Annotated in this window: 52 protein-coding genes (2 of these 52 cut by a window edge); 36 read left to right on the top strand and 16 right to left on the bottom strand. The window is 72.4% G+C overall.

Annotation, left to right across the window (positions count from 1 at the left end; all coding sequences use genetic code 11):
* Positions 1-1,141 carry the 3' portion of an oligopeptide/dipeptide ABC transporter ATP-binding protein gene (locus tag JT723_RS18210; RefSeq protein ID WP_205045724.1) on the top strand. 215 nt of this gene lie to the left of the window's left edge, so only the last 1,141 of its 1,356 coding nucleotides appear in the window; its start codon lies off the left edge, out of view; it ends in the stop codon at positions 1,139-1,141.
* 26 nt (positions 1,142-1,167) lie between these two features.
* Positions 1,168-2,760: an ABC transporter substrate-binding protein gene (locus tag JT723_RS18205; RefSeq protein ID WP_205045723.1), complete on the top strand. Its 1,593-nt coding sequence runs from the start codon at positions 1,168-1,170 to the stop codon at positions 2,758-2,760.
* 79 nt (positions 2,761-2,839) lie between these two features.
* Here the strand turns inward: JT723_RS18205 and JT723_RS18200 are convergent, their stop codons facing one another.
* Positions 2,840-3,511, bottom strand: coding sequence for a response regulator (locus JT723_RS18200; RefSeq protein WP_033178221.1), 672 nt, complete (start codon positions 3,509-3,511; stop codon positions 2,840-2,842).
* Between the two features lie 19 nt (positions 3,512-3,530).
* Positions 3,531-4,403: a RecB family exonuclease gene (locus tag JT723_RS18195; RefSeq protein ID WP_205045722.1), complete on the bottom strand. Its 873-nt coding sequence runs from the start codon at positions 4,401-4,403 to the stop codon at positions 3,531-3,533.
* 126 nt (positions 4,404-4,529) lie between these two features.
* Here JT723_RS18195 and JT723_RS18190 point away from each other — a divergent pair, with 126 nt between their 5' ends.
* The 3 genes from JT723_RS18190 to JT723_RS18180 all read left to right on the top strand — a co-directional run bounded on the left by JT723_RS18190 (position 4,530) and on the right by JT723_RS18180 (position 7,555).
* Entirely contained in the window at positions 4,530-5,750 is a 1,221-nt protein-coding gene (locus JT723_RS18190; protein ID WP_251513808.1) for a site-2 protease family protein, read from the top strand.
* A gap of 50 nt (positions 5,751-5,800) precedes the next feature.
* On the top strand, positions 5,801-6,706 hold the full coding sequence (locus JT723_RS18185; RefSeq protein ID WP_205045721.1) for a tRNA (adenine-N1)-methyltransferase: 906 nt from the start codon (positions 5,801-5,803) through the stop codon (positions 6,704-6,706).
* A 246-nt stretch (positions 6,707-6,952) separates the two neighbouring features.
* Complete coding sequence (locus tag JT723_RS18180) at positions 6,953-7,555, top strand: hypothetical protein (protein WP_205045720.1); 603 nt, start codon at positions 6,953-6,955, stop codon at positions 7,553-7,555.
* Between the two features lie 27 nt (positions 7,556-7,582).
* Here JT723_RS18180 and JT723_RS18175 read toward each other — a convergent pair whose 3' ends face one another.
* Positions 7,583-7,873 carry a ferredoxin gene (locus tag JT723_RS18175; RefSeq protein WP_205045719.1) on the bottom strand — a complete coding sequence of 97 codons (291 nt, stop codon included), beginning with the start codon at positions 7,871-7,873 and terminating at the stop codon, positions 7,583-7,585.
* Positions 7,874-8,114: 241 nt separating this feature from the next.
* On the opposite strand from JT723_RS18175, the gene arc reads away from it, so the two are divergent.
* The 5 genes from arc to prcA all read left to right on the top strand — a co-directional run bounded on the left by arc (position 8,115) and on the right by prcA (position 13,592).
* Positions 8,115-9,881, top strand: coding sequence for a proteasome ATPase (arc, locus tag JT723_RS18170; protein WP_033178215.1), 1,767 nt, complete (start codon positions 8,115-8,117; stop codon positions 9,879-9,881).
* A 93-nt stretch (positions 9,882-9,974) separates the two neighbouring features.
* Entirely contained in the window at positions 9,975-11,486 is a 1,512-nt protein-coding gene (gene dop / locus JT723_RS18165) for a depupylase/deamidase Dop (protein ID WP_205045718.1), read from the top strand.
* Positions 11,487-11,608: 122 nt separating this feature from the next.
* Positions 11,609-11,827: a ubiquitin-like protein Pup gene (locus JT723_RS18160; protein WP_205045717.1), complete on the top strand. Its 219-nt coding sequence runs from the start codon at positions 11,609-11,611 to the stop codon at positions 11,825-11,827.
* Positions 11,828-11,934: 107 nt separating this feature from the next.
* Positions 11,935-12,780: a proteasome subunit beta gene (gene prcB, locus JT723_RS18155; RefSeq protein ID WP_205045716.1), complete on the top strand. Its 846-nt coding sequence runs from the start codon at positions 11,935-11,937 to the stop codon at positions 12,778-12,780.
* Between the two features lie 65 nt (positions 12,781-12,845).
* Complete coding sequence (gene prcA, locus JT723_RS18150) at positions 12,846-13,592, top strand: proteasome subunit alpha (protein WP_205045715.1); 747 nt, start codon at positions 12,846-12,848, stop codon at positions 13,590-13,592.
* A gap of 113 nt (positions 13,593-13,705) precedes the next feature.
* Here the strand turns inward: prcA and JT723_RS18145 are convergent, their stop codons facing one another.
* On the bottom strand, positions 13,706-14,728 hold the full coding sequence (locus JT723_RS18145; protein ID WP_251513852.1) for a LacI family DNA-binding transcriptional regulator: 1,023 nt from the start codon (positions 14,726-14,728) through the stop codon (positions 13,706-13,708).
* 463 nt (positions 14,729-15,191) lie between these two features.
* On the opposite strand from JT723_RS18145, the gene JT723_RS18140 reads away from it, so the two are divergent.
* The 12 genes from JT723_RS18140 (at position 15,192) to JT723_RS18085 (ending at position 27,417) form a co-directional block, all read left to right on the top strand.
* Positions 15,192-16,439 (top strand): MFS transporter, encoded by a 1,248-nt coding sequence (locus tag JT723_RS18140; RefSeq protein ID WP_205045714.1) that lies wholly within the window; start codon positions 15,192-15,194, stop codon positions 16,437-16,439.
* 9 nt (positions 16,440-16,448) lie between these two features.
* A complete protein-coding gene (gene pafA, locus JT723_RS18135) occupies positions 16,449-17,810 on the top strand; it encodes a Pup--protein ligase (protein ID WP_205045713.1) in 1,362 nt (453 codons plus the stop codon).
* 161 nt (positions 17,811-17,971) lie between these two features.
* Positions 17,972-18,988, top strand: a complete 1,017-nt coding sequence (locus tag JT723_RS18130) for an FKBP-type peptidyl-prolyl cis-trans isomerase (RefSeq protein ID WP_205045712.1) — start codon at positions 17,972-17,974, stop codon at positions 18,986-18,988.
* Positions 18,989-19,026: 38 nt separating this feature from the next.
* On the top strand, positions 19,027-19,398 hold the full coding sequence (locus tag JT723_RS18125) for an FKBP-type peptidyl-prolyl cis-trans isomerase (RefSeq protein ID WP_205045711.1): 372 nt from the start codon (positions 19,027-19,029) through the stop codon (positions 19,396-19,398).
* A gap of 233 nt (positions 19,399-19,631) precedes the next feature.
* Complete coding sequence (locus JT723_RS18120; protein ID WP_205045710.1) at positions 19,632-20,570, top strand: helix-turn-helix transcriptional regulator; 939 nt, start codon at positions 19,632-19,634, stop codon at positions 20,568-20,570.
* 43 nt (positions 20,571-20,613) lie between these two features.
* The gene (locus tag JT723_RS18115) at positions 20,614-21,570 is read left to right on the top strand and encodes a helix-turn-helix transcriptional regulator (protein WP_205045709.1); all 957 of its coding nucleotides are present in this window, start codon (positions 20,614-20,616) and stop codon (positions 21,568-21,570) included.
* A 10-nt stretch (positions 21,571-21,580) separates the two neighbouring features.
* Positions 21,581-21,826 carry a CpXC domain-containing protein gene (locus JT723_RS18110; protein ID WP_205045708.1) on the top strand — a complete coding sequence of 82 codons (246 nt, stop codon included), beginning with the start codon at positions 21,581-21,583 and terminating at the stop codon, positions 21,824-21,826.
* Positions 21,827-21,837: 11 nt separating this feature from the next.
* Positions 21,838-22,041 (top strand): hypothetical protein, encoded by a 204-nt coding sequence (locus tag JT723_RS18105; RefSeq protein ID WP_205045707.1) that lies wholly within the window; start codon positions 21,838-21,840, stop codon positions 22,039-22,041.
* A gap of 237 nt (positions 22,042-22,278) precedes the next feature.
* Positions 22,279-22,560, top strand: a complete 282-nt coding sequence (gene tatA / locus JT723_RS18100; protein WP_205045706.1) for a Sec-independent protein translocase subunit TatA — start codon at positions 22,279-22,281, stop codon at positions 22,558-22,560.
* Positions 22,561-22,663: 103 nt separating this feature from the next.
* Positions 22,664-23,590 carry a twin-arginine translocase subunit TatC gene (gene tatC / locus JT723_RS18095; protein ID WP_205045705.1) on the top strand — a complete coding sequence of 309 codons (927 nt, stop codon included), beginning with the start codon at positions 22,664-22,666 and terminating at the stop codon, positions 23,588-23,590.
* A 17-nt stretch (positions 23,591-23,607) separates the two neighbouring features.
* Positions 23,608-24,495, top strand: a complete 888-nt coding sequence (locus JT723_RS18090) for a diacylglycerol kinase (RefSeq protein WP_205045704.1) — start codon at positions 23,608-23,610, stop codon at positions 24,493-24,495.
* A gap of 96 nt (positions 24,496-24,591) precedes the next feature.
* On the top strand, positions 24,592-27,417 hold the full coding sequence (locus tag JT723_RS18085; protein ID WP_205045843.1) for a DEAD/DEAH box helicase: 2,826 nt from the start codon (positions 24,592-24,594) through the stop codon (positions 27,415-27,417).
* 76 nt (positions 27,418-27,493) lie between these two features.
* Here the strand turns inward: JT723_RS18085 and JT723_RS18080 are convergent, their stop codons facing one another.
* The 5 genes from JT723_RS18080 to JT723_RS18060 all read right to left on the bottom strand — a co-directional run bounded on the left by JT723_RS18080 (position 27,494) and on the right by JT723_RS18060 (position 35,171).
* Complete coding sequence (locus JT723_RS18080; RefSeq protein ID WP_205045703.1) at positions 27,494-28,072, bottom strand: hypothetical protein; 579 nt, start codon at positions 28,070-28,072, stop codon at positions 27,494-27,496.
* A 72-nt stretch (positions 28,073-28,144) separates the two neighbouring features.
* Positions 28,145-29,779, bottom strand: coding sequence for an allophanate hydrolase (atzF, locus tag JT723_RS18075; protein ID WP_205045702.1), 1,635 nt, complete (start codon positions 29,777-29,779; stop codon positions 28,145-28,147).
* 411 nt (positions 29,780-30,190) lie between these two features.
* Positions 30,191-33,736, bottom strand: a complete 3,546-nt coding sequence (gene uca / locus JT723_RS18070; protein WP_205045701.1) for an urea carboxylase — start codon at positions 33,734-33,736, stop codon at positions 30,191-30,193.
* Complete coding sequence (locus JT723_RS18065; RefSeq protein ID WP_205045700.1) at positions 33,733-34,377, bottom strand: urea amidolyase associated protein UAAP2; 645 nt, start codon at positions 34,375-34,377, stop codon at positions 33,733-33,735. Before JT723_RS18065 ends, uca begins: the two co-directional genes overlap by 4 nt.
* Positions 34,374-35,171, bottom strand: coding sequence for an urea amidolyase associated protein UAAP1 (locus tag JT723_RS18060; protein WP_205045699.1), 798 nt, complete (start codon positions 35,169-35,171; stop codon positions 34,374-34,376). The genes JT723_RS18065 and JT723_RS18060 overlap by 4 nt, the downstream gene beginning before the upstream one ends.
* A 144-nt stretch (positions 35,172-35,315) precedes the next feature.
* Here JT723_RS18060 and JT723_RS18055 point away from each other — a divergent pair, with 144 nt between their 5' ends.
* From JT723_RS18055 to JT723_RS18035, 6 genes are all read left to right on the top strand, one after another.
* Complete coding sequence (locus JT723_RS18055) at positions 35,316-35,930, top strand: TetR/AcrR family transcriptional regulator (RefSeq protein WP_205045698.1); 615 nt, start codon at positions 35,316-35,318, stop codon at positions 35,928-35,930.
* Between the two features lie 73 nt (positions 35,931-36,003).
* Positions 36,004-36,354 (top strand): ArsR/SmtB family transcription factor, encoded by a 351-nt coding sequence (locus JT723_RS18050; protein ID WP_205045697.1) that lies wholly within the window; start codon positions 36,004-36,006, stop codon positions 36,352-36,354.
* Positions 36,355-36,398: 44 nt separating this feature from the next.
* Positions 36,399-36,590, top strand: coding sequence for a hypothetical protein (locus JT723_RS18045; protein ID WP_205045696.1), 192 nt, complete (start codon positions 36,399-36,401; stop codon positions 36,588-36,590).
* Entirely contained in the window at positions 36,587-36,838 is a 252-nt protein-coding gene (locus JT723_RS18040; protein ID WP_205045695.1) for a CDP-alcohol phosphatidyltransferase family protein, read from the top strand. The genes JT723_RS18045 and JT723_RS18040 overlap by 4 nt, the downstream gene beginning before the upstream one ends.
* Positions 36,823-36,951: a hypothetical protein gene (locus JT723_RS35805; protein ID WP_265749687.1), complete on the top strand. Its 129-nt coding sequence runs from the start codon at positions 36,823-36,825 to the stop codon at positions 36,949-36,951. Before JT723_RS18040 ends, JT723_RS35805 begins: the two co-directional genes overlap by 16 nt.
* Positions 36,948-37,454, top strand: a complete 507-nt coding sequence (locus JT723_RS18035) for a hypothetical protein (protein ID WP_205045694.1) — start codon at positions 36,948-36,950, stop codon at positions 37,452-37,454. The genes JT723_RS35805 and JT723_RS18035 overlap by 4 nt, the downstream gene beginning before the upstream one ends.
* Before the next feature lie 27 nt (positions 37,455-37,481).
* Here JT723_RS18035 and JT723_RS18030 read toward each other — a convergent pair whose 3' ends face one another.
* Positions 37,482-38,984 carry an amino acid permease gene (locus JT723_RS18030; protein WP_205045693.1) on the bottom strand — a complete coding sequence of 501 codons (1,503 nt, stop codon included), beginning with the start codon at positions 38,982-38,984 and terminating at the stop codon, positions 37,482-37,484.
* A 268-nt stretch (positions 38,985-39,252) separates the two neighbouring features.
* Here JT723_RS18030 and JT723_RS18025 point away from each other — a divergent pair, with 268 nt between their 5' ends.
* The 3 genes from JT723_RS18025 (at position 39,253) to JT723_RS18015 (ending at position 41,976) form a co-directional block, all read left to right on the top strand.
* Positions 39,253-39,897 (top strand): PadR family transcriptional regulator, encoded by a 645-nt coding sequence (locus JT723_RS18025; protein ID WP_205045692.1) that lies wholly within the window; start codon positions 39,253-39,255, stop codon positions 39,895-39,897.
* A 235-nt stretch (positions 39,898-40,132) separates the two neighbouring features.
* Positions 40,133-41,200, top strand: coding sequence for an ATP-binding cassette domain-containing protein (locus JT723_RS18020; RefSeq protein WP_205045691.1), 1,068 nt, complete (start codon positions 40,133-40,135; stop codon positions 41,198-41,200).
* A complete protein-coding gene (locus JT723_RS18015) occupies positions 41,197-41,976 on the top strand; it encodes an ABC transporter permease (protein ID WP_205045690.1) in 780 nt (259 codons plus the stop codon). Before JT723_RS18020 ends, JT723_RS18015 begins: the two co-directional genes overlap by 4 nt.
* A gap of 43 nt (positions 41,977-42,019) precedes the next feature.
* On the opposite strand, the gene JT723_RS18010 is transcribed toward JT723_RS18015, so the two are convergent.
* A complete protein-coding gene (locus JT723_RS18010) occupies positions 42,020-42,931 on the bottom strand; it encodes an alpha/beta hydrolase (RefSeq protein WP_205045689.1) in 912 nt (303 codons plus the stop codon).
* Positions 42,932-43,083: 152 nt separating this feature from the next.
* A complete protein-coding gene (locus JT723_RS18005; protein ID WP_205045688.1) occupies positions 43,084-43,950 on the bottom strand; it encodes a siderophore-interacting protein in 867 nt (288 codons plus the stop codon).
* Between the two features lie 339 nt (positions 43,951-44,289).
* On the opposite strand from JT723_RS18005, the gene JT723_RS18000 reads away from it, so the two are divergent.
* The 4 genes from JT723_RS18000 to JT723_RS17985 all read left to right on the top strand — a co-directional run bounded on the left by JT723_RS18000 (position 44,290) and on the right by JT723_RS17985 (position 53,514).
* Positions 44,290-45,915 (top strand): cellulase family glycosylhydrolase, encoded by a 1,626-nt coding sequence (locus JT723_RS18000; protein ID WP_205045842.1) that lies wholly within the window; start codon positions 44,290-44,292, stop codon positions 45,913-45,915.
* A gap of 174 nt (positions 45,916-46,089) precedes the next feature.
* Positions 46,090-47,784: an MFS transporter gene (locus JT723_RS17995; RefSeq protein WP_205045687.1), complete on the top strand. Its 1,695-nt coding sequence runs from the start codon at positions 46,090-46,092 to the stop codon at positions 47,782-47,784.
* Between the two features lie 399 nt (positions 47,785-48,183).
* Positions 48,184-49,188 carry a helix-turn-helix transcriptional regulator gene (locus tag JT723_RS35800; RefSeq protein ID WP_205045686.1) on the top strand — a complete coding sequence of 335 codons (1,005 nt, stop codon included), beginning with the start codon at positions 48,184-48,186 and terminating at the stop codon, positions 49,186-49,188.
* Between the two features lie 168 nt (positions 49,189-49,356).
* Positions 49,357-53,514: a carboxypeptidase regulatory-like domain-containing protein gene (locus JT723_RS17985; RefSeq protein WP_240165794.1), complete on the top strand. Its 4,158-nt coding sequence runs from the start codon at positions 49,357-49,359 to the stop codon at positions 53,512-53,514.
* Positions 53,515-53,828: 314 nt separating this feature from the next.
* Here JT723_RS17985 and JT723_RS17980 read toward each other — a convergent pair whose 3' ends face one another.
* The 3 genes from JT723_RS17980 to JT723_RS17970 form a co-directional block, all read right to left on the bottom strand.
* Positions 53,829-54,500, bottom strand: coding sequence for a FadR/GntR family transcriptional regulator (locus tag JT723_RS17980; RefSeq protein WP_205045685.1), 672 nt, complete (start codon positions 54,498-54,500; stop codon positions 53,829-53,831).
* Between the two features lie 72 nt (positions 54,501-54,572).
* The gene (locus tag JT723_RS17975) at positions 54,573-55,379 is read right to left on the bottom strand and encodes a polysaccharide deacetylase family protein (RefSeq protein ID WP_205045684.1); all 807 of its coding nucleotides are present in this window, start codon (positions 55,377-55,379) and stop codon (positions 54,573-54,575) included.
* Between the two features lie 140 nt (positions 55,380-55,519).
* Positions 55,520-56,431 (bottom strand): 5'-3' exonuclease, encoded by a 912-nt coding sequence (locus JT723_RS17970; RefSeq protein ID WP_205045840.1) that lies wholly within the window; start codon positions 56,429-56,431, stop codon positions 55,520-55,522.
* 78 nt (positions 56,432-56,509) lie between these two features.
* Here JT723_RS17970 and JT723_RS17965 point away from each other — a divergent pair, with 78 nt between their 5' ends.
* Positions 56,510-57,259: a helical backbone metal receptor gene (locus JT723_RS17965; protein WP_205045683.1), complete on the top strand. Its 750-nt coding sequence runs from the start codon at positions 56,510-56,512 to the stop codon at positions 57,257-57,259.
* On the opposite strand, the gene JT723_RS17960 is transcribed toward JT723_RS17965, so the two are convergent.
* Positions 57,252-57,671, bottom strand: the final stretch of a protein-coding gene (locus JT723_RS17960; RefSeq protein ID WP_205045682.1) for a TDT family transporter. It continues 702 nt past the right edge of the window; 420 of the gene's 1,122 nt are visible here — the last part of the coding sequence; its start codon lies off the right edge, out of view — the gene reads right to left on this strand; its stop codon occupies positions 57,252-57,254. The two genes, JT723_RS17965 and JT723_RS17960, sit on opposite strands and share 8 nt — an antisense overlap.

Raw genomic sequence — 57,671 nt, 5'->3', positions numbered from 1 at the left:
CGGCTCGGGCAAGACCACGCTGGGCCGCACCCTGATCGGCCTGACCAAGGCCACCGCGGGCAGCGTCAGCTACCGCGGCCAGGACATCACCGCGCTGGGCGAGCGCGGCCTGCGCCCGCTGCGGCGCCGGCTGCAGATGGTCTTCCAGGACCCGCACGCCTCGCTCAACCCGGCCATGGACATCCGCACCGCCGTCGGCCACCCCTTGCGCATCCACAACCTGGTCGCCGACGACCGGGAGTACGAGGCCAGGGTCGTCGACGCGCTGGAGCGGGTCGGCCTGACCCCGCCCGAGCGCTACCTCGGCAAGTTCCCCGGCGACCTGTCCGGCGGGCAGAAGCAGCGCGCCGTCCTGGCCCGGGCGATCATCGCCGAGCCGGAGCTGCTGGTCGCCGACGAGCCGATCTCCATGCTGGACATGAGCGTGCGCGCCAAGATCCTGCAGCTGATGCTGGACCTCAAGCGCGACCTGGACCTGACCTACGTCTACGTCACGCACGACCTGGCCAGCGCGAAGTTCTTCTGCGACACCATCGCCATCATGTACCTGGGCCGGATCGTGGAGTACGGCCCCACCGAGCAGGTGTTCGCCGACCCGCAGCACCCCTACACCGAGGCGCTGCTCGCGGCGATCCCCGAGCCCGACCCGGAGCGCGCACTGCCCCGCGAACTGCCGCGCGGCGAGATCCCCGACGCGGCCCGGCCGCCGATGGGCTGCGCCTTCCACCCGCGCTGCCCGGTGGCCGTCGCCGCCTGCGGCTGGGAGGCCCGCGACCTGCGCACCCTGCTGGAGAACCGCTGGCTGGAACTGGCCCCCGAAGCCGCGTCCCGGGAGAAATCGCTCTTCGCGGACGTCGAGTCGCTGGCAGCCGACGGGCAGAGCAGTGTCGCAATCGCACCCGGCCGAGGCCACACGCCCGAAGATGTGTTGGAATACCTCCGGCACCTGCGCGAGGAAGCCTCGGAGGCCGAACCGCGTGAACCGTTCTGGCACGGCGTGGTGACGATGCACGCCGAAAACGGCCGGGCCGTGGTGGAGTTCGCGCCACCGCGGGACCCGCGCCTGAGCCTGATCCCGGCCACCGGCGTACAGGTGGCCTGCCATCTGCGCGAGCCCGTCGGGAGCACCACCGGTACATGAGCAGGAACAAGAGGAGAACGACGACGATGAACCGCAAGCTTCTGGTGCTGCCCGCCCTGCTGGGCGTGATGACACCTCTGCTCACCGGGTGCGGCGGTTCCGGCGGGGGGAGCGGTGGCGGCAAGGCCATCGTCGTCGGCACCACCGACAGCATCGAGCTGACCAAGGACAACCCGGCGCCGCTCGATCCCGCCACCTCGTACGACAGCGCCACCTGGAACATCTTCTACAACACCTTCCAGATGCTGCTGACCTACCAGCGCGGCAGCACCACCCCGACGCCGGACGCGGCCAAGGACTGTCACTACACCGACGTCAGCGTGCTGACGTACCAGTGCACGATGCGGGAGAACCAGAAGTTCTCCAACGGCGACCCGCTGACCGCGCAGGACGTGAAGTTCTCGGTCGACCGGATGCAGAAGATCAACTGGCCGACCGGTCCCGCCTCGCTGATATCCGGTGTGAAGTCGGTGGACGCCCCCGACGACAAGACCGTCGTCTTCCACCTCAAGGCGCCCGACGCGACCTTCCCCGCCAAGCTCGCCACCCCGGCCGCGGCGATCGTGGACAAGAAGGTCTACTCGCCGGACAAGCCCTACAACGGCTTCCACCTGATCGGCTCCGGCCCGTACACCATGGACTCCTTCGTCCAGGCCAAGCAGGGCGAGTTCAGCAAGAACACCAACTACGGCGGCACCCTGAAGGTCAACAACGGTGCCATCGAGCTGAAGCTGTTCGCCGACTCGCACAAGATGGAGTCCGCGCTGCGCTCCGGCCAGATCGACGTCATGGCCCGCACCCTCAGCCCGGACCAGATCGGCACCCTGCTCAGCAGCAACGACCCCGAGGTCAAGCTCACCGAGTCGCCCGGCGGCGAGGCCCGCTACCTGTTCCTGAACACCGAGGCGCCCTCGCTGAAGAACGTCGCCGTGCGCAAGGCGATGGCCCAGCTCATCGACCGGCAGGCGATCACCCGCGACGTCTACAAGCGCACCGCGGACCCGCTGTACTCGGTGATCCCGCAGGGCATCACCACCCACACCAACTCCTTCTACAACACCTACAAGGACCCCTCGGTCCCGCTGGCCAAGGCCGACCTGCGCAACGCCGGCATCACCGACAAGGTCTCGGTGACCATCAACTACCGCCGCGACACCGGCGGCACCATGAACAAGGCCGAGGCCGAGGCGATCGCCGCCCAGCTCAACGCGAGCGGGCTGTTCGACGTCGCGACCAAGGACGAGCAGTGGAACACCTTCCTGAAGAAGGCCTCCCAGCGCGAGTACGACGTCTTCGCCATCAGCTGGCTGCCGGACTTCCCGGACCCGGACAACTACATCGCGCCCTTCTTCGACAAGGACAACTTCCTCAACCTGGCCTACAACAACAAGACCATCGAGAACACCCTGCTGCCGGCCACCCGGCGGCAGGCCGAGCGCGGTGCGACCACTGCGGACTTCACCAAGGCGCAGAACCTGATCGCCGCGGACGTGCCGATGCTGCCGCTGTGGCAGGGCAAGCAGTACATCGCCGCCCGCAGTGACATCACCGGTGTGGAGTGGGCGCTGAACTCCTCCACCACCACCCAGTTCTGGGAGCTGGGCCGCGGCAAGAGCTGACACCGCCGCCGCCACGCGACGCCGCTGCCCGCCGGATGTGTGTCCGGCGGGCAGCGGCGTCGCTGTCGCAGCGGGGGAGTCAGCTCGCGCCGGGGCGCACCAGGCCGCTCTCGTACGCGTACACCGCCGCCTGCACCCGGTCGCGCAGGCCCAGCTTGGTCAGCACGTGCCCCACATGGGTCTTGACGGTGGTCTCCGAGACGAACAGCTCGGCGGCGATCTCCGCGTTCGACAGACCGCGGGCCACCAGCCGCAGCACCTCGACCTCCCGCTCGGTCAGGGTGTGCAGCGGCTGCGGCACCGACTCGTCACCCGACGGCAGCCGGCCCGCGTACTTGTCCAGCAGCCGCCGGGTGATGCTCGGCGCGAGCATCGCCTCGCCGGCCGCCACCACCCTGATCGCCTGCACCAGCTCCGCCGCAGGGGCGTCCTTGAGCAGGAAGCCGCTCGCACCGGCCCGCAGCGCCTCGATCACGTACTCGTCGAGGTCGAAGGTGGTCAGCACCAGCACCTTGGCCGGCCCCGAGCGGTCGGGTCCTGTGATCTGCCGGGTGGCCTCCACACCGTCCATCCGCGGCATCCGGATGTCCATCAGCACCACGTCGGGCTGCAGCGCCCGCACCTGGTCCAGCGCCTGCTGGCCGTCCCCGGCCTCACCGACCACCATCAGGTCGGGCTCGGCCTCCAGGATCATCCGGAAACCGGTACGCAGCAGGGGCTGATCGTCCACCAGCAGGACGCGGATCGCCACGGGTACTCCTCCGTCTTCGCTAGACGCGGCTATTCTCGCCCACCAGGGGCGGCCCACCGGCTATTGCCGCCAGCGGATACGGCGGGGGAGTCCCCCCGAATTCGGGACAGACCGCCTGGTGGTCGCACCAGCCGCACAGCGGGGTGCGGCGCGGCCGCCAGTCACCGGACTCCGTCGCCGCCCTGATCGCCTCCCACAGCGCCAGCAGCTTGCGCTCGGTGCGCAGCAGGTCCGCCTCCGACGGGTCGTACGTCAGCACGTCCCCGCTGCCCAGATACACCAGTTGCAGCCTGCGCGGCACCACACCGCGCAGCCGCCACAGCACCAGGGCGTAGAAGGACATCTGGAACATCGGCTCGTCCGCATACTCCGGGCGCGGGGCCTTGCCGGTCTTGTAGTCCACCACCCGCAGGTCGCCGGTCGCCGGCGCGACGTCCAGCCGGTCGACGTAGCCGCGCAGCGTCAGCCCGGACTCCAGCACCGTCTCCACGTACAGCTCGCGCTCGGCCGGCTCCAGCCGCGTCGGGTCCTCCAGGGTGAACCAGCGGTCCACCAGGGCGCGGGCACTGTCCAGCCAGCCCGCGAGCGCCCCCGGGTCCGCCGCGTCGAAGAGCACCGACAGCTCGGGCCGCGCGGCCAGCAGCCGCTGCCACTCACCCGGCACCAGGTCCCTGGCCCGCGAGGCGGTCCGCTCGGCCGCCGGCGCGTCGAAGAGCCGCTCGAGCACCGCATGGACCACCGTGCCGCGTGTCGCCGCCAGGCTCGGCTTCTCCGGCAGCCGGTCGATCACCCGCAGCCGGTACAGCAGCGGGCAGCGCATGAAGTCGGCGGCCCGCGACGGCGACAGCGACGACGGCGGCCGCGGCGGAATGCTCTCGATGCTGGTCCCCATGGGGCACGACCCTACGGCCTGGCACTGACAAGCCGGTGCCCGCCGGGCGTAACGGCGCAATAGCATGGCATCAAGGCCTCGATCCGCACGAACGGTGCGAGGTCCGTATCCGAACGAGGGGAAGCAGTGAGCGAGAGCGGTCGGCCGCCGTCCCGGAAGAGCGACGCCCCTGGCCAGAACGGCGACCCCGGCACTTCCGCGCGGGAGCCCGGCGGCGGCATCCTGATGGGCCGCTTCTTCGGTGTGCCCATCTACGTGGCGCCCAGCTGGTTCCTGGTCGCGGCCCTGATCACCTGGGTCTTCGGCGACCAGCTCGACACCGTCCTGCCGGAGCTGGGCGGGGTCCGCTACCTGGTGTCGCTGTTCTTCGCGGTGGCCTTCTACGGCTCCGTGCTGGTGCACGAGCTGGCGCACACGGTGGCGGCCCTGCGGTTCAAGCTGCCCGTGCGGCGCATCCAGCTGCAGTTCTTCGGCGGCGTCTCGGAGATCGAGAAGGAGTCCGACACACCGGGCAGGGAATTCGTGCTGGCCTTCGTCGGGCCGCTGCTGTCACTGGTGCTCGCCGGGGTCTTCTTCGGCGGGATGCAGCTCGTGGAGTCCGGGACGGTGCCGGGGGTACTGCTCGCCGGGCTGATGATCAGCAACCTGATCGTTGCGATCTTCAACTTCCTGCCCGGGCTGCCGCTGGACGGCGGCCGGATGCTGCGGGCCGTGGTCTGGAAGATCAGCGGCAAGGCGATGACCGGCACGGTGGCCGCGGCCTGGGTCGGCCGCGGCCTCGCACTCGCGGTGCTCGTCGGACTGCCGATGCTCTCCTACGCCCGAAGCGGCGGCGACGGCGGCAGCGGCTTCGACTCGCTCACCGACGCGCTGCTCGCCGCGATCCTGGCCGCCATCATCTGGACCGGCGCGGGCAACAGCCTGCGGATGGCCAGGCTGCGCGAGCGGCTGCCCGACCTGCAGGCCCGCACCTTGACCCGCAGGGCCGTGCCGGTGGCCTCCGACACCCCCCTGTCCGAGGCGCTGCGCCGCGCCCACGAGGCCGGCGCCAGGGCGCTGGTCGTCGTCGACGGCCGCGGCGCCCCCACGGCCCTGGTGCGCGAGTCGGCGATCGTCACCGTCCCCGAGCACCGCCGCCCCTGGGTCGCGGTCAGCGGCCTGGCCCAGGACCTCACCCCCGGCATGCGGGTCTCCGCGGAACTCGCAGGCGAAGCCCTCCTGGACACCCTGCGGGCCACCCCGTCCACCGAGTACCTGGTGGTCGAGCCGACCGGGGAGATCTTCGGGGTGCTGTCCACCACCGACGTCGAGAAGGCCTTCCTGGCGGCGATGTCGCGGCCGTCCTGAGCGCCCGGGGTGCGAACCGGGCAGCGGGAAAAGCCCGATAAGGTGATCCCATGTCCGAACCGACCGGTGCCGCCCGCCGACGCGGGCCATTCAGAGTCGGGGACCAGGTCCAGCTCACCGACCCCAAGGGACGCCACTACACCTTCACGCTCGAAGCCGGGAAGCAGTTCCACACCCACAAGGGTGCCTTCCCGCACGACGAGCTGATCGGTGCTCCCGAGGGCAGCGTGGTCCGTACCACGGGAAACGTCGCCTACCTCGCGCTGCGCCCGCTGCTCCCCGACTACGTCCTGTCCATGCCCCGCGGCGCCGCCGTGGTCTACCCCAAGGACGCGGGGCAGATCCTCGCGATGGCCGACATCTTCGCCGGCGCCAGGGTGGTCGAGGCCGGCGTCGGCTCCGGGTCGCTGAGCAGCTTCCTGCTGCGGGCCATCGGCGACCACGGCATGCTGCACAGCTACGAGCGCCGCGCGGACTTCGCCGAGATCGCCACCCAGAACGTGGAGCGCTACTTCGGCGGCCCCCACCCGGCCTGGCAGCTCACCGTCGGCGACCTCCAGGACCACCTGTCGGACACCGACGTGGACCGCGTCATCCTCGACATGCTCGCCCCCTGGGAGTGCCTGGAGCCGGTCGCCAAGGCTCTGGTGCCCGGCGGCATCCTGTGCGCGTACGTGGCCACCACGACGCAGCTGGCGCGTACCGTCGAGGCGATCAGGGAGCACGGCAGCTTCAACGAGCCGGCCGCCTGGGAGACCATGGTCCGTACCTGGCACGTCGAGGGCCTCGCCGTCCGCCCCGACCACCGGATGATCGGCCACACCGGCTTCCTGCTCACCGCCCGCCGGCTCGCCGACGGCGTCGAGCCGCCGCTGCGCCGCCGCCGGCCCGCCAAGGGCGCCTACGGCGAGGACTACACCGGGCCCGGCAGCGCCTCAGGCGGTGCCACGGCCTAGCCCTCCGTCCCGCAGCACCGGACCCCCGGACGACCGGGTGGTTTCGGCCAACTTCACCATGCCGCCGCCGTTTTGTCCGTTCCCGACAAAGCGGCGGCGGCTTCGTCGCGGCCCGCGCCCGCCGCCGCACCGCCCGCGGGCGGCAGCCGCGGTAGCCGCGCGTATCCGCCCCCCGTGTTCCCGGCCGGTGTGACGTATGGCACCATGCTGGCCACACCCCGCCGACCGACCCCAGGAGCCAGGCGAGTGCAGCAGTCCGCAGGCCAGGGCCTCCCGCACACCCGCACCCGCGGTGTCCACTGGATCAGTACGGCCGCGGCCCTCGGCGCCGTCGTCGCCGCGGTGGCGCTGGTCCAGCCCGCCGACGCCTCGCCCGGCAAGCCCGCAGCCGCCGGCAGTCCCTCTGCCGCGGCCGGCGGCGCCCCCGCGGCCCCCGTCGCGCCCCCCGACCCGGACGCGGCCAGCTACCCGCTGAAGTGCGCGGACGGCATGCCGACCGACGTGATCAGCAAGGTCTCCGGCGACCTCGACGGCGACGGCCGCCCCGAGACGGCCGTCGTGGTGCGCTGCCACACCGAGACCGGCACCCCGCCCAGCGGCGTCTACGTGCTGTCCGCGCCCAAGGCCCCGGGCGGCCCGCCGCGGATCGCCGTGACACTGGTCAAACCCGAGGACAACCGGCAGATCGGCAACTTCCGGCTGGAGGGGCGCATCCTCAAGGCCACCGTGCTGGGCTTCTCCTCCGACCAGGTGCCGCAGTGCTGCCCTGACCTGAGCCGCAGCTACTCATGGGAGTGGCGCGGCGACCGCTATGTGGCCCTGCCGGGACCGGCGGGCAACACCGTCTGACCCCGCCGGGCCGCCGGCCGGGCGCGGTCACTCCGCGTCGGGGCCGTACACCTCGACGCGGTCGGCGACCCGCCGCACATGGATGCAGTCGCCCGGGCACTCCTTGGCCGAATCCACCACATCCCGCAGCAAAGGCACCGGGACGAGTACCGTGGCACCAGGGGTCTGCCGCAGCTCGTCGTCCTCACCCTTCACATAGGCGAGGCCGTCGATGTCCAGCTCGAACACCTCCGGCGCGTACTGCACGCAGATCCCGTCGCCCGTGCACAGGTCCTGATCGATCCAGACCTCAAGCGCTTCGGCCGTCTCGTTGCTCACGGAAACTCATCCCTGCCGTTGGTCGTTCGGGAAGCAACCGCCCTGTCCGGCTGTTGACCGAATCGACGATACAACCGGCGGCTTTCCGGGCATGCCGGGTGGGTATCTCAGTGGCGGAGGGACGTACGCAAGGGTGAAGATCGGACACACCGCGATCGTCTTTGTGATCTAGGGGTTTCAACCCCCACCGGCCCAGGTAGGGTCTGGAAACGTCCAGCTCCCCTTGGAGGAGGTGAGGACCGTGGCGGCCCACGACGACGACATCAACCGTGGCGGCCGACCCGCTCGTGGTTCGGAAGACCCCATGAGCCAGGTCGCCTTTCTTGAGCAGGAGATCGCCGTCCTGCGACGCAAGCTCGCCGACTCTCCGCGGCACACGAGGATTCTCGAAGAGCGGATCGTCGAGCTGCAGACCAACCTGTCCGGCGTGTCAGCGCAGAACGAACGGCTGGCGAGCACCCTGCGCGAGGCCCGCGACCAGATCGTGGCCCTCAAGGAGGAGGTCGACCGGCTCGCGCAGCCACCGGCGGGCTTCGGCGTCTTCCTGCAGGCCAACGACGACGGCACGGCGGACATCTTCACCGGCGGGCGCAAGCTCCGGGTGAACGTGAGCCCGTCGGTCGACCTCGACGACCTCAGGCGCGGACAGGAGCTGATGCTCAACGAAGCGCTCAACGTGGTCGAGGCGATGGAATTCGAGCGGGTCGGCGACATCGTCACGCTCAAGGAGATCCTGGAGGACGGCGAGCGCGCCCTGGTGATCGGGCACACCGACGAGGAGCGGGTGGTCCGGCTCGCGGAACCGCTGCTCGACGGCACCCTGCGCACCGGCGACGCCCTGCTGCTCGAACCCCGCTCCGGCTACGTCTACGAACGCGTGCCCAAGAGCGAGGTCGAGGAGCTGGTCCTCGAAGAGGTCCCCGACATCGACTACCGCCAGATCGGCGGCCTCGGCAACCAGATCGAGCAGATCCGCGACGCGGTGGAACTGCCCTACCTGCACGCCGACCTGTTCAAGGAGTACGAACTGCGCCCGCCCAAGGGCGTCCTGCTCTACGGCCCGCCCGGATGCGGCAAGACGCTCATCGCCAAGGCGGTCGCCAACTCGCTGGCCAAGAAGGTCGCCGAGGTCACCGGCCAGCCGCAGGGCAAGAGCTACTTCCTGAACATCAAGGGCCCCGAGCTGCTGAACAAGTACGTCGGCGAGACCGAGCGGCAGATCCGCCTGGTCTTCCAGCGGGCCAGGGAGAAGGCCAGCGAGGGCACCCCGGTCATCGTCTTCTTCGACGAGATGGAGTCGCTGTTCCGCACCCGCGGCAGCGGCGTCAGCTCGGACGTGGAGAACACCATCGTCCCGCAGCTGCTCGCCGAGATCGACGGTGTCGAGGGCCTGGAGAACGTCATCGTCATCGGCGCCTCCAACCGCGAGGACATGATCGACCCGGCGATCCTGCGCCCCGGCCGGCTGGACGTGAAGATCAAGATCGAGCGTCCCGACGCCGAGGCGGCCAAGGACATCTTCTCGAAGTACCTGGTCGACAGCCTGCCGCTGCACGGCGAGGACCTGGCAGAGCACGGCGGGTCGAAGGCGGCCACCGTGGACGCCATGATCCAGTCCGTGGTCGAGCGGATGTACTCCGAGACCGAGGAGAACCGCTTCCTCGAGGTCACCTACGCCAACGGTGACAAGGAGGTCCTGTACTTCAAGGACTTCAACTCGGGAGCGATGATCCAGAACATCGTGGACCGGGCCAAGAAGATGGCCATCAAGGCCTTCCTCGACCACGACCAGCGCGGGATGCGCGTGTCCCACCTGCTGGCGGCCTGCGTCGACGAGTTCAAGGAGAACGAGGACCTGCCGAACACCACCAACCCCGACGACTGGGCGCGGATCTCCGGCAAGAAGGGCGAGCGGATCGTGTTCATCCGCACCCTGGTGACCGGAAAGCAGGGTGCCGACACGGGACGCTCCATCGACACCGTGGCGAACACCGGACAGTATCTGTAAGCACTACCCTCCGGCTGCGGGTCCCGACAGCGGGTACCCGCAGCCGGTGTGTTTTCCGGCCCGCACGGGCCGGAGCCGGGCAAGGAGGGCCGCATGACCGTACGGCGAGTAATGGGCATCGAGACGGAGTACGGGATCTCCGTCCCCGGCCACCCGAACGCCAATGCCATGCTCACCTCGTCCCAGATCGTCAACGCTTACGCGGCGGCGATGCACCGAGCGCGCCGCGCCCGCTGGGACTTCGAGGAGGAGAACCCGCTGCGGGACGCCCGCGGCTTCGATCTCGCACGGGACGCGGCGGACTCCACCCAGCTCACCGACGAGGACATCGGCCTGGCCAACGTCATCCTCACCAACGGCGCCCGGCTCTACGTGGACCACGCCCACCCCGAGTACTCGTCCCCCGAGATCACCAACCCGCGGGACGCGGTGCTGTGGGACAAGGCGGGCGAGCGCATCATGGCCGAGGCCGCACTGCGCGCCGCCCAGCTGCCGGGCGCCCAGCCCATCCACCTGTACAAGAACAACACCGACAACAAGGGCGCCTCCTACGGCACCCACGAGAACTACCTGATGAAGCGCGAGACGCCGTTCTCCGACATCGTCAGGCACCTCACGCCCTTCTTCGTCTCCCGCCAGGTGGTCACCGGCGCAGGAAGGGTCGGCATCGGCCAGGACGGCCACGAGCACGGCTTCCAGCTCAGTCAGCGGGCGGACTACTTCGAGGTCGAGGTCGGCCTGGAGACCACCCTCAAGCGCCCCATCATCAACACCCGCGACGAACCGCACTCCGACGCCGAGAAGTACCGCAGGCTGCATGTGATCATCGGCGACGCCAACCTGTCGGAGATCTCCACCTACCTCAAGCTCGGCACCACCGCCCTGGTGCTGTCGATGATCGAGGACGGCTTCATCAAGGTGGACCTGGCGGTGGACCAGCCGGTCCGCACCCTGCACGACGTCTCGCACGACCCCGGCCTGCAACGGCTCGTCACACTGCGTAACGGGCGCACCCTCACCGCCGTCCAGCTCCAGATGGAGTACTACGAGCTGGCCCGCAAGTACACCGAGGAGCGGTACGGATCCGACGCCGACCCGCAGACCAGGGACGTACTGGCCCGCTGGGAGGACGTGCTCAACCGGCTGGAGACCGACCCCATGAGCCTGTCGGGCGAACTGGACTGGGTCGCCAAGCTGGAGGTCCTGGAGGGCTACCGGCGCCGCGACAACCTGGGCTGGGACGCGGCCCGGCTGCAGCTGGTGGACCTGCAGTACGCCGACGTGCGCCCCGACAAGGGCCTCTACAACCGCCTGGTGGCCCGCGGCCGCATCAAGCGGCTGCTGGACGAGCAGGAGACCCTCAGGGCCGCCACCAAGCCCCCTGAGGACACCAGGGCGTACTTCCGCGGCCGCTGCCTCGAACAGTACGCGGACGACGTCGCCGCCGCCTCCTGGGACTCGGTCATCTTCGACCTGCCCGGCCGTGACTCCCTGCAACGGGTGCCCACCCTGGAGCCGCTGCGCGGCACCCGCAACCACGTGAAAGAGCTGCTGGACCGCTGCCGCACGGCCGAGGACCTGGTTCGCATCCTCTCCGGCGGCTGAAACGGGCCAGAACCGGGAATCAACGGGGTAGCACTCGGACGTTGACGTATTCGAGAGCCGGGGACGGACCCTGCTTGTAGGGTCTGATCTTGTAGGACACGCAACCGAGCGGGGTGAGGGACATGGCAACCAAGGACACCGACGGCGGACAGCAGAAGGCGACGCGTTCCACGGAGGAGGCCGAGGAGGTCCAGCAGGACGCCCAGGCCGCCGAAGACCTCAAGGAACGCCACGAGAAGCTCTCGGACGACGTGGACTCCGTCCTCGACGAGATCGACGACGTCCTGGAGGAGAATGCCGAGGACTTCGTCCGGTCCTTCGTCCAGAAGGGCGGGCAGTAGCCGCTCTCACCCCGCCCCGCGGCCGGTAACCGGTCCGCGGGGCGGATGGATTTCCGGACCGGCGGGTAGGGTCCGTACCGACCTCAAGATCGTGTGGAAGGAATCGCGTGGAAGCCAACTCTCGCAGCACCGGGCGTCTGCCGGCCGCCTTCCTGACGCCCGGCTCGTCGTCTTTCCTGGACTTCCTCGGCGCGCACTCGCCCGAGCTGCTGCCGGGCAACCGGACACTGCCGGCGCTCAAGGGGGCGGTCGAGCTGCCGCACGGCACCACGATCGTGGCCGCGGTCTTCGACGGCGGGGTGATCCTCGCCGGCGACCGGCGCGCCACGATGGGCAACGTCATCGCGCAGCGCGACATGGAAAAGGTCTTCCCGGCCGACGAGTACTCGGCCGTCGGCATCGCGGGCACCGCGGGCCTGGCCGTGGAGATGGTCAGGCTCTTCCAGCTGGAGCTGGAGCACTACGAGAAGATCGAGGGCGCCACCCTGTCCCTGGAGGGCAAGGCCAACCGGCTCTCCACGATGATCAGGGGCAACCTGAGCATGGCCCTGCAGGGCCTGGCCGTCGTCCCGGTCTTCGCCGGCTGGGACACCGACCGGGAGAAGGGCCGGATCTTCTCCTACGACGTCACCGGCGGCCGCAGCGAGGAGACCGGCTTCGCCGCCACCGGCTCGGGCTCTGTCTACGCCCGCGGCACCCTCAAGAAGCTCTACCGCCAGGACCTGACGGAGCGCCAGCTGTCCACCGCGGTGATCCAGGCGCTCTACGACGCGGCCGACGAGGACTCCGCCACCGGCGGCCCCGACATCGCCCGGCGGGTCTTCCCGCTGATCACCGTCATGACCGAGGAGGGCTTCCGCCGGCTGCCCGACGCCGAGGTCGCCGCGCTCGCCCGGGAGGTCATCGACGCCCGTCTCGAGCGTCCCGACGGGCCGCAGGCACAGGTGCTGTGACCCCAGGTCAGCCGACCCCCCTCCGCACTGTCCCAGCGCCGACTGCAGAAAGGCACGGTTAGCCGGTGTCCACGCCCTTTTATGTCTCACCCCAGCAGGCCATGGCGGACCGCGCCGAATACGCCCGCAAGGGCATCGCGCGTGGCCGCAGCGTCGTCGTGCTGCAGTACACCGACGGCATCGTCTTCGTCGCCGAGAACCCCTCCCGCGCGCTGCACAAGGTCAGCGAGATCTACGACCGGATCGCCTTCGCGGCGGTCGGCAAGTACAACGAGTTCGAGAACCTGCGCATCGGCGGGGTCCGCTACGCCGACCTGCGCGGATACACCTACGACCGGGACGACGTGACCGCCCGCGGGCTCGCCAACGTCTACGCGCAGACGCTCGGCACGATCTTCTCCAGCGTCGGCGAGAAGCCGTACGAGGTCGAGCTGATCGTCGCCGAAGTGGGTGCCGCGCCCGAGGACGACCAGATCTACCGGCTGCCGCACGACGGCTCCATCGTCGACGAGCACGGGGCGGTCGCCGTCGGCGGCAACTCCGACCAGATCGGCAGCTACCTCGACCAGCGGCACCGCGACGGCATGACGCTGGCGGAAGCGCTCGCGCTGGCGGTGGAGTCACTCGGCCGGGACACCAACGGCAGTGACCGCCGGCTGACGGCCGAGCAGCTCGAAGTCGCGGTCCTGGACCGCACGAGGCCGCAGCAGCGGAAGTTCAAGCGCATCCTCGGGCGCCAGCTCACCCGCCTCCTCGAAGCGGAGTCCGCCGCCACGACCACGACGGACGACCCCTCCGACGAGGAGGAGTAGCCCCGCGGGTTCCCCGCACCCCTGAGGGTGAGCGTTTTTCAGGGGCGCGGGGAACTGCGCGACAAGCTCCCCACCCGGGGGAAAGTCGCGCCGCCACCGCAAGTGGCACCCCCTCAGGCGACGGCTGGCGCCGTCGAGGCGCGGGGGAGGAGGGTGAGGGGCAGCTCGACCGGGGGAGCGGGGCGGCCCGCGAGAAGGGCAAGCAAGGCCGACATGCCGTGCTCGCCGATGGACTCCGCCGGCAGGCGGACCGTCGTGAGCTCGGGATCGAGCGCCGTCGCCAGCGACAGGTCGTCGAAGCCGGACACGGACACGTCGTCCGGCACCCGCAGCCCCAGTGCCCTGGCGCCCTTGCAGGCGCCCGCCGCCAGGATGTCGTCGTCGCACAGCAGCGCCGTCGGGCGCGGCCCCGGCGCGCTCAGGGCGCGCACCGCCGCGTCCCTGGCGGCGGCCACGTTCAGCGCCGCGGCGTGCCGCGGGGCGGCCGGCACCTCCGCCGCGGCCAGCTCGGCCGCGACGGCCTCCGTACGGACCCGGAAGGTCCAGGTGTCCACGTCGGCGGCGATGTGTGCGATGCGGCGGTGGCCGAGGCCCAGCAGATGCCGGGCGACCTGGCGCATGCCGTCGGCGACGGCGAGGTTGACGGTGGGCGGGCCGCCCGGCACCCCCGGGTCGCTGTCCAGCATGACCAGCGGGAGCCCGCCGTCGCCGAAGGCGGCGAGCGCGTCCGCGGCCATGGACGAGGCGATGACCCCGTCGATCGCGGTCCTGGCCGAGCCGAAGGGGTCGCGGGCGGGGCCGATGCCGGCGGGCGAGGGGTAGAGCACGACGCCGAAGCCGTGCTCGTCGGCGACCTTGGCGGCACCTGCGTAGACGCGGGCGAAGTACTCGTGGGTGAGCGCCGGAACGACCAGCAGCGCCGTCCTGGTCGCCCCGAGCCGCAGGCTCCGCGCGGCGAGGTTCGGCCGGTAGTCCAGCTCACCGGCCGCCGCCCGCACCACCGCCACGGTCCGCTCCGAGACCCGCCCCCGCCACTTGTCCCCGAGCACGAGCGACACCGTCGCCTGCGACACCCCCGCCACCCGCGCCACATCCCGCGACGTCACCCGCCCCCTCCCCCCGGCCCCCCGCGCCACGTTGCCCGCTGCCGCGGTGTCGGCGTCGTCGCGGGCAGCCCCGGGCGTGTCCGCGCTTCCTGCGGGAGGTGTGGCTTCGGCTGCCGGCGGGGCGGTGTCGTCCCGGCCTCCCGTGGAGGCCGCGGCATCGCCGGCTGCCGAGCGCGCGGTGTCGGCGTCGTGGCGCGCAGCCGCGGATGTGCCCGCGCTTCCTGCGGGAGGTGTGGCTTCGGCTGCCGGCGGGGCGATGCCGTTCCGGCTTTCCGTGGAGGCCGCGGCTTCGCCGCCGGCCGTGCCCCGCCGGGTCCCACCGGCCCCGCGCGCCGCGGTGTCGGCGTCGTCGCGGGCTGGGGTGGGGCGGGGGGGTGGCTGGGTCGGGTCGGGCACCGGGGGGCCTTTCTGGGGGTGGACCGGGGGGATGGCGTCATGGTACGTATGTGGGCGGACGTTATACGTAACACGGAGGCGGGGGGAAGGGGACGGCATGGGTGGCGGGTATGCGGATCTGCTGCGGACGACGCATGCGGCCCGGCTGCTGGGGGGCACCCTGCTGGGGCGGCTGCCCAACGCCATGGCCGCGTTGGCCATCGTGCTGTTCCTGCGCTCGGAGGGCGCGGGCTACGGGCTCGCGGGCGCACTGTCGGCCGTCTACGGCTGCTCGGTCGCCGTCGGGCAGCCGATGCTCGGGCGGGCGGTGGACCGGCGCGGGCAGCCGCGGGTGATGGCCGGCGCGGCCCTGCTGTCGGCCGCCGGCTTCGCCCTGCTCGCCGCCGTGGGCCCGCGCCCGCTGCCGGTGGCGACCGCGGCGGTCGTGCTGGCCGGGCTCGCCACCCCGCCGCTGGAGGGCGGGCTGCGGGCGCTGTGGCCCGACGTGCTGGGGCGCGAGGACCGCGTGCAGCGGGCGTACGCACTGGACGCCGCCGCCCAGGAGGTGCTGTTCGCGGTCGGCCCGCTGCTGGTCACGCTGATCGTCTCGGCCGCCTCCCAGGCGGCGGCCGTGGTCGCCACGGGGCTGCTCGGCGTGGCCGGCACCCTCGTGGTGGTCACCTCGGCGCCCTCGCGCCGCTGGCGGGCCGCCGACCGCGAGGCGCACTGGCTGGGCGCCCTGCGCTCGCTGGGCCTTGCCGTGCTGCTCGGCTCCTTCTTCTTCGTCGGCATCGCGCTCGGCGCGATCTCGATCGCCGCGGTGGTCTACGGCGACGCGCACGGCGGCGGCCCGGTGGCCGCGTACGTCCTGGCGGCCAACGGCGTGGGCGCGCTGGCCGGCGGGCTGACGTACGGTGCCAGGGGCTGGCCGGGGCAGCCGGAGCGCCGGCTGCGGGTGCTGAGCGTGGCGCTCGCGGCCTGCTACCCGCCCCTGATGCTGGTGCCCGGCGTGCCCTGGATGCTGCTCCTCGCGGCCCTGGCCGGACTCTTCCTGGCCCCCGCCCTGGCCTGCGGCTTCCTGGTGGTGGACCGGCACGCCCCGCCGGGCACGGTGACCGAGGCCTTCTCCTGGGTCGTGACCGCGGCCGGCGTCGGCGCGGCGCTGGGCACGGCCGCCGCGGGAGTGGCCGCGCAGCACGGCGGCGCGGCCGCCGGATTCGCCGTGGCGGGCGGCGGCGCGGTCGTCGCCACGGCCGTACTCCTCTCGACCGGCCGATTCCTGACGGCGCCAAACCTCGAAACCCGGCAGGAAAAAGATCCAAACCGTGCCGTCGAACCCCGTTTCAGCACCACGCATCAGGCGTAATGTTCAGACATGGACCGCCGCATTTTCGGGCTGGAGAACGAGTACGGCGTCACATGCACGTTCAGGGGACAGCGGCGTCTGTCCCCTGACGAGGTGGCGCGGTACCTCTTCCGCCGTGTCGTGTCATGGGGCCGGAGCAGCAATGTTTTCCTCCGCAATGGCGCCCGCCTCTATCTCGACGTGGGCTCGCACCCGGAGTACGCCACTCCCGAGTGCGACAACGTCACCGAACTGGTCACCCACGACAAGGCAGGCGAGCGCATCCTCGAAGGCCTTCTGGTCGACGCCGAACGCCGGCTGCACGAAGAGGGCATCGCCGGGGACGTGTACCTGTTCAAGAACAACACGGACTCGGCCGGCAACTCCTACGGATGCCACGAGAATTACCTGGTGGCCCGGCACGGGGAATTCTCCCGCCTCGCGGACATCCTCATTCCCTTCCTCGTCACGCGGCAGCTGCTGTGCGGCGCGGGCAAGGTGCTGCAGACCCCGCGCGGTGCCGTCTTCTGCGTGAGCCAGCGCGCCGAGCACATCTGGGAGGGTGTCAGCTCCGCCACCACCAGGTCCCGGCCGATCATCAACACCAGGGACGAGCCGCACGCCGACGCCGAGCGCTACCGCAGGCTGCACGTCATCGTCGGCGACTCCAACATGTCCGAGACCACGATGCTGCTCAAGGTCGGCGCCACCGACCTGGTGCTGCGGATGATCGAGGCCGGCACGGTGATGCGCGACCTGACCCTGGAGAACCCGATCCGGGCCATCCGCGAGGTCAGCCACGACATCACCGGCCGCCGCAAGGTGCGGCTGGCCTCGGGCCGCGAGGCGTCCGCGCTGGACATCCAGCAGGAGTACTACTCCAAGGCCGTGGAGTTCTGCGAGCGCCGCGGCATCCGCAGCGGTGTCATCGAGCAGGTGCTGGAGCTGTGGGGCCGCACCCTGGAGTCGATCGGCAGCGGTGACCTGGGCAGGATCGGCACCGAGATCGACTGGGTGATGAAGTACCAGCTCATCGAGCGGTACCGGAACCGCGACAACATCACCATGTCGCACCCCAGGGTCGCGCAGATAGACCTCGCCTACCACGACATCCACCGCCGCCGCGGCCTGTACTACCTGCTGGAGCGCAAGGGGCAGGCGGCCAGGATCTGCAACGACCTCAAGATCTTCGAGGCCAAGTCGGTGCCCCCGCAGACCACCAGGGCGCGGCTGCGCGGCGACTTCATCCGGCGTGCCCAGGAGCAGCGCCGCGACTTCACCGTCGACTGGGTGCACCTCAAGCTCAACGACCAGGCGCAGCGGACCGTGCTGTGCAAGGACCCCTTCCGGTCGGTGGACGACCGGGTGGAGAAGCTGATCGCCGGGATGTGACCCGGCCCGGCGCCGGCCGGCGGCCCCGCCGTCAACGCCCGGCCGCCACAGCACACCCACAGGCCCCGTACGGAACTCGTACGGGGCCTGCGGCACGCCGTAGGGTGTGGGGCGGTATCACCAACCTCCGACCCCGACACCTACCCGAACCGAGGGAATCCGTGCGCCGACGCTCCGCATTGCTCGCCGTGCCCGCGCTCATGCTCACCGCCGCCGGCTGCGGCAAGGACACCAAGAAGAGCGATTCAGCGGCCTCCAACTCGCCTTCGCCCTCGGACTCGCCGAGCGCGTCGCCCAGTGCCACGCCCAGTGCGACCCCCAGCACCAAGATCGTCAGCGGCCCGGTGCCCGCGGTCACCGGCGGCACCGCCTTCGGCTCCAAGCCGACCGTGGCCAAGGGCACCGGCACCCCGTCCACCGACCTCGCCGTCAAGACGCTGATCCCCGGCAAGGGTGCCGCGATCGCTTCCGGTGACATCGTTCAGGTGAACTATCTGGGCCAGGTGTGGAGCACCGCGAAGGTGTTCGACACCAACTTCGGCAAGGCGCCCTACGCCTTCCAGACCGGCACCCAGGCGGTCATCCCGGGCTTCGAGCAGGCGGTGATCGGCGCCAAGCAGAACAGCAGGGTCATCGCGGCCATCCCGCCGGCCCTCGGCTACGGCACGACGGGCAACGCCCAGGCCGGCATCAAGGGCACCGACACCCTGGTCTTCGTCGTGGACGTGCTCAACGTCTACACAGGCAAGGACTCGGCGAAGGGCACCGTCGTCCCGCAGACCGACGCGAACCTGCCCAAGGTCGGCACCAACACCGACGGCAAGGCCCCGTCGCTCACCGTGCCCAAGACCAAGGCGCCCACCAAGCTGGTCTCCAACTACGTGCTGGAGGGCGACGGCAAGGCGGTCAAGGCCAGCGACACCCTGGTCGTGCAGTACAAGGGCGTCCTGTGGGACACCGGCAAGGAGTTCGACTCCAGCTACTCCCGCAACCAGGTCACGCAGTTCCCGCTGTCCAGCGTCATCCCGGGGTGGACCCAGGGCCTGACCGGGAAGAAGGTCGGCAGCCGGGTCATGCTCGTGACGCCGCCCGCCCTGGCGTACAAGGACCAGGCCAACGGGCCGGTGCCGGCGAACGCGACGCTGGTCTTCTCGGTGGACATCATCGCGGTTCTGTAAGACTGTCCCGGTTGCCTGCAACCACAAGGAGCATCGAAGTGAGCATCGAGAAGCCCGAGATCGACTTCCCGGGCGGCGAACCGCCGGCCGACCTGGAGATCAAGGACATCTGGGAGGGCGACGGCCCGGTCGCGAAGGCGGGCGACACCGTCTCCGTCCACTACGTCGGCGTGGCCTTCTCCTCCGGTGAGGAGTTCGACGCCAGCTGGAACCGCGGCGCGCCGCTGCAGTTCAGGCTCGGCGTCGGCCAGGTCATCGCCGGCTGGGACCAGGGCGTGCAGGGCATGAAGGTCGGCGGGCGCCGCCAGCTGACCATCCCGGCCCACCTGGCCTACGGCGACCGCGGCGCCGGCGGCTCCATCAAGCCGGGCGAGACGCTGATCTTCGTCTGCGACCTGGTCGCGGTCTGACGCGGCGGTCCCCCCGGACACCACCGGGGGGACCGCTCTTCGATACGGTTCGTGTGTGACCGGTGGGGACGCGGTCCGACGGTACGCCTGGGTGAGCGAGCCGAAGGTCGCGCCGGTGTCGAAAGGGAGCACGCGCGGAGGTCCGTGAGGCACGAGCGGATCGAGCACGATCGACCGTCGACATCGGGTCTGAGCGACCGGAGGCGAGCGAACACAAGAGAAGGGGTGCGGGCGTGGCGATTGCCAAGGCCGAGCGGCTGATGAACCTGGCGCTGTGCCTGATGAACACCCGGCGTCCGGTCAGCAAGCGCGAGCTGCGAGCCTCCATCGAGGCCTACCACGAGGTCACCTCGGACGACTCCTTCAACCGGATGTTCGAGCGCGACAAGGACGACCTGCGCGAACTGGGCCTGGTCATCGACACCGTGGAGAACCTCGACGGCGAGTTCGGCTACCTCGCCCGCCGCGACCGCAACCGGCTGCCGGACATCGCGCTGGACCCCGAGGAGGCCGCCGCCCTCGCGCTGGCCGCGAAGGTCTGGCAGCAGGCCAGGCTCGCCGAGGCGGCCAGCGGTGCGCTGCAGAAGCTCCGCGCGGCCGGTGTGCCGTTCGAGGACACCCACAGCGCCCTCGAACCGCGCATCCCCACCCCCGAGCCGGCCTTCGAGGCGCTGATGCTGGCGACCCGGGAGCGGCGGGCCGTCGCCTTCGACTACCGCAAGGCCAACGCGGTGCGCCCCGAGCCGCGGCAGGTCGAGCCGTGGGCGCTGGAGTGCTGGCGCGGCCACTGGTACCTGGCCGGCTACGACCGGGACCGCGGGGCCGTGCGGGTCTTCCGGCTCTCGAGGATCAGCGGCCGGGTCAAGGCGCGCGGCGCCTTCACCGCCGAGGTGCCCGCGCACGTGGACGTACGCGAGACCGTCGCGCGCTGGGCGGGCGAGGGCGCCACCACCACCGCCACGATCCGGCTGCGCCGCGACAGCGGCTACCCGCTGCGGGCCAGGGCGGTGGCCACCACCCCGGTCGACGCCGACTGGGACGAGCTGGAGGTGCCCTACGGGCACGGCCTGGACGCGTGGCTCGCCGAGTTCGGCCCCGACGTGGTCGTGATGGCGCCGCAGGAGCTGCGCACCGAGGTGCTCGACCGGCTGCGTGCGGTGGCCAAGGGATGAGCGCGGGGCAGGGCAGGCAGGGCACGAGCAGGCGGGACACCGTATGAGCAACGCGATCGACCAGACCCGCAGGATGCTGTCGCTGGTCACCTATCTGCGCGAGCGGCCCGGCGCCCGGGTCAGCGAGGTCGCGCGGGCCTTCGGGGTCAGCGAGGCCGAGCTGATCGGCGACCTCAACGTCCTGCCGCTGTGCGGCACCAGCTTCCGCGGCGGCGACCTGCTCGACATCGACACCGACGGCGAGCGCATCTGGTGGCACAACCCGGGCACCGCCGACGACGTCGCCCAGCCGCTGCGGCTGGCCGCGGACGAGGCCACCGCGCTGCTGGTCGCCGCCCGTGCGGTGGCGAACCTGCCGGGCCTGCGGGACAGCGACCGGCAGGCGCTGCTGCGGGCCGGCACCAAGCTGGAGGCCGCCGCGGGCGAGGCGGCGGGCGGCAGCGGCCAGCTGTCGGTGACCTTCGAGGCCGAGGGCAGCGTCTTCGCGACCGTCGACCGGGCCATCACCGAGCGGCGCCGGCTGTGGATGCGCTACTACTCGCCGGCCCGCGACGCGCTCACCGAGCGGGAGGTCGACCCGATCCGGCTGTTCACCGTCGGCCACACCTACGTCGAGGGCTGGTGCCGGCTCTCGGAGGACCGGCGGACCTTCCGGCTGGACCGGGTCGCCGAGATCCGGCTGCTGGACGAGCCGTCCGACCCGCCGCGCATCGAGCCGCGCGACCTGTCGCAGGGCCTGGTGCAGCCCGCGGGCGACGACCCCGAGGTCGTCGTGGAGGTGGGTCCCGGCGGGCGCTGGGTCGCCGAGTACTACCCGCACGACAGCGCCGAGGAGCTGCCCGACGGCGGCCTGCGGATCACCCTGCGCACCCCCGACCCCGGTTCGCTGCGCCGGCTGGCGCTGCGGCTGGGCCGCGACGGCCGGATCGTCTCGCCCGCCGCGCTGGCCGGCGACGCGCGGGACGCGGCGGTGCTCGCCCTGGCCGGGTACGGGGAGTGAGGCGGCCCCGATGACGGCGACCCTTCCCCCGCCCGCCGCAGGACCGGTCGTCTTCCGGGCCGGCTGCCCGCACTGCAGGACCAGCTTCGAGCTGGGCGCCGACGACCTGCGGCTGGCCATCGGCGGCAGCGCCCGCACCACCTTCTACTCCTTCACCTGCCCCGAGTGCGGCGAGGCGGTGCGCAAGCCGGCGGGGGAGCGGATCGTGGAGCTGCTGACCGTCGGCGGCGTCCGTACGATGCGGCTCCAGCGGTAGGCTGCCGGACCATGTGGTGGATCTTCCTCAGCGTCGGCCTGGCCGCGGCGGGGCTCGCGGTGCTCGCCTTCTTCGCCGCCCGGGTCTTCACCGCGGTGCGCGAACTGGCCGCCCAGGTGGCCGCCAGCGGTGAGGCGCTGGCCGCCGCGGGGGACCGGCTGCAGCGGGCCGCGGCCCCGGTGGCGAGGCGGGCCGGCGAGATCACCCGCCGCTGAGCCTGCCGCGCAGCCGCAGGTGAAGGTACGCTGACCCGGCGACCCGAGCGGTCCCGGCACGATGTGGAACGGACCGCGGCAGGGCCGCAACCCGGTGGATTCCGGCGCATATTCCGGCGTTCACCGGTGCACGCTACGATCCTTGCGTATGCGGAAGCCGGAATTCGTCCGACCACCGGCCGCCGCAGACGTACCGCACGGACCACGCCGCCAACCCGGTGAGAAGGTAGACCCATCATGCTCGGCAATCTCAAGCCCCTTGAGCTCGTCCTGATCCTTCTCGTCGTCATCCTGCTCTTCGGCGCCAAGAAGCTGCCCGACATGGCCAGGTCGCTCGGCAAGTCGGCCCGCATCCTCAAGAGCGAGGCCAAGGCGATGAAGAACGACGACCCGACGCCCCCGGCCCAGTCCGGCACCGCCGCACAGGAGCAGGCGCCGACCCGTACGATCCAGGCCGCCCCCGGTGACACCGCGAGCGCCCGCCCGGTCGCCGACCAGGAGCGCACCACCACCAGCTGACCGGCCACCGGCCGCCGGCGCCCGCCGGCCGGCCGCAGGCTCCAGGGACACGACCAAGCCGAGACACGCTGCCGACGGCTGCCCGTACGAGACGAGGACGTGGGTGCTCAAGACTGCCCGCAAGCAGGAGAAGGACCCCGAGGGGCGGATGCCGCTCGCGGACCACCTGCGTGAGCTGCGCAACCGGCTGTTCAAGTCGGTGCTCGCGATCATCGTCATCACCGTCGTGGCGGCGTTCTTCTACAAGGACATCATCCACCTGCTGCAGCAGCGCATCCCGGACGGCGTGCAGTGCCGCACCAAGGGCGAGGCCGCGGGCAAGGTCGCGCAGGAGGCCTGCGCGCAGATGACCGTCAGCGGTCTGATGGGCGGCTTCTCCATCGCCCTGAAGGTCTCGCTGATGGCCGGCGTGGTCGGCGCGTCCCCGATCTGGCTCTACCAGCTGTGGGGCTTCCTCGCCCCCGGCCTGCACAAGAACGAGAAGCGCTACACGCTGGGCTTCGTCGGCGCCGGTGTGCCGCTCTTCCTCGGCGGCGCGGTGCTGGCGTACGAGATCCTGCCGCAGACCGCCAGGATCATGATCGGCTTCGTGCCGGACGACACCACCAACCTGCTGCCGCTTGACGACTTCCTCGACCTGGTGGTGCGGCTGGTCATCGTCTTCGGCCTGGCCTTCGAACTGCCGCTGGTGCTGGTGCTGCTGAACTTCACCGGCATGGTCACCGGCAAGCGCATGCTCGGCTGGTGGCGCGGCATGGTGATAGGCATCACCGTCTTCGCCGCGGTCGCCACGCCCACCGGCGACCCGCTCACCATGTGCCTGCTGGCCGCACCCATCGTGCTGCTGTACTTCATGGCCCTGGGCGTCTGCTTCTTCAACGACTCCCGGCGCGCCCGCCGCCGCGCGGCCGACCCGGACTTCGCGCTCGACCCGGACCAGGCCTCCAGCCTCGACCACATCCCCGAGCAGATCGACGCCGACTCCTCGCTGGACGACGGGCGCGGCGACGACTACGACGACGCGACCTGACGCCGCCGGCCCCACCCGTGACCACCGACATCACCCTGCTCGTCAACCCCACCGCCGGCCGCGGCCGCGGCGCGCTGGCCGCAGCACCCGCCACCGCCGCCCTGCGCGCGGCCGGCCTGACCGTAGGCACCGTCGTCGGCACCGACGCCGCCGACGCCCTGGAGCGGGCGCACAAGGCCGTGGACGGCGGCACCGGAGCCCTCGTGGCGGTCGGCGGCGACGGCATGGTCTCGCTCGCCCTGCAGGCGGTGGCCGGCACCGACACCCCGCTGGGCATCGTCGCGGCCGGCACCGGCAACGACTTCGCCCGGGTCAGCGGCCTGCCGGTGCGCAAGCCCGCCGCGGCCGGCACCGCGATAGCCGAGGCGCTGGCCGCCGGGCGCACCCGCGCGCTCGACCTCGGCAGGATCGGCGAGCGCTGGTTCGGCACCGTCCTGGCCTCCGGTTTCGACTCCCGGGTCAACGACCGGGGCAACCGGATGAGCTGGCCCAGGGGCCGCTTCAGGTACGACGCGGCGATGCTGGTCGAACTGGCGGCGCTGCGCCCCATCCACTACCGCGTGCAGTTCGACGACGCCCCCGAGCGGGAGCTGGACGCCACCTTGATCGCGGTCGGCAACGGCTCCTCCTACGGCGGCGGCATGCGGATGTGCGCCGACGCCGAGATGGACGACGGGCTCTTCGACATCTGCGTGGTCGGTCCGTGCAGCCGCCGCACCCTGCTGCGGGTCTTCCCGCTGGTCTACAGCGGCTCCCACCCGCGCCACCCGGTGGTCACCGTGCACCGCGCCGCCCGGGTCCGGCTGCACGCGGAGGGCGTCACCGGCTACGCCGACGGCGAGCGGGTCGGGCCGCTGCCGCTGGAGGCCGAGACCGTGCCCGGGGCGCTGCGGCTGCTGGTCTGAGCAGCGCGTCCGCCGCCGGGCGCCGGCAACCCTGCCCTCCGGAAGAAACAAAGATCACGCGGTGTGTCGGTGCCGCCGGGTAGGCTCATGAGCGAGATGACAGAAGACATGTCGCCAGCCGAGCGCTACGCCGCCAGCCGTCGCCGCGCCGCAGAGAACGCCACCGCACTCGCACAGTTCCGCGAGCTGTACGAGTTCGGCCTCGACCCGTTCCAGATAGAGGCCTGCCAGGCGCTGGAGGCCGGCAGCGGCGTCCTGGTCGCCGCCCCCACCGGATCGGGCAAGACCATCGTCGGCGAGTTCGCCGTCCACCTCGCACTCGCCGAGGGCCGCAAGTGCTTCTACACCACCCCGATCAAGGCCCTGTCCAACCAGAAGTACAACGACCTGGCCAAGCGGTACGGCGCAGAGAAGGTCGGCCTGCTCACCGGTGACAACAGCGTCAACGGCGACGCACCGGTGATCGTCATGACCACCGAGGTGCTGCGCAACATGCTCTACGCGGGCTCGGCCGCCCTCGACGGCCTCGGCTACGTGGTCATGGACGAGGTGCACTACCTCTCCGACCGCTTCCGCGGCGCCGTCTGGGAAGAGGTGATCATCCACCTCCCGCAGTCCGTCACCCTGGTCTCGCTGTCCGCGACCGTCTCCAACGCCGAGGAGTTCGGCGACTGGCTGGACACCGTACGCGGCGACACCGAGGTCATCGTCTCCGAGCACCGCCCCGTCCCGCTGTGGCAGCACGTCCTGGCAGGACGCCGGATGTACGACCTGTTCGAGGAGAAGGCCGGCGCGAGCGCCACCCGCGGCCGCCGCGAGGTCAACGCCGACCTCGAACGCCTCGCCCGCATGGAGAACCAGCGCAGCTACCACCCGCGGGCCAAGCGCGGCAAGGAAGCCGACCGCGAGCGGGAGCGCAGGGCGCGCAGCCGGGTCTGGACGCCCAGCCGCGCCGAGGTCATCGACCGGCTGGACAACGAGGGCCTGCTGCCCGCGATCACCTTCATCTTCAGCCGGGCCGGCTGCGAGGCCGCCGTGCAGCAGTGCCTCTTCGCCGGGCTGCGGCTGAACAACGACGAGGCCCGCATGCGGGTCCGCGCCATCGTCGAGGAGCGCACCCGCGCCATCCCCGACGAGGACCTGCACGTCCTCGGCTACTTCGAGTGGCTGGAAGGCCTGGAGCGCGGCATCGCCGCCCACCACGCCGGAATGCTGCCGGCCTTCAAGGAGGTCGTGGAGGAGCTGTTCGTCAAGGGCCTGGTCAAGGCGGTCTTCGCGACCGAGACCCTGGCACTGGGCATCAACATGCCGGCGCGCTCTGTGGTGCTGGAAAAGCTCGTCAAGTGGAACGGCGAGATGCACGCCGACATCACCCCCGGCGAGTACACCCAGCTCACCGGACGTGCCGGCCGCCGCGGCATCGACGTCGAGGGCCACGCCGTGGTGCTGTGGCAGCGCGGTTTCGACCCCGGCGCCGTCGCGGGCCTGGCCGGCACCCGGACGTATCCGCTGCGGTCGTCCTTCAAACCGTCGTACAACATGGCGGTCAACCTCGTCGGCCAGTTCGGCAGGCACCGCTCCCGCGAACTGCTGGAGACGTCCTTCGCGCAGTTCCAGGCCGACCGCTCGGTCGTCGGCATCTCCAAGCAGGTGCAGCGCAACGAGGAGGGGCTCGACGGCTACCAGCAGTCGATGACCTGCCACCTCGGCGACTTCGACGAGTACATGCGGCTCCGCAGGGAACTCAAGGACCGCGAGGCCGACCTGTCGCGGCAGGGCGCCGTCCAGCGCAGGGCCGCGGCCTCCGACGCGCTGGAGAAGCTCAAGCCCGGCGACATCATCCACGTCCCCGCGGGCAAGTACGCCGGCCTCGCCCTGGTCCTCGAACCCGGGGTGCCGGCCGGCCGCGCCGGCGGCCACCACCCGCGCGACGGCGAATACCACGACGGGCCGCGCCCGCTGGTGCTCACCGCCGAGCGCCAGGTCAAACGGCTGGCCCAGCTGGACTTCCCGGTGCCCGTCGAGGCGCTCGACCGCATGCGCATCCCCAAGTCGTTCAACCCGCGCAGCCCGCAGTCCCGCCGCGACCTGGCCTCCGCGATGCGCAGCAAGGCCGGCACCGCCGGCTGGGCGGTGCCCTCCCGGCACCGCAAGGAGCGCTCGCCCGCCGCCGACGACACCGAGATCGCCCGGCTGCGCGGCGCCATCCGCGCCCACCCCTGCCACGGCTGCGACGAGCGCGAGGACCACGCCCGCTGGGCCGAGCGCTACCACCGGCTGCGCCGCGACACCCAGCAGCTGGAGCGGCGCATCGAGGGCCGCACCAACACCATCGCCAGGACCTTCGACCGGGTCTGCGCCGTCCTGACCGAGCTGGACTACCTCAAGGGCGACCAGGTCACCCCCGAGGGCCGCCGGCTCGCCCGGCTGTACGGCGAGCTGGACCTGCTGGCCAGCGAGTGCCTGCGCGACGGGGTGTGGGACGGCCTGGGACCCGCGGAACTGGCCGCGTGCGCCTCGGCGCTGGTCTTCGAGTCCCGCCAGGCAGACGACGCGGCCGCCCCCAAGCTGCCCAGCGGCAACGCACGGGCGGCACTCGGCGAGATGGTACGCATCTGGGGCCGGCTCGACGCCCTGGAGGAGGACCACAAGATCAACCAGACCGAGGGCGTCGGCCAGCGCGAACCCGACCTGGGCTTCGCCTGGCCGGCCTACCGGTGGGCGTCGGGCCACAACCTCGACGCGGTGCTCACCGACGCCGACATGCCCGCCGGTGACTTCGTGCGCTGGTGCAAGCAGCTCATCGACGTGCTCGGCCAGATCGGCAATGCCGCACCCGACGACAGCCCCGTCCGGCGCAACGCCCGCAAGGCCGTGGACGGGCTGCTGCGGGGCGTCGTCGCCTACTCGTCCGTGGGGTGACACCCCGCCAGGTCCCGGCGGGCAGGAGAGCCCGCCGGGACCGCGCCGGGCGCAGGTCAGGTCAGACGGGCGCCGATCAGGTCAGACGGGTGCAGGTCAGCGACCCGGCCAGGGTGATCACACCGCCCGTGCCGCCGTAGTCCTGGGCGATCCGCAGGCCCTGCACCTTGACGGTCCACTGGCTGCCGCTCCTGCTCGCGGTCACACCCTCGGACTTCGAGGCCCGGCCCGAATACGCCTTGCCGTCCGGGGTGTTGAACAGCGCCACCTGCGTCGGGCTGGCCGCGGTCGTCGCGATGAAGGACGGGAAGATCTGCTTCTTGGCCAGCACGTCGGGCGTCGTCACGCCGATCAGCTTGCCGCCCTTGATCTCGCAGTTCACCCCGCCGGTGAAGTCGGCGCTGCCCGACACGTCGCCGGTGTAGTCCAGGTGGCCCTCCACCTTGCCGGGCGCCTTCGAGGGCGCCGCTGACGTACTCGCCGGCGCGCTGCTCGCACCGCCGTCCGCCGCCGTGCCCGTACCGCCCGCGGCGGCAGGCGACGACGTACCGGACTTCGCGTCGTCGGACTTGCTGTCCGAGGAGCAGCCGGACAGCGCGGTGGCCGCCAGGACGGCGGTGAGCGCGCCTGCGGTGAGTATCGTGCGGTGGCGCATGCGGCCGGTGTCCTCTCCCCGTGGGTCTGTGGTGCGGGACAGTGTACGTACCCGCGGTACGAACCCGCGGGTTCAGGTGCCGCTCCTGCCCAGGTAGCCGCGCCAGCCGCCGAACTCCGTGATGTCCCGCGCACCGGCCACCGCCGCCGGCTCGCACAGGAAGCCCGTCACCTCCTCGCCGTCCCGCAGCGCCACCCGGCCCAGGGCCATCGGCCGGGGCAGCGCCGCCAGCAGGGCGCCCAGCGCCGCCGGCGCCAGCTCCCACACCTCCGCCTCCACCGCGGCGCCCCCGGCCGGCACCCGCACCAGGCCCGGCTTGGGCGGCACCGTGTCCAGCGCGTACAGCCGGTAGTCCGGCGCGGTCGTGGTCTCCGCGGCCAGCCGCGCGCCCAGCGCCAGCAGTTGCGGGTTGAGCGGCTGCCCCGACAGGTGCGCCCCCACCACCGCGAGCCGCAGCGGCGGCTCCAGCAGCGCGGCCACCTCCGCGACGTGCTCGTCGCTGCCCGCCGCCCCCAGCAGCATCACCCCGAAGGGCCGCCCGTCCACCTCGCCCGCCGGCACCGCGACCGCGCACAGGTCCAGCAGGTTCGCCGAGTTCGTGAAACGGCCCAGCCGGGTGTTCGCGCCGACGGGGTCGGCCGCCACCTCCGCGAGCGTCGGATGCCCGGGTGTCGTCGGCAGCAGCAGCGCGTCCGCGTCCGCCAGCTCCGCCGCCGCACGCTCCCGCAGCGCCGCCAGCCGCTCGCGGTCCGCGAACAGCCGGTGCGCCGGCAGGTTCCGGGCCGCACGGATGATCCCCGCGACCGTCGGGTCGAGATCCGCAGTGCCGCGCTCGACGAAGGCGCCCACCGCGGTGTAGCGCTCCGCGACGAAGGCGCCGTCGTAGAGCAGCGACGCCGCCTGCGTGAAGGGCGCCAGGTCGATGGTCCGCAGCTGCGCGCCCGCGCCGGCCAGGCGCCCCTTCGCCCGCTCGAACGCCGCCGCCCAGCCGTCGTCCAGCTCGCCGAGCTGCGCCGTCGCCGGCACCGCCACCCGCCACGGCCCCGGGCGGCGCGGCGGCACCGGGCGCGCTGCTCTCAGCAGCGCCAGTGCCCTGCGGGCCGCTTCGAGGGTACGGGCGAAGACGCTCACGCAGTCCAGGCTCGCGCACGCCGGAACCACACCCCGCGTCGAGACCAGGCCGCGGGTCGGCTTGAGCCCCACGATGCCGTTGAAGGCCGCGGGGACGCGGCCCGAGCCCGCGGTGTCCGTGCCCAGCGCGATGTCCACGAAGCCCAGCGCCACGGCGACAGCGGAACCCGAACTGGAGCCGCCGGCCACGCGGTCCGCGGCCAGGGCGCTGCGCACCGCGCCGTAAGGGCTCCTGGTGCCGACCAGGCCGGTCGCGAACTGGTCCATGTTCGTCGTCCCCAGCACGATCGCGCCCGCGGCGCGCAGTGCCGCCACCGCGGGGGCGTCCGCCTGCGGTTCGTACGCGTACGACGGGCAGCCGGCCGTCGTCGGCAGGCCGTGGACGTCGATGTTGCCCTTCACGGCGAGGAGGCTTCCCGCCAACGGGAGCGGTTCGCCTGCGGCGAGCCTTGCATCGACCTCAGCCGCCTCGGCGGCGACCTCCTCTTGCGGGCGCAACCCGATCCACACGTCCGGCCTCCCGGCCCGGGCGATCTCCGCGTACGCCCCGCCCACCCTGCGCCCCGCCTGCCCCACTGCCTGGCCCTCCTCGCCGCTTGTCGCCACATGCTGTGGCGTTGCCTTCTTTCCGCCCGGTGGGCGTGACCCAGGCCCTGCCCCTTGCGGTGCGTTGCCTTCTTTCCGCCCGTGCGGGCTGGGCGCGCAGTTCCCCGCGCCCCTTCAGGTCCTGCCCCTTGCGGTGGGCTTTCGCCTTCCGGCCGGTGGGGGCTTGTCGCGCAGTTCCCCGCGCCCCTGGGTGGTGCCCTCTGTGCGCAGAGCCGGCGCTTTCAGGCGGCGCCCTCTGCGCAGGAGGGTGAGCGCTTTTCAGGGGCGCGGGGAACTGCGCGACAAGCTCCCACGCACCGAAAGGTGCGAGCCCACCGCAAGTGGCAATCACCTGCGCACCCTCCCGCCGAGGGAAAGGCGAAAGCCCACCGCAAGGGGCCGTCACACCGGGGCCAGGGTCAGCAGGGGCGAGCCGGGGGTGACCTGGTCGCCGGGGGTGACGTGGAGGGACGTGACGCGGCCTGTCATGGGGGCCAGGACCGGGGACTCCATCTTCATGGCCTCCAGGACGAGCAGCGGCTGGCCCTCGACGACCTGGTCGCCCGGCCTGACGGCGACCCGCCAGACCCCGGCGGCGAACTCCGCCTCCACGGCGCACCCCCCGTCGGGCACGGGCACCGCCGTGGGCGCCGCGGAAGGCGCGGCCACCGCCTCGGCCCGGGCGAATTCGCCGGCCTCCTCCCACGCCCGCCGCTCCGCGGCGAACGCGGCAGCCTGCCGCGTTCGAAATTCCGCGATCGGCCCCGCGTTCTCCGCGAGGAAGCGCTGGTGCGCGGCGAGCGCGAACTCCCCGTCCTCCACCCGCAGCGCGAGCCGCCCCGCGGCCATGTCGGCCCGCAGGTCGAGGAGTTCCTCCGCGCCGACCGGGTACCACCTGATCCGGTCGAAGAAGCGCAGCAGCCACGGCTGCCGTGGGTCGGTCCTGGCGTTCCAGACCTGGACGGTGCGGCCCACGAACTGGTAGCCGCCCGGCCCCTCCATGCCGTAGACGCACAGGTAGGCCCCGCCGATGCCGACGGAGTTCTCCGCGGTCCAGGTGCGGGCCGGGTTGTACTTGGTGGTGACGAGCCGGTGCCGCGGGTCGAGCGGGGTGGCGACGGGCGCGCCGAGGTAGACGTCGCCGAGGCCGAGGACGAGGTATTCCGCGTCGAAGACGGTGCGGTGGACGTCCTCGACGGCGTCGAGCCCGTTGATGCGGCGGATGAACTCGATGTTCCACGGGCACCAAGGCGCGTCGTCGCGGACGCCGGCCATGTAGCGGGAGATGGCCTCCCGGGTGGCCGGGTCGTCCCAGGACAGCGGGAGGTGGACGGTGCGGCTGGGCACGACGAGCTGGTCGGTGGGCGGCAGCGCGTCCTCGGCCTCGCGGACCAGGTCGAGGAGTTTGGCGGTCGGCATCTGCGCCGGGTCGACGTGGATCTGCAGCGAGCGGATGCCGGGCGTGAGGTCGACGACCCCGGGCAGTCGCCGGGCGGCGAGGTGTTCGGCGAGTGCGTGGACCCGCATCCGCAGGGCGAGGTCGAGCTGCATCGGCCCGTACTCGACGAGCAGGTTGTCGTCGCCGCTGCGGCGGTAGGTCACGGCGGGGCGCGCGGGGGTGGCGGCGGCGCGGTCGAGGACCCCGCCGTCGCCGAGCACGGGCCGGGAGGGCACGGGGGTGGTGGCGGGGGAGGTGCGCAGCGCGGCGGCCGCGTCCTCGGTGACGGGTACGAAGCGCACGGTGTCGCCGGGCCGCAGCTGGCCCAGTTTCCAGCGCTGCCCTGTGACGACGGTGGCCGGGCAGACGAAGCCGCCGAGGGACGGGCCGTCGGGGCCGAGCAGCACCGGCATGTCGCCGGTGAAGTCGACGGCGCCGACGGAGTAGGGCGTGTCGTGGATGTTGGAGGGGTGCAGGCCGGCTTCGCCGCCGTCGCCGCGCGCCCAGCGCGGTTTGGGGCCGACGAGGCGTACCCCGGTGCGGGCCGAGTTGAAGTGGACGCTCCAGGAGGCCGCGTAGAAGTCCCTGATGTCGTCCTCGGTGAAGAACTCCGGTGCCGCGTGCGGCCCTTCGACCGCGCCGATCGCCCACTGCGTGCCGATCGCGGGGCGCCGCGCGGGCGGTACGGGCCGCCCGTCGGCGGTGCCGCCGCCGTGCAGGACGTCGGTCGCGCGCAGCGCCCGCCCGCCGTGCCCGCCGAACCTGCCGAGGGTGAAGGTGGCGGCGCTGCCGAGGAATCGGGGCAGGTCGAGGCCGCCGGCCAGCAGGACGTACGTGCGCAAGCCGGCCTCCTGCGGCGCCCCGACGTCGAGGACCGCGCCGGCCGGCACGGTCACCGGCTCCCACTGCGGCACCGGCAGCCCGTCGACGGTGACCGGTGCGGGGGCGCCGGTGACGCAGACCGTGGTGGCGTGGCTGAAGCGCAACGCCGGTCCCTGCAAGGTGCATTCGAGCCCGGCGGCGCCTTCGCCGTTGCCCAGCGCCTCGTTGCCGAGCCGGAAGGACAGGTCGTCCATCGGCCCGCAGGGCGGCACCCCGACGTGCCACAGGCCGGTGCGGCCGGGCCAGTCCTGGACGGTGGTCATCGTGCCGGCGCGCACCACGTCGATCCGCCGGGAGCCGTCCGTGACGCCGTCGAGGGTCGCGGTGCTGTGGGTGGCGGCCCGCAGGTCGGGGTTGCCGAGGGCGGCCCGCAGCAGCCCGAGGTTGGTCTCGATGCCGTCGATGCGGGTGGCGGCCAGTGCGTCGGCGAGTGCGGCGAGCGCCGTGTCGCGGTCGGCGCCGTGTGCGACGACCTTGGCGAGCATCGGGTCGTAGGAGGTGGTGACCTCGGTGCCGGTCTCGACCCAGGTGTCGACGCGCACGCCGGGGGGAAAGGCGACCCGGGTGAGCACCCCGGCGCTCGGCCGGTGCCCGCGCGCCGGGTCCTCGGCGTAGATCCGCGCCTCGACGGCGTGCCCGGAGGGCGGGGGCGGCTCGTCGGGGACGGTGCCGTCCTGGGCGAGCCGCAGCATCCACTCGACCAGGTCGACGCCGTAGGTCTCCTCGGTGACCGGGTGTTCGACCTGCAGCCGGGTGTTGACCTCCAGGAAGTAGGCCTCGGCGCGCTCGGCGTCGTAGACGAACTCCACGGTGCCCGCCGAGCGGTAGCCGACCGAGGAGCACAACTGCCGTGCGCTGTCGTGCAGCCGGCGGCGTACGGCGGCGGGCAGGCCGGGGGCGGGGGCCTCTTCGAGCACCTTCTGGTGGCGGCGCTGGAGCGAGCAGTCGCGGTCGCCGAGCACGGCGACCTTGCCGCGGCCGTCGCCGAAGACCTGCACCTCGACATGCCGGGCACGCTCCACGAGGCGTTCGAGGAAGACCCCGGCGGAGGAGAAGCCGGCGGCTGCCGCGCGCTGTACCGGCTCCCAGGCGGCGGTCAGTTCACCCGCCGAGTGGCAGGCGCGCATGCCGATGCCGCCACCGCCGCCGGTGGCCTTGAGCATCACCGGATAGCCGAGCCGGTCCGCGGCGGCCAGTGCCGCGTCCAGGTCGGGCAGCAGTCCGGTGCCGGGCAGCAGCGGCACACCGGCCGCCTCGGCGGCGGCCCGTGCGGTGTGCTTGGCGCCGAAGACGTCCAGGTGCTGCGGCTGCGGGCCGACGAAGGCCAGGCCCGCGGCCTCGCACCGGCGGGCGAAGTCCGCGTCCTCCGAGAGGAATCCGTAGCCCGGGTGGACCGCGCCCGCACCGGTCGTGGCGGCGGCGGCGAGGACCGCGCCGACGTCCAGGTAGCTGGACGCGGCCGGCGCGGGTCCCAACCGGACGGCGGTGTCGGCGAGGTGGACGTGCGGGGCGCCGCGGTCGGGGTCGGAGAAGACCGCGACGGTGCGCAGGCCCATGCGGCGGGCGGTGCGGATGATCCGGGCGGCGATCTCGCCCCGGTTGGCGACCAGCAGCGTGTCGAAGGTCATCCGCGGACCTCCGCCGCCGCGGTGCCTCCGGGTGCTTCCGGCGGCTGAGGGCCGGTGACCGTCATGCGGACGGGAGTCGGGTCGAAGCCGTTGCAGGGGTTGTTGATCTGCGGGCAGTTGGAGACCAGCACCAGCACGTCGGTCTCGGCGCGCAGCACCACTTCGAGGCCGGGTGCCGACCTGCCGTCCACGATGCCGAGGGTGCCGTCGTCCTCGACGGGCACGTTCATGTACCAGTTGACGTTGCTGACCAGGTCGCGCTTGCCGAGCCCCCAACGGGCGCCCTCGGCGAGGAAGTTCTCCACGCAGGCGTGCTGCGACCACGTGTGGTGGCCGTAGCGCAGGGTGTTGGACTCCTTCGAGCACGCGCCGGCGATCGTGTCGTGCCCGCCGCAGCCGTCCGCGACGACCGTCATCAGCGGGGTGTGCTCGGTGGACAGCAGCACGCTGCCGGTGGTGAGGAAGATGTTGCCCTGCGCCTGGATCGTGTCGGGCGCGCTGTAGCGGACGGCGGTGTCGTGGGCGTCGTAGGCCAGGAAGTCGACGGCCTGGTTGCCGTGCAGGTCGGTGACGGTGAGCAGGCCGCCCGCCGGTATCACCGCCGACCAGGGCGCGCGGGCGGGTACGGTCACGGCGGTCATCGCAGCCCCCTGGCGGCCAGGTGCTCCGCGGTGTTCAGGAACGCCCTGCGGCCTTCGGGTGTGGCGTCCCACAGGGGGTCCTGCGGCCCGGTCGGCGCACCGGCCTTGGCGCGTACCTCCAGCGGCCCGCACACATAGGCGGGCCGCGGGTCCAGCGGGTGCGGCACGTTCGCCAGCAGTACGGTCAGCGGCTGCTCGGCCCGCAGCGTCACCGCGGTGCCGGGGCCTGCGGAGCCGATGAACTCCAGGGCGCCGTCCGGCTCGACGCGCACGCCCTGGAAGAAGGACAGCGACGGCGGCAGGTCGCGCGGCCCCAGCCCCTGCTTGGCCGCGGCCAGCAGGAACAGCTCGCGCCCCGCGGGGGAGCCGCCGTGCGCGGAACCGTCCCCGTAGCGCGTGGTGTTGCGCGCCGCCGACGACGTACCGCACAGCGTGTCGTGCCGGCCGCTGGTGTCCGCGACCAGCGAGGCGAGCACCCTGCCCTGGTCCGACAGCAGCAGCCGTCCCGCGCCCAGGTAGGCGTTCCACTGCACCTTCACCGTGTCCGCGACGTTCAGCCGCTCCCACGGGCGGCCCTCGGCGAACAGCAGCAGGTGCGCGCACGCGGTGCCGGTGGGGTCGGCGAGCCGCAGTTCCGTGCCGCGGGCCAGCACCTTGTGGGTGTAGCCGCCGCCCGCGACCGTCTCGGCCCACACCAGCCCGTCCGGTGCGGGCACCAGCGGCATCGCGGCCGCGCGCCTGCCGTCCTGCGCCCTGGCATGGTCCCGGGCGCCGTACGTCGTCCCTGTCGCCACCGTGCACCTCCCATTTCTGTCGTGCGACAGAAATTAGGCGGCGGCCGATTCCAGGCGGTTGCCCGGGTGTTGCGCGCCGGTTACCGGCCGCTCACCGGCGCCGCCCCGCGTGGGCGCGGTCCCGCGCTGTGCGACGATCGCCGGATGAGTACGAGCGGACGGCGCGTCGGGCGGCCCAGGGCGCAGCAGCGGCCCGACACCGGGATGAGCCCGCGTCAGGAACTCCTGGCCGCCGCCGCGGAGCTCTTCACCACCCGCGGCTACACCGCGACCACGACCCGGGCGGTCGCGGAACGCGCCGGCATGCGGCAGGCCTCGATGTACCACTACGTCGGCGGCAAGGAGGACCTGCTCGCCGAACTGCTGGAGAGCACGGTCACGCCGTCCCTCGCGCTCGCCGGGAAGCTCCTCGCCGACACCGGCAGGCCCGCCGAGCGGCGGTTGTGGGAGCTGTGCAGGGCCGACGTCGCGCTGCTGTGCTCCGAGCCGCACAACCTCGGCGTCCTCTACCTCCTGCCCGAGGTGCGGTCCGACCGCTTCACGTCCTTCCGCGACGCGAGGGCCGGTTTGAAGTCCGCCTACGCCGCCCTGCTGGCCGCAACCGACGCCGCCGCCGGCCTGCCTCCCGACGAGCTGGCCGTCCGCACGGACCTGGTCTTCGCGCTGATCGAGGCCGTCATCCTCATCCCCCGCCCCACCGCCGCGTCCCTCCCCACGGCCACGGCCGACGCTGCCCTCCGTATCACCGGCGCCCGCTGAACCCCGCATGACCGGCACCTTTGAGACTCGCGCTACACATGCCAACATTTCTTAGCATGTGCATAGGGGGAATATGGAGACCTCGGATCTGACCGGAGACGAGCTGCTTCAGGTGCTGTCCACGCTCGCCAGCCCGCACCGGATGCGGGTGCTCGCCGCCCTCGTCGAGGGACGCGCGTACGTATCGCAGCTGGCCCGGCACCTCGGCATCAGCCGCGCACTGCTCCAGGTGCACCTCCGCAAGCTGGAGAAGGCCGGGCTCGTCACCGCGCAGCTCGAACTGTCCGACGAGGGCAAGGCCTTGAAGTTCTACGAGGCGGCACCCTTCGTGCTCCACCTCACCCCGGGATCGATCGCCACCGCAGCGGCGACCCTGACCGACCCCGCGGCCGACCACGGCGCCGCACCGAAAGGATCCGAGTAACGGACATCGCAGCAACCGCCGCCCTCGTCACGGCCGGGGCCATCGTGATCGCAGTGATCTGGTTCGTGGCGACCCGGCTGCGTTCCGCCGACGACGTCCGCAACCGCGAGGTCGCCGCGCGCGGCACCGACGCGCAGGAGGAGACGAACCAGAAGCTCAGCGACGTCCAGGCGCAGCTGGCCGACATGAACCAGCGGCTCACGCAGGTCCAACGCATCCTCCAGGACGCGGAATGACCACCGCCGGCCTCGCGCGCCCGCCCGTCGGCACCGGCGGGATCACCGTCGCCAACGTGCCCAACGCCGTCACCCTGGTACGCACCGCCGCCGCCGTCTCCCTGGCCACGACCGCGATCACCACCAGGAGCACCGCCCTGCTCGTCGCGGCCTACCTGACCTACTGGGCCGGGGACATACCCGACGGGCTCCTGGCCCGGAGGCTCGGTCAGGAGACCCGGGTGGGCGGGTCGTGCTCATCACGGTGAGCACGGCGCCGCTGGCCCCGACCCTGCTGGCCGCCGCCGTGACCGCGGTCAAGCTGGCCTCCCTCGTGGCGCTGCTGCGCCTGCCCGACCCGCCCGCCCCGGCCGCACCGTGATCGCCGGATACGCCACCACGCTGCTGGTCGGCGCGCTCTCGGCCGTCCTCCCCGTGACGCCGGTCGAGCCCTACGTGATCGCCGTCGTCACCACCACAGGTGACGCCGCCTGGCTGGTGGGCACCGTTGCCGGGGCCGGCCAGACCGCGGGCGAACTGATCGTCTTCCTTGCCGTGCGCGGCACTTTGCGCTCGGTATGGATCAGGGGACGCCTCACCCGGGCCGAAGGCGCGTCGCGGTCGGCGACCCCGGCGCCGCCCGGCAGGTTCAGACGCTGGACCACCGCGGCGACCGCCCGCCTCGACCGCCCGCGGCAGGCCGCCGCCGTCCTCTTCACCAGCGCGGTCACCGGCCTGCCCCCATTGCTCCTCACCAGCGCGTACGCAGCCCGTACGCCGATGAGTGCGGCCGTCTTCAGCGCCACCTGCCTCACCGGCCGCACGATCAGGTTCACCCTGGTCGCGTCGGCTCCCGGCCTCCTCCACGCCCTCCACCTCGTGTGAGGGTGCCGGGGGCACGCCCGCTGCGGGTCAGCGGGTGCGGCGGACGGCACGCCAGGCGGCGCCGAGGGCCAGTGCGGCGGCCAGGAAGAGCAGGGTGAACCACTGGAAGTACCAGTGCGTGCCCGAGGGGTCGTAGACCGCGGAGCGCGGCCAGGCGAGGTTGACGGTCATCGCGAGGCCGTAGAGGAGGGCCGCGGCGTTGACCGGGACGCCCCAGCGGCCCAGGGAGAAGACGGGTGCGCCGGACTCGTCGAGGGCGGGCGGCAGCGGGGAGCGCAGGCGGCGCCACAGCAGGGGGCCGGTCACCATCGAGTAGGCCAGGTAGAGCATCACGATGCACGTCGTGCCGATGGCGAGCCACGCCTCGGGTGAGGCGAACGCGATGAGCAGCAGGGCGGCGGAGAGCACGCCGACGACGAGTGCGGGCACCGCGGGCTGCCCGGTGCGGGGGGAGACGCGGGAGAGCGCGGGGGACAACGGCAGGGCGCGGTCGCGGGCCATCGAGAAGAGCATCCGGGTCGCCGACGTCTGGATGGCCAGCGTGGCGACCGCCACCGCGAGGGCCACGTCGCACAGCAGGGCGCGGCCGAGCCCGCTGCCGAGCCGGCTGGTGAGGACGTAGGAGAGCCCGTCGGTGCCGAGCCGGCCGTCGGTGAGGCTGGGGGCGGCGAGCAGCGCGGCCAGCACGAGCAGCGAGGCCAGGACGCCGGCCGCGGTGAGCGCGGTGAGGATCGTGCGCGGCGCGACCCGCCGCGGATGCCGGGTCTCCTCGCTCATCTCGCCCGCGCTGTCGAAGCCGATCATGACGTAGGCGGCGGCGAAGGAGCCGACCAGCAGGGCGGATCCGCCGCCCCCGGTGTGCACGGTGACCGCGGGGGAGCGGTCGGCGTGGGTGAGCAGCAGGACGACGATCAGGACGGCGCCGGCGATCTCCGCGGTCACCCCGATCCGGTTGACCAGGGACATGACCTTGTTGTCGAGCAGGTTCACCGCGGTGGTGAGCACGAGCAGCACGATGCCGAGGACGGCCGCGTTGGCGGCGCCGTCGGAGGACACCGGCGAGGTGTCGGTGCCGACGAACTGGAAGCCGGACCAGACGGCGGGCAGCACGACCTGCAGCGCGAGCGCCGCCGCCGCGACGACCACGATCTGCCCGAGCACCATGATCCAGCCGGCGTACCAGCCGAAGACGGCGTTGCTGAGCCGGCTGGACCACTGGTAGATGGCGCCGGATATCGGGTAGCGGGCGGCGAGTTCGGCGAAGCAGGCGGCCACGAGGAGCTGGCCGAGCAGGACGGCGGGCCAGGTCCAGAAGAAGCGCGGCCCGCCGAAGGAGTAGCCGAAGGCGAAGAACTGGAAGACGGTGGTCAGTACCGAGATGAAGGAGAAGCCGGCCGCGAAGGAGGCGTAGCGGCCGAGGCTGCGGTGCAGTTCCTGGCGGTAGCCGAAGCCGGCGAGCCCCGCGGTGTCCTCGGGGCCGTGCTGGTCGGGCGGTTGTGAACGGGCGTCCGATGGTGCGGTGGCGGTCATGGTCCGGCCCCCTGGGTCAGGTATTCCTGTCGATCGACAGAAATTAGGGAGCCGTTGTTTCGCCGGCATGACGCGGCCATGTCGGGCGCGGGCCGAAGTGCTCACGGGGCGCGTTCCGGCTCGCGATATATCCCGGCGATCGAAATTCGCGATACATCGTGGTTGCCGGACCGGTCCAGACGCGATATGTTCGGCCACGGATATACGGCAGCGGATGCCGCACCGGAGAGCGGTTGCGGACGAGGGGCGACGGAGGCGAGGGAGTGCGATGAAGCGCCGCAAACTGTCCAACCCGCTGGCCCTCGCGGTCATGGTGCTGCTCAGCGAACGCCCGATGCACCCCTACGAGATCGCCCGGGTGCTGCGGCAGCGCGGCAAGGAACACAGCATCAAGATCAACTACGGCTCGCTCTACACCGTGGTCCAGAACCTGGAGAAGCACGGCTTCGTGACCGTCGCCGACGTCCAGCGGCAGGGCAACCGCCCCGAGCGCACCCTGTACGGGCTCACCGACGAGGGCCGGGTCGAGATGCACGACTGGCTCGCCGACGTGGTCGCCGTACCGGCGCAGGAGTACCCGGCCTTCGAGGCCGGCCTGTCGCTGATCGGGGCACTGCACCCGGACGAGGCGGTGGAGCTGCTCACCGAGCGGGCCGCGGCTCTCGAAGTCCAGGCCGCCGGCCTGCGCGGGGTGCTGGCCAAACTCGGCGACGAGCTGCCCCGGCTCTTCCTGCTGGAGACCGACCACAAGGCCCGCATGATCGAGGCGCAGGCCGGCTGGATCCGCGACCTGCTCGCCGAGATCGCCGCGGGTGACCTGGCCGGCTTCGACGAGTGGCGCAGCTGGCACGAGACCGGCGACATCCCGGAGGGCTGGTCGCAGTTGGAGGAGCAGCTTCTCGACACCACCTGACCAGGCACCGGCCTGACATGACCCCGGCGCCCGCTGCTGCAACAGCGGACGCCGGAACGCGAACCACCGACCGGACACCCGCGGCAGCGGACGTCGGACGATCGAGGTGCGGCACACCCACGATAGCCCGGCTCCTCCCCGCAGGCGCTCCGGTGACCCGGCCCGCCCACGGGCCGGCCCAGCCGCCGGCCCGCCGGCCGGCCCACCGCACGCCCAGACCCGGAGGAGCACCACCATGACCACCGCAGCGCCCGCCGTCGAGGCGGCCGGGCTGACCAAGACCTACCCCGGCGGGGTGAGAGCCCTGGACGGCATGGGCGTCACCGTCGCCGCGGGCACCGTCTTCGGACTGCTCGGCCCCAACGGCGCGGGCAAGTCCACCACGGTCAAGATCCTCACCACCCTGGCCCGCCCCGACAGCGGCACCGCCCTGGTCGCGGGGCACGACGCGCTGCGCCACCCCGACCGGGTGCGCCGGGCGATCGGCGTCGTGGCGCAGAAGTCCGGGGCCGACCCGGTCGCCACCGGGCGGGAGAACCTGCTGCTCCAGGGGCGGCTGTACGGCCGGCGCGGCCCGGAGGTCGGGCGCCGAGCCGATGAGTTGCTCGAACGCTTCGACCTGGCCGACGCCGGCCGCCGCCTGGTGCGTACGTACTCCGGCGGCATGCAGCGCCGGCTGGACGTGGCGCTGGGCCTGATGCACCGCCCGCAGGTCCTCTTCCTGGACGAGCCGACGACCGGCCTCGACCCCGAGGCGCGCACCGCGATGTGGGAGGAGATCGCCCGGCTGGCGGGCGAGGAGGGCCTGACCATCGTGCTCACCACGCACTACCTGGAGGAGGCCGACCGGCTCGCCGAGCGGATCGCGATCGTCGACCGCGGCCGGGTGGTCGCCGAGGGCACCCCCGACGAGCTGAAGGGCGAACTGCACGGCGACGCCGTCCACGTGGAGCTGGGCGACACCCCCGACGAGGTCGACGCCCGGCTGCTGGCCACCGCACTGGGCGAGTTCGCCGCGGTGCGCGAGGTGGCCGTCGACGGCCGGCGGCTCAGCGCCCGCGCCGACGACGGACCCGCCGCCGTACCACACGTGCTGGCCGTACTCGAACAGCAGGGCGCCGCGGTGGCGTCGGTGACCGTGGCCAGGCCGTCGCTGGACGACGTCTACCTGCGGTACGCCGGGCGGCGGTTCGCCGACGCCGACAGCGGTACGGGGGCGAGCACCGGCGGCGGTACGGGCGGTCCTGGCGGTACGGACGTCGAGCCCGCGGCCCCCGCGGCCGGAAGGGCGGGCGCCCGATGAGCACCGAAACCCTGTACCAGACCTGGTATATGACGCAGCGCCAGCTCACCGCGATCCTGCGTCAGCCGATCTTCCTGGTCGTCACCCTGGTCCAACCGGTCATCTGGCTCTTCCTGTTCGGCTCGCTCTTCCGCAAGGTGGTCGAACTCCCCGGCTTCGGCGCCGGGTCGTACCTGGACTACCTGGTGCCCGGCGTGGTCGTGATGAGCGCGGTGTCCTCCAACATGTGGGCCGGCATGGGCACGTTGGAGGAGATCGAGCGCGGCACCCTCAACCGCTTCCTGACCACTCCGGTCAGCCGGGCCGCGCTGATGAACGCCAACGTGGTGCAGCAGGGCGTCAGCACCGCAGCCCAGTCGGTGCTGATCGTGCTGCTCGGCAAGCTCGGCGGCGCCGACTACCCCGGCGGCGTCGGCGGGCTGCTCGTCCTGCTGGTCGCGTCCGTGCTGCTGGGCACGGTCTTCGGAGCCGGCTCCAACGCGGTGGGCATGCTGGTCAGGCAGCGGGAGAGCATCATCGGCATCAACACCTTCCTGCTGCTGCCGCTGACCTTCCTGTCCTCGGCCTTCATGGCACCCGGGCTGATGCCCTCGTGGATGCGGCACGTCGCCGACGGCAACCCGGTCAACTGGGCGCTGGTCGCCGGGCGTTCGGCGATGTCCGCGGACCCGGACTGGGGCGACGTGCTCACCCGCGGCGGCGCCCTGCTGGCCCTTGCGGTGGTCGCGGTGTGGCTGTCCACCCGCACCTTCCGCTCCTACCAGCAGTCCGTCTGACCCCCTCGTGCCGGCCCGCCCGCCTCCCGGCGGGCGGGCCGGCTCACAGGGTGCGGGCGAAGTGCGCCGCCGCCTCGTCGGCCGCACGGCCGACCTGCGGCGCCTGGTCGTAGAAGTCGAACTGGATGCCGTCGGTCCAGACGAACGTCCGCTCCCCGGCCAGGCCCTCGTGGAAGCGCCGGGCACCGTCCGGGATGGCGGCGTCCTCGCTGTGCACGAGCAGCACGGGCGCGGTCACCCGCGGGGCGATCGCGACGGCGTCGAAGTCCAGCCACTCCGACCAGGCCATGACGGCATAGCGGTTGGACCACTCGGGAATCCCGCCGCGCGCCGGGTCGAGGTAGAAGTCGATGTCGAACGGCATCGCCGCATCCGGGTCGCTGCCGCTGACCACCGGCACGTAGCGGACCTCCCCGGTCTCCTCGTACCGGCGGCGGGCCTCGGCCGCCGCGGCCTGCTTCGCCGCGATCCCCTCGGGGCCGCCGTAGTTCTCCTCGCAGATGCGGCGGTCGTGCAGCCACGGCGCCACCAGGGCCACCGAGCGCACGCGTGCGTCCTCGGCGGCGAAGGCACTGGCGTACATCGCCCCCGCGCACACCCCCAGCACCCCGAGCCGGCCGTCCGCCACCTCAGGGCGCGCGGTCAGGAAGCCGGCCGCCGCCCGCAGGTCGCGGACCTTCAGCCGCGGCGACTCGCAGTCGCGCGGCTCACCGGCGGACTCCCCGTACCCGGTGAAGTCGAAGGCCAGCGCCGCATGGCCGCGCCGGGCCAGCTCCTCGGCGTACCGGTCGGCCATCTGCTCCTTGACGCTGGTCCACGTCCCGGCGACCACGACTCCCGCGAGCGGACCGGCCGCACCGCCGCCCGCGGAGCCCGACGGCGGGTCGGGCAGGAAGAGGTGACCGGCGAGCTGGACGCCGCCGCTGTCGAAGCGGACGTTTTCGCGCAGGGGCATGGCACGGCTCCTTCTGCGAGGGGACGTACGACATCTCGGACCGTTCCCCATCATCACCGAGCCCCCGCCGCCCATCGGCGCCCGCGGACAACGCCCGGCGTACAACGCCAAGTTCAGCCCTGCACTGCCACCGGGACGCCACCGGAGCGCCGCTAGGGCCGCCCGCCGCCCTCGTGCTCGCGCTCCACCTCCGCATTCCACTCCCGCTTGGAGGACTGCCAGCCGTCCTCGTCGGCGCCGCGCCGCCAGTAGCCCGACACCGACAGGCGCTCGCGGGCGATGCCGCGCACCAGCCGCACGAAGCGCCGCAGCTCCTTGACGGCGCCCGCCTCGCCGTGGATGAAGACCTGCACGTCCCCCGGCGGGAAGTCCAGTGCGGTGACCGCCGCCACCAGCGCCTCGCCGACCGGCCGCCTGCCCCGGTGCAGCCAGCGCACCTCCACGTCGCCGCGCACCAGCAGCTTCTGCTCCTCCGCCGGTCCCGCGACCTCCACGAAGACCTTCGCCACCGCGCCGGGCGGCAGCTGCTCCACGGCCGCCGCGATGGCGGGCAGTGCGCTCTCGTCACCCGCGAGCAGGTGCCAGTCGGCGGCCGGGTCGGGGGCGTAGCCGCCGCCGGGGCCGAGGAAGGAGATGCCGTCGCCCGGCCGGGCCGCCGCCGCCCACGGGCCTGCCAGGCCCTCGTCGCCGTGGTGGACGAAGTCCACGGTGAGCGTGCCGGTCGCCGCGTCCCAGGCCCGCACCGTGTACGTACGGGTGCGCGGCCACTGCTCGCGCGGCAGGTCGCGGCGCACCGCTTCGAGGTCCAGCGGCTCGGGATAGGCCACGCCGGGCGGCGCGAAGACGAGTTTGACGTAGGCGTCGGTGTAGGCGCCGATGTCGGGCCGGTCGGCCGGGTCGACCACCAGCACGACCCGGATCATGTGCGGCGTCAGCCGCTCGGTGTGCACCACGGTGGCGTGCCGCGGCGTGGGAGTCCTGCGTGCGGGCCGCTGCGCCCTGTCCGCCGAGTCCGCCATGAATGAGCCCCGCTCTCTTGCCGCGTATCTCTTGCCGCGTAGGTAACCCTGATCGTACTTAGGTAAGCCTCACTCGTGGTCCCGGCGCCACCCGATTTCCCCGCTTCACAACTTGAAGGCTGCGCGACCCCTTGACGGCCCTCGGGTGTCGTCGCTTCCATACAGTTGCGGATGGGAGCGCTCCCACAGGCTTCCTGATCACCCGTCACGCCACGAACTGAAGCGTTCCATCCCCCCACCGAGAGGAAGCGCACCGTGGTTCCCAATCCGGACGTCCGAAGTCCGCTGAGAAGCCTGTCCCGGCTGCGCGTGGTGCTCGCCGCCGTCGTCGCGGCCGCGATGCTCGTGCTGCTGTCGCTCGCGGGGCAGAGCCACGCCAACGCCGCCGCCGCGCCGGCCGCAGCGGGCACCGGCTACTGGCACACCAGCGGCCGGCAGATCCTGGACTCAAGCAACCAGCCGGTGCGTATCGCGGGCATCAACTGGTTCGGTTTCGAGACCAGCAACGAGGTCGTGCACGGCCTCTGGTCGCGCGACTACAAGAGCATGATCGACCAGATGAAGACGCTCGGTTACAACACCATCCGGCTGCCCTACAGCGACGACATCTTCAAGCCGGGCGCCGCGGCCAACAGCATCACGTTCTACAACATGAACACCGACCTGCAGGGGCTCAGCCCGCTGCAGATCATGGACAAGATCGTCAACTACGCGGGATCGATCGGCCTGCGGGTCATCCTCGACCGGCACCGCCCGGACTCCAGCCAGCAGTCCGCCCTGTGGTACACCAGCAGCGTCCCCGAGTCGACCTGGATCACCAACCTCAAGGCGCTGGCGACCCGTTACCAGGGCAACACCGCTGTCGTCGGCATCGACCTGCACAACGAGCCGCACGACCCGGCCTGCTGGGGCTGCGGCGACACCACCGTCGACTGGCGGCTCGCGGCCGAGCGCGCGGGCAACGCGATCCTCGGCGTCAACCCCAGCCTGCTGATCTTCGTCGAGGGCATCCAGACCTTCAACGGCACCTCCGGCTGGTGGGGCGGCAACCTGATGGGCGCCGGGCAGTACCCGGTCGAACTCAACGTCGCCAACCGGGTCGTGTACTCGGCCCACGACTACGCCACCTCGGTCGCCCAGCAGACCTGGTTCACCGACCCGAGCTTCCCGTCGAACATGCCGGGCGTCTGGGACAAGTACTGGGGCTACCTCTTCAAGCAGAACATCGCCCCCGTGTGGGTCGGCGAGTTCGGCACCACCTTGCAGTCCACCATCGACCAGCAGTGGCTCAAGGCGCTGGTCAGCTACATGCTGCCGACCTCCGGCAACGGCGGCGACAGCATGAGCTGGACCTTCTGGTCCTGGAACCCCGACTCCGGTGACACCGGCGGCATCCTCAAGGACGACTGGCAGACCGTCGACACCGTCAAGGACGGCTACCTGAGCAGCATCAAGGCCCCGACCTTCGGCGGCTCGACCGGCGGCACCAACGGCGGTACGTCCACGGGCACTTCCACCGGTACGTCCACCGGCACCTCGACCGGCACCTCCACGGGTACGAGCACCGGCACGTCCACGGGTACGTCCACCGGCACCTCGACCGGCACCTCGACCGGTACGAGCACCGGTACGTCGTCCGGCAGCACCGGCGGCACCGGCAACAAGGGCTGCACCGCCACCCTGCACGTGGACAACCAGTGGGACGCCGGCTTCACCGCATCGGTCACCGTGACCAACACCGGCACCACCGCGACCTCCGGCTGGAAGGTCGCCTGGACCTGGGGCGGCAACCAGCAGGAGACCTCCGGCTGGAGCGCCACCATCACCCAGACCGGCTCGTCGGTCAGCGCGGTGAACCTGTCCTACAACGGGACGATCGCACCCGCCGCCTCGACCAGCTTCGGCTTCCAGGGCACCTCGTCAGGCTCGGTCGGCACGCCGACGCTGACCTGCACCGCCAGCTGACAGCTGCTCCATCTCCACCGCGGTACGACGCCGGCGGGCTCCCTTCCAGGGGGTCCGCCGGCGGCCGTGTGAAGGACATCGTGCAGACCCCTAGGCATACCGACCGGTCGGTACTAGCCTCTGGCCACACTCCGTCACTCCACCCGGTTTTCCCGTACCTCCAGGAGGAGCCGCATGTCCGCCACACCGACGTCGTTCGACGCCAACAGACCGGGACCACAGGCCGCGGGTGGCGACGCCCCCACACTGCTGCAGCGGCTCTACCGCCGCGATCTGGCCGCCTACCCGGCCACCGGCCCGCGGATGGCGTATCTGGCCATCGTGGTGGTCACCACGGTCGTGCTCTACTACATGCTCTACATCCAGTACGCGGTCGCCACGTCGATCATCACCCACTTCGACATGACCTACCGCTACTTCGTGTGGGTCTCGGTGATCGGCAACGCCGTCGGCGCCTTCGCCTCGCTCGTCGCCGGGCTCGCCGACCGATGGGGCCGGGCCAACATGGTGGTCTACGGCCTGCTGATCGCCTCGCTGCTGGTCTACTTCGGACTGCCGAACGCCGGCAGCAAGGCCGTCTACCTGGTGCTCTTCGCACTGGTCAGCATCGTCGAGGGCATCGTGCTGGTCGCCACGCCCGCACTGATCAGGGACTTCTCACCGCAGCTCGGCCGGGCCACGGCGATGGGCGCCTGGACGATGGGGCCGGTGGTCGGCAGCCTGGTCGTCACCACCGTCACCAGCCAGACCCTGGACACCTCCAGCTGGCAGGACGAACTGCGCTACTCCGCCCTGTCGGGCCTGGTGGTCTTCGTCGTGGCGATCGTCGCCCTGCGCGAGCTGTCCCCGCGGCTCCGCGACCAGATCATGGTCACCCTGCGGGACCGCGCCCTGGTCGAGGCCCGAGCCAAGGGCATCGACCCGCAGGCCGGCCGGCGTGCCGAATGGCGGCAGATGCTGCGGCTGGACATCGCGGGCTCCGGCCTGGCCATCGCCCTCTTCCTGCTGCTGTACTTCGCCGCCGTCGGCAACTTCGTCGTCTACTTCGCCACCACCTACGGCTACAGCGAGCAGCGCGCCAACGCGGTCGCCAACTGGTACTGGGCCGCCAACGCCATCGCGCTGGTCGTGGTCGGCCTGCTGTCCGACCGGCTCAAGGTGCGCAAGCCCTTCATGGTCGTCGGGGCGGTCGGCTCCATCGTGATGACGGCGGTCTTCGCCACCAGGGCGACCCACCCGACCACCGACTACTACACCTTCGCCTGGCTCTTCGTCGGCATCGGCGTCTTCAGCGGGGTGGCCTACGGCCCGTGGATGGCGGGCTTCACCGAGACGGTCGAGAAGCACAACCCGGCCGCCACGGCGACGGGCCTGGCGGTGTGGGGCTGGACGATACGGATCGTGGTCGCGGTCTCCGCGGCCTTCATCCCGGTGCTCGTCACCTCGGTGACCCCGCTCGTCGACCACGGGCCGCAGGTCACGGCGGCGCAGGCGCAGGCGGGGCCCGCGCTGGCGATCGTCGGCGCCCACCAGGACATCTTCGCGGAGCTGGGCAAGTACCCGGCGGGCAAGGCGCCCGCCGACGTCACCGCCCGCGCCGTCCAGGAGGTCGGCCCGGCCGACCTCGCGACCGTCCAGAAGGCCGGGCCGCAGCTGGCGGTGCTGCAGAAGTACGGGACGAAGGTCCAGAAGGCCGCGCACGACGGCCCCTCACAGTGGCGCACCTGGTGGTGGATCTGCGTCGGCGGCCAGGTCCTCTTCCTGCCCTTCGTCTTCCTGATGGCCGGGCGCTGGAGCCCCCGCAAAGCCCGTGAGGACGCCGCCCTCCACCAGGCCGCCGTCGACCGGGAGCTGGCCTCCCTGACCTGACCTCCTGCGCGGAGGGCGGCCCCTCTTCCGCAGAGGGCGAGCGTCCGCCGGCCCCGGCGGCTCGGGCGGCTCCCCCTGCGCAAGGGGGCAACCCTCAGGGGCGCGGGGAACTGCGCGCCGAGCCCCCACCGGGGCGCGGGTCGTCACCGACCGAAGGGGGCTGTCCGGTCCGTGCCGGACCACCGGCCGGTGGGGGCTGGTCGCGCAGTTCCCCGCGCCCCTGGGGTGGTTGCGGTCCGTCGCCCCGCGACGGCCCGTGGGGGCGGGCGCGCAGGTCCGTCCCCAGAGCTTCGCCTGGGGTACCCCCAGCGCCTCCCGGGGGCGCCGTCCGGCGCGGAGGGGGCGTCGTCCGGGGAAACGGGGCGTCCGGCGGGGCGCCGGACGCTAGAGTCCGCTGACATGACCGAACGTCCGTTTGAGGCGCTGGGGTTGAGTCCGGACGCCGACCAGGCGTATTCGCTCCTGGTGTCGAACCGGGGCGTGGCGCCCGCGGAACTGGCCCGCCAGATGGGCGTGGCGGCGGACCGGGGGCAGGCCGCGTGCGGCGAGCTGGCGGCGCGCGGCCTGGCCCGGCGCGGGCGGGACGGGAACTGGTATCCCGTCCCGCCGCATGCCGGCTTCCGGCCGCTGCTGTCGCGCGCACAGGAGCAGCTGCGGCTCGGCGCGGAGTTACTCGACCGCCTCGACGTGGAGTACCAGCGCGTCCACCAGGGCCACAGGGCCGAGGAGGCCGTGCAGGTGGTGGCGGGTGCGGCGGCGATCCGCCGCCGGGTGGAGGACTTCCGCGGCTCGGCCCGCCGCGAGATCGCCTCCTTCGTGCCGGGACCCGCGGTCGCCCCGCGCGAACCGCTGCCCGGCGGCGTACGGCGGCGGGTGGTGTTCGAGCGGGCGGGACTCGAGGCGGCCGGGGCGTTCGGGCCGCCGGGGGACCCGCAGATCGCCGCCCGGGTGGTCGGCCGGCTGCCGGCCCGGCTGGGGATCGCCGACCGCGAGGTCGCCCTGCTGCCGCCGGCCGCGGACCAGGACGCCGACCCGGTGATGCTGGTGGTGCTGCCAAGTCCCCTGCTGGACACGCTCACCGCGCTGTTCGACGCGGTGTGGGCGGGCGGTGTGCCGCTGGTGCGCCGCCCCGACGACCGGCAGCCGCGCAGCGCCCTGCGCTCGCGGATCCTGGCGATGCTGGTGAGCGGCAGCACGGACGCGGCGATGGCCCGCTCGCTCGGTGTGGCGGTGCGCACCGTGCAGCGCCACGTGGCGGCGATGCAGCGCGAGGCGGGGGTCGACAACCGTATCCAGCTGGTGTGGCACGCCGCCCGGCACGGCTGGCTGGACGATGTGCAGGGCGAGTTACCCGGCCTGCCCGGCGGCCAGGACGGCGGAAGTGCGCGCCGCCCGTCCGGATGACGGGAAGGCGACTCCGCCCAGCGGGACCCCCGATGTCAGGTATTCGACAAGGGTTTGACGAATCCTTGGTGCTTGTGTGGCACAGGTATACGCCAGCGGTCTGATCGACCGCGACCCTCGCGGCGGGCACCGCCGCGCTGCGGTCCCACTGCCCCCAGGGAGATCCCCTTGCGCATACCCGTTCCCAGACGCAGCCGCCGCACCGCCGGTGTGGTGGCCTTTCTCGCGTCGGCCGCCCTCGCCGTCGTGGGCCTCCAACTGCCCACCGCCGCACCGGCGTCAGCGGCACCGTCGAACCGGCCCGACGTCGTACGCCAGTGCGCGGACGCCAAGCCGGGGGAGTTCTCCTGCTTCGCGCTGCGCAGGACCGACGTACCGGCCAGGGCCGGGGTGCAGCCGCACGCCGCCACCCCCGACGGCTTCGGCGCCACCGATCTGCAGAGCGCGTACGCACTGCCGCCCGACGGCGGCGCAGGCCAGACCGTGGCCATCGTGGACGCCTACGACGACCCGACCGCGGAGGCGGACCTGGCGGTCTACCGCCAGCAGTACGGGCTGCCGGAGTGCACCACCGCCAACGGCTGCTTCAGCAAGGTCAGCCAGCGCGGCGGCGGCGACCTGCCCGACCCCGACCCGGACTGGGCCGGCGAGATCTCCCTCGACCTCGACATGGTCTCCGCGGCCGCGCCCAACGCGCACATCCTGCTGGTCGAGGCGGACTCGGCGTTCTTCGACGACCTGGGCGCCTCGGTGGACCAGGCGGTCGCGCTCGGCGCGAAGTACGTCTCCAACTCCTACGGAACGGGCTACGACAGCACTCCCGGCAGCGGTGAGGACCCGTCGGAAGCCACCAGCATGGACCCGTACTACAACCACCCGGGCGTCGCGGTCGTCGCCTCGTCCGGTGACGACGGCTACGGCGTCAGCTACCCGGCCGTCTCGCCGTACGTCACGGCGGTCGGCGGCACCGCGCTGACCCGGGACTCCGGCACCGCCCGCGGCTGGAGCGAGTCGGTGTGGAACAACGCCTACGGCGGCCCCGGCTCCGGCTGCTCGCTCTACGAGCCCAAGCCCGCCTTCCAGACCGACACCGTGTGCGACATGCGGGGAGAGGCCGACGTCGCGGCGGTCGCCGACCCGGCAACCGGCGTCGCGGTCTACCAGACCTACGGCAACGACGGCTGGGCGGTCTACGGCGGCACCAGTGCGTCGTCCCCGCTGATCGCCGGCGTCTACGCGTCGGCCGGCACCCCCGGCGACGGCACGTACCCCAACGCCTACCCGTACGCCAAGCCCGGCTCACTCAACGACGTCACCGAGGGCGACAACGGCTCCTGCAGCCCCGCCGCCCTGTGCACCGCGGGCCCCGGCTGGGACGGCCCCACAGGACTCGGCACCCCCAACGGGCTCGCCGCCTTCACCAGCGGCCCGCACGGCGTCTTCACCGGCACCGTCACCGACCACGCCACCGGCGCACCGATCGCCGGCGCCACCGTCAAGGCAGGTGACCACACCGCCACCACCGGCGCCGACGGCACCTACAAGCTCGACGTGCCGCCCGGCAGCTACGACCTGACGGCCGCCGCGTACGGCTACAGCAGCGGCAGCGCCACCGCCGTCGACCTCGCCGACGGCGCCACCGTCACCGAGTCCTTCGCCCTCGACGCGGTCCCGACCAGGACGGTGTCGGGCAAGGTCGCCGACGGCTCGGGGCACGGCTGGCCGCTGTACGCCTCGATCACCGCCGACGGCGTCCCCGGCGGCCCGGTCTTCACCGACCCGGCGACCGGCGCGTACACCCTGACGCTGCCGCAGAACGCGAGCTACACGCTGCACGTCACCGCCAACTACCCCGGCTACCAGGCCGTCAGCAAGACGGTGCAGCTCGCCGCCGCCGACCGGACGCTCAACGTGGCCGTGCCCGTGGACGGTTCGTCCACCGAGGCGCCCGGCTACGCGGTGCATCTGGACGGCACCACCGAGCCGTTCACCGCCACCACCGCGGCCCCCGCCGGCTGGAGCGTCGCCAACGCCGAGGGCACCAGCGGCGGCTGGACCTTCGACGACCCGGGCAAGCGCGGCAACCGCACCGGCGGCAGCGGCGGCTTCGCCGTCATCGACAGCGACGACATCGGCCAGGGCCTGGACCAGGACACCTCGCTGCTGTCCCCGTCCTACGACCTGACCGGCCAGAGCGCGCCGATCCTCGGCTTCGACACCGACTACAAGGAGTTCTCCAACTCCACCGCGGACGTGGACGTCTCCGCCGACGGCGGCACGACCTGGTCCACGGTGTGGGAGAAGACCACCACCTCGGTGGCCGGACCCGCGCACGTCGAGATCCCGCTGACCGACTACGCGGGCAAGAGCGACGTACGGCTGCGCTTCCACTACACCGGCACCTGGGCGTACTGGTGGCAGCTGGACAACGTCTTCGTCGGCAAGCGCAGCTACGACCCGGTGCCCGGCGGCCTCGTCGTCGGCACCGTGACCGACGCCAACACCAAGGCCGGCGTCAACGGTGCGACCGTCACCAGCACCGACCAGCCCGCCGACCACACCACCAGCACCGCCACGCCCGCCGACCCCAACGAGCCCGACGGCTTCTACTGGACCTTCTCGCACCTCACGGGCAAGCACCCGGTCAGCGCGGCGGCCTCGCACTACACCACCGCCTCCGCCACCGCCAACATCCCGCCCGACGGCACCGTCCGGCGCAACCTCACCCTCAAGGCGGGGCGGCTGAAGGTCACCCCGGCCGCGATCGACAAGACCGTCGCCTGGGGCAGGAGCACCACCCAGAACGTCACGGTCAAGAACACCGGCACCGCACCGGCCACCCTGACCCTGGGCGAGAACCCGGGCGGAGTCGTCGTCGCCAAGGCCGGCGCCCCGCTCAACCTCGTCAAGGGCGACTACTCGCCGCTCTCGCTCGCCGCGCACAGCGCCAAGTCCGGTGCCACCGCGGGCGCCAAGGCCGCCACCGCCGCCGCCGGCACCGCCGCGGGCGACGCCTGGCAGCCGGTGCCCGACCTGCCGGTCACCGTCGGCGACAACGCCGTCGCCGGCTACCAGGGCACCGTCTACTCGGCGTTCGGCTACACCGGGCTCGACGACACCAGCGACATGTACGCCTACAGCGCCGACAGCGGCACCTGGACCAAGCTCGCCTCCGCCGCCGACACCCGCGAGGCACCCGCCCACGGCATCATCAACGGCAAGTTCTACGCATCCGGCGGCTGGGGCGCCAACGGCAACCCCGACGCCAAGCTGGAGATCTACGACATCGCCACCGACACCTGGAGCAGCGGGGCCAGTTCACCCAAGCCCTACGCCGGCGCGGGCACCGCGGTGCTCGGCGGCAAGCTCTACTCCGTCGGCGGCTGCACCGCCGACGCCTGCGGCACCACCGACGTCACGGCGTACGACCCGGCCACCAACACCTGGTCCACCGCAGCCTCCTACCCCGAGGACGTCGCCTGGGAGTCCTGCGGCGCCATCAGCGGCAAGCTCTACTGTGCCGGCGGCACCATCGACGCCGGCACCCTCACGCACGGCTACGTCTACGACCCGGCAGCCGACAGCTGGTCGCCGATCGCCGACCAGCCCACCGACGCGTGGGGCGCCGCCTACACCTCCGCCAACGGCCTGCTCCTGGTCAAGGGCGGTGCCGTCAACGGAGGCGCCGCACTCACCAACCAGACCTGGGCCTACCAGCCCGACGACAACACCTGGACCGCGCTGCCCAACGCCACCGCCTCCCTGTACCGCGGCGGCGGCGCCGCCGGCTTCTACGCCGTCGGCGGCCTCGCGGGCCAGGTCCCCGCGAAGACCGCGGAAGTCCTGCCCGGATACGACCAGACCGACACCGCCGACGTCAGCTGGCTGAGTGAAAGCACCGACACGGTCACCCTCGCACCGGGTGCCAGCGCGAGCGTGACCGTCACGCTCGACGCCGCCGCGCCGGACATCAGCCAGCCCGGTACGTTCACCGCCACGCTCGGGCTCGGCTCCGACACGCCCTACCCGCTCGCGCCGGTGAACGTCTCCCTCACCGTCAAGCCCCCCGCCACGTGGGGCAAGATCACCGGTACGGTCACCGGCGGCGGTGCGCCGCTGAGCGGCGCCACGGTCCAGATCAACACGTGGGCCACCCACTACACCCTCAAGACCGCCAAGGACGGTACGTACGCGCTGTGGCTCGACGTCCGTAACAACCCCCTGACGGTGATCGTCGCGAAGGACGGCTTCCAGCCGACGGTCACGACGATCCGCATCGTCAAGGCCGCGACGACCACGGCCGACTTCACCCTCCTGAAGGACTAGCCCCCTCCGGGGAGAGGCCGCCCCTCAACCTGCGCCCCTGTCCTTCCCTGGGCGGGGGCGCACAGGTGATTGCCACGTGCTGTGGCGGTGCTTCTTTCCGCCCATGTGGGCTGGGCGCGCAGTTCCCCGCGCCCCTGAAAAACGCTCACCCAGCGGGAAGAGGGCACCCCCCAGGGGCGCGAGGAACTGCGCGCCCAATCACGACGCACCGGAAGGTGCAAGCTCACAGCAAGTGGCAACCACCCAGGGGCGCGGGGAACTGCGCGCCCAGCCCCCACCGAAGGGAAGGGCGTGCGGGGTACCGCGAGGGGCAGTCAGGGGGCGCCCTTGAGACGGGTGAGGGTCGCGGAGAACTCGGCGTTGAGGAGCGCGGCCGCCTCGGGGCCGTCGCCGGAGGCGATGGCGGAGACGACCGCCGCGGGATCGGCCTCGCGCAGGCCGAGGACACCGGTGAGGGAGGCCAGCGCCTCCCGCAGGACGGGCGCGAACTCCGCGAAAAGGTCCGTCAGGACGGAATTGCGCGCCCCGGCCACCATAGCCGCGTGCAACGCCATGTCCGCGTCCACGAACGCGGCATCGCCCCGCGCGGAAGCCAGCCGCCGCGCAGCAAGCGCAGCGACCATGCCCGCGACGTCCTCGTCCGTGCGCCGCCGTGCGGCAAGCCGCGCCGCCTGGACCTCCAGCACGGCCCGCGCCTCGTAGACCTCGGCGACGGCGGCCCGCCGCAAACCGGCCCGGAAGTCCTCCTGCGGCTCGGTGGAGATCACGAAGACCCCGGCGCCCTGCCGGGACTTGACCAGGCCGGCTTCGGCGAGCGCCCGTACGGCCTCGCGCACGGTGGAGCGCCCGACGCCGAGGGACGCGGCGAGCGCGGTCTCACCGGGCAGCCGCGTACCGACCGGCCACCGCCCGCCGAGGATCTGCTCGCGCAGATGCTCGGTGGCCTGCTCGACCAGCGGACTCGGCCGCAGGGAACCCAGCGGCATCGACGCTCACCTCTCAGGTTGTCTGAGGACTCGCTCCTGCCCAGTTTACCCGCGGTGTCCCTTTTGTGAGGTTCAGGGCCGGTAGACCTTGCCCGGCTCGGGCGCCGCCGGCGCGAGCAGTTCCGGCACCGTCACGAAGGTGTAGCCCTGTGCGCGCAGCGCGTCGATGATGCCGGGGACGGCCGGCACGGTCCCCTTGTAGAGGTCGTGCAGCAGGATGATCCCGTCCCGCTCGGCGTCCTTGAGTATCCGCTGGTGTATCAGCGCCGAGTCGGTGGTGGCGTAGTCGCTCGCGGTGTCGTTCCACAGCACCTGCGCCAGGCCCAGTTCCTTGCAGACCTTGGAGACCTTCTTGTCGGTGCGGCCCTGCGGCGGCCGCATGAGGGTGGGCCGCTTGCCGGTCAGCTTCTCCACCTGGTCGTCCAGGTGGTTCAGCTCGGTGCGTATCTCCTCCGGCTTGAGGTCGGTCAGCCGGCGGTGGGTCCAGGTGTGGTTGCCCAGCACGTTGCCGTTCTGGCCCATCTGCCGCACCAGGTCGGGGTATTTGTCGACGTGGTTGTGGCCGAGCAGGAAGAAGGTCACCCGTACCTTCTTCTCGGCCAGGATCTTCAGCAGCGCCGGGGTGTGCTCGCTCGGCCCCGCGTCGAAGGTCAGCGCTATGCACTTGGCCTTGCGGCAGTCCACTGCCCCTGCCGGCAGCGCCGCATGGCTCCCGGCGCCCGCCTTGCCGTCGTCCGCCGCCTTGTACGCGGCCTCCCGCGCGCTCTTCGGCGACTGGGCGTCGTAGGTCGCGCACCCGGTCAGGGAGAAGGCCATGGCCGCGGCGGCGAGCACGGCGGTCAGCGCGGTCCGCCGGAGGGGACGGGGTGTTTTCGGCATGGCGGATCCTCCGGATGTCGGTGCCTTGGCTGTGCGAGAGCTGTGCGCCCTGGGGTGCGGCTGGGCCACTCTACACACCCGCTATACATGCCGCGTATAGCGGGTGACCTGCACCGCCATGCGCACCTTCGGTGTTGGGGTCACGCCCTGAGGGCGAGCACCTCCAGCAGCCGGGTCAGCGACCCGCCCAGGCCCCAGCGGGCGGCGAGGGCGTCCAGCTCCGCGGGGGACGCCGCAGCGCGGGGGAGTGCCGAGCGGAAGTACGGCAGCGGGACGTCCTTTGCGACGGCGACGACCTTCGGGGCGACGTCGAGGTAGTCGGCCGCCGCGATGATGTTGCGCCGCCGCGCCGGGGTCAGCCGGGAGAAGGTCTCACCGGCTGCCGCCCGCACTCCGGCCAGGTCGCCGTACTCCGTGACCAGCTGCGCCGCGGTCTTCTCGCCGATGCCCTTCACGCCGGGCAGTCCGTCGCTGGGGTCGCCCCGCAGGGCGGCGAAGTCGGCGTACTGCGCGGCCCGTACGCCGTAGCGCTCCTGGATCGCGGCCTCGTCGATGAGGTCGCAGTCCCCGACGCCCTTGCGCGGGTACAGCACCCGCACCCCGCGGGCGTCGTCCACCAGCTGGAAGAGGTCGCGGTCGCCGGTGACGATCGCGACAGGACGGGTGGCGGCGGAGGCGAGGGTGCCGATCACGTCGTCCGCCTCGTAGCCGGGCACCCCGACCCGGGCGATGCCGACCGCGTCGAGCACCGCCTCGATCACCGGCACCTGGGGCGAGAGCGTGTCGGGCACCTCCTCGATGTCCCCGCCGTCCTCGACCTCCTCGGCGACGCGGTGCGCCTTGTAGGAGGGGATCAGGTCCACCCGCCACTGCGGGCGCCAGTCGGCGTCCATGCAGGCCACCAGGTCGGTGGGGGAGTGGTCGGCGACCAGCCGGGCGATGAAGTCCAGCAGCCCGCGCACCGCGTTGACCGGGGTGCCGTCGGGCGCCTTCACCGATTCGGGCACCCCGAAGTAGGCGCGGAAGTACAGACTCGCCGTGTCGAGCAGCAGCAGCTTGCCGCCTGTTTTCTGGTCGGTCACCGCGACAGCATGGCATGCACCGCCGACAGCGGCCCGTACGGTGGCCCGATGGCTCACCTGAACCGGGGGCGCGGCTCCGCCGTACGGCGCGTCGTCTCGCTCGTGCCCTCCCTCACCGAGGCGGTCGCCGCGACCGCACCCGGCCTGCTCGCCGGCGCCACCGACTGGTGTACCCACCCGGCAGACCTGGCCGTGCCCAGGATCGGCGGCACCAAGAACCCCGACGTGGCGGCGGTCGCCGCGCTAGCGCCGGACCTGGTGGTCGCCAACGAGGAGGAGAACCGCCCCGCCGACCTGGCCGCGCTGCGGGCGGCGGGCCTTGACGTGCTGGTCACCGAAGTGCGGTCGCTGGCGCAGGCGTTCACCGAGCTGGACCGGCTGCTGACCGGGGCCTGCGGCCTGCCGCGCCCCGGCTGGCTCGACGCGGCCGAGGACGCCTGGCGCGACGTCCCCGTCCTGCCCCGCCCGCTGCGCGCGGTCGTGCCGATCTGGCGCCGCCCCTGGATGGTGCTGGGCCGCGACACCTTCGCGGGCGACCTGCTCGCCCGCCTCGGTGTGACCCCGGTCCACGCCGGCCACGCGGAGCGCTACCCGCGCATCCCGCTGCCGGAACTGCTCGCGGCCCGCCCCGACCTGGTCGTGCTGCCCGACGAGCCCTACCGCTTCACCGCCGACGACGGCCCCGAGGCCTTCCCCGGCATCCCCGCGGCCCTGGTGAGCGGGCGCCACCTGACCTGGTACGGGCCGTCGCTGGCGGACGCGCCGCAGGTGCTGGCGCAGGCGCTCGCCGTCAGTTGAGCGGGGCGGGGCGTACGGGGAGCGCGCCGGTCAGCAGCCCGCGCAGGGTGCCGGACGCCGCCGCGGCCCAGGCCGCGACCAGCAGGGCGTAGAGCGCGACCGCCAGCCAGGTGGCCGCGTCGAGGCCGGTGTGCCGGGCCAGGGCTGCGGCGCCGGTCGCGCAGGTGCCGACGGGGAAGGTGAAGGACCACCAGGTCATCGAGAAGCGCAGGCCGCCGCGGGCCGCCCGCACCACCATGGCCGCGGCCACCGCCAGCCACAGCAGGGCGAAGCCCATGACCGGCACCCCGTAGAGCACCGAGAAGTCCCGCAGCGCGCCCGCGTACGGCGCCGCGACCGCGCCGGGCGCCGCGTCGGCCAGCGCACCGGTCGCCGTCGTGGACTGGCCGAGCGGCCCGAGCACCAGGAAGAG

Origin of the sequence: Actinacidiphila bryophytorum (assembly GCF_016916835.1) — a bacterium.
In the GTDB taxonomy this organism is placed as follows: Bacteria; Actinomycetota; Actinomycetes; order Streptomycetales; family Streptomycetaceae; genus Actinacidiphila; species Actinacidiphila bryophytorum.
The sequence above is the reverse complement of the archived record's forward strand: the minus strand, read 5'-3'. Positions and strand labels throughout refer to the sequence as shown.

What these genes read in the sequence shown, in the direction of transcription:
- JT723_RS18205 (WP_205045723.1), top strand. Translation starts at nt 1,168, where the DNA reads ATGAACCGCAAGCTTCTGGTGCTGCCCGCCCTGCTGGGCGTGATGACA.
- JT723_RS18195 (WP_205045722.1), bottom strand. Translation starts at nt 4,403, where the DNA reads ATGGGGACCAGCATCGAGAGCATTCCGCCGCGGCCGCCGTCGTCGCTG.
- JT723_RS18185 (WP_205045721.1), top strand. Translation starts at nt 5,801, where the DNA reads ATGTCCGAACCGACCGGTGCCGCCCGCCGACGCGGGCCATTCAGAGTC.
- dop (WP_205045718.1), top strand. Translation starts at nt 9,975, where the DNA reads ATGACCGTACGGCGAGTAATGGGCATCGAGACGGAGTACGGGATCTCC.
- JT723_RS18160 (WP_205045717.1), top strand. Translation starts at nt 11,609, where the DNA reads ATGGCAACCAAGGACACCGACGGCGGACAGCAGAAGGCGACGCGTTCC.
- JT723_RS18140 (WP_205045714.1), top strand. Translation starts at nt 15,192, where the DNA reads ATGGGTGGCGGGTATGCGGATCTGCTGCGGACGACGCATGCGGCCCGG.
- pafA (WP_205045713.1), top strand. Translation starts at nt 16,449, where the DNA reads ATGGACCGCCGCATTTTCGGGCTGGAGAACGAGTACGGCGTCACATGC.
- JT723_RS18115 (WP_205045709.1), top strand. Translation starts at nt 20,614, where the DNA reads ATGAGCAACGCGATCGACCAGACCCGCAGGATGCTGTCGCTGGTCACC.
- JT723_RS18110 (WP_205045708.1), top strand. Translation starts at nt 21,581, where the DNA reads ATGACGGCGACCCTTCCCCCGCCCGCCGCAGGACCGGTCGTCTTCCGG.
- JT723_RS18105 (WP_205045707.1), top strand. Translation starts at nt 21,838, where the DNA reads ATGTGGTGGATCTTCCTCAGCGTCGGCCTGGCCGCGGCGGGGCTCGCG.
- tatA (WP_205045706.1), top strand. Translation starts at nt 22,279, where the DNA reads ATGCTCGGCAATCTCAAGCCCCTTGAGCTCGTCCTGATCCTTCTCGTC.
- JT723_RS18085 (WP_205045843.1), top strand. Translation starts at nt 24,592, where the DNA reads ATGACAGAAGACATGTCGCCAGCCGAGCGCTACGCCGCCAGCCGTCGC.
- JT723_RS18080 (WP_205045703.1), bottom strand. Translation starts at nt 28,072, where the DNA reads ATGCGCCACCGCACGATACTCACCGCAGGCGCGCTCACCGCCGTCCTG.
- uca (WP_205045701.1), bottom strand. Translation starts at nt 33,736, where the DNA reads ATGACCTTCGACACGCTGCTGGTCGCCAACCGGGGCGAGATCGCCGCC.
- JT723_RS18065 (WP_205045700.1), bottom strand. Translation starts at nt 34,377, where the DNA reads ATGACCGCCGTGACCGTACCCGCCCGCGCGCCCTGGTCGGCGGTGATA.
- JT723_RS18055 (WP_205045698.1), top strand. Translation starts at nt 35,316, where the DNA reads ATGAGTACGAGCGGACGGCGCGTCGGGCGGCCCAGGGCGCAGCAGCGG.
- JT723_RS18050 (WP_205045697.1), top strand. Translation starts at nt 36,004, where the DNA reads ATGGAGACCTCGGATCTGACCGGAGACGAGCTGCTTCAGGTGCTGTCC.
- JT723_RS18040 (WP_205045695.1), top strand. Translation starts at nt 36,587, where the DNA reads ATGACCACCGCCGGCCTCGCGCGCCCGCCCGTCGGCACCGGCGGGATC.
- JT723_RS18030 (WP_205045693.1), bottom strand. Translation starts at nt 38,984, where the DNA reads ATGACCGCCACCGCACCATCGGACGCCCGTTCACAACCGCCCGACCAG.
- JT723_RS18025 (WP_205045692.1), top strand. Translation starts at nt 39,253, where the DNA reads ATGAAGCGCCGCAAACTGTCCAACCCGCTGGCCCTCGCGGTCATGGTG.
- JT723_RS18020 (WP_205045691.1), top strand. Translation starts at nt 40,133, where the DNA reads ATGACCACCGCAGCGCCCGCCGTCGAGGCGGCCGGGCTGACCAAGACC.
- JT723_RS18015 (WP_205045690.1), top strand. Translation starts at nt 41,197, where the DNA reads ATGAGCACCGAAACCCTGTACCAGACCTGGTATATGACGCAGCGCCAG.
- JT723_RS18010 (WP_205045689.1), bottom strand. Translation starts at nt 42,931, where the DNA reads ATGCCCCTGCGCGAAAACGTCCGCTTCGACAGCGGCGGCGTCCAGCTC.
- JT723_RS18005 (WP_205045688.1), bottom strand. Translation starts at nt 43,950, where the DNA reads ATGGCGGACTCGGCGGACAGGGCGCAGCGGCCCGCACGCAGGACTCCC.
- JT723_RS18000 (WP_205045842.1), top strand. Translation starts at nt 44,290, where the DNA reads ATGCTCGTGCTGCTGTCGCTCGCGGGGCAGAGCCACGCCAACGCCGCC.
- JT723_RS17995 (WP_205045687.1), top strand. Translation starts at nt 46,090, where the DNA reads ATGTCCGCCACACCGACGTCGTTCGACGCCAACAGACCGGGACCACAG.
- JT723_RS35800 (WP_205045686.1), top strand. Translation starts at nt 48,184, where the DNA reads ATGACCGAACGTCCGTTTGAGGCGCTGGGGTTGAGTCCGGACGCCGAC.
- JT723_RS17980 (WP_205045685.1), bottom strand. Translation starts at nt 54,500, where the DNA reads ATGCCGCTGGGTTCCCTGCGGCCGAGTCCGCTGGTCGAGCAGGCCACC.
- JT723_RS17975 (WP_205045684.1), bottom strand. Translation starts at nt 55,379, where the DNA reads ATGCCGAAAACACCCCGTCCCCTCCGGCGGACCGCGCTGACCGCCGTG.
- JT723_RS17965 (WP_205045683.1), top strand. Translation starts at nt 56,510, where the DNA reads ATGGCTCACCTGAACCGGGGGCGCGGCTCCGCCGTACGGCGCGTCGTC.